This window comes from Streptomyces sp. NBC_01471 (assembly GCF_041438865.1).
Lineage (GTDB): Bacteria > Actinomycetota > Actinomycetes > Streptomycetales > Streptomycetaceae > Streptomyces.
This window is the reverse complement of the sequence record NZ_CP109450.1, coordinates 4962501-5020171: the sequence shown is the minus strand read 5'-3', so window position 1 is coordinate 5020171 and position 57671 is coordinate 4962501. Positions and strand designations below refer to the sequence as shown.

The window sequence follows — 57671 nt, the reverse complement described above, 5'->3', positions numbered from 1 at the left end:
TTGGACCGTGCCAGGCGCGGCCCGGAAGGCTGACGCCCATGGAGCCGGAACACGAACACACCCGCACCGCAGCCCGCACCACCAGCCCCAGCCCCACTCCCCCTCCCACCACTTCCATCAGCACCGGCGCCGCAGAGCCCCCTCCCGGCCCGGGTACCGCGGGCGGCGGCCCCCTCGCCCCCTACCGCAGGCTGCTGGCCACCCCGGGCGCCCGCGCCTTCACCGCGGGCAACCTCCTCGCCCGGCTCCCCATGGGGATGTTCAGTGTCAGCGCCGTGATCATGATCGCCGGGTCACGCGGCTCGTACGCGCTCGCCGGGGCCGTCACCGCCACCGGTCTCGCCGCCACCGCGGTCGTCGGCCCGTGGACGGCACGCCTGGTCGACCGTCACGGCCAGTCCAGGGTCGCCGTCCCCGCCACCCTGCTCGCGGCGCTCGGTTCGCTGGCCCTGCTCCTCTGCGTGCGGTACGACGCACCGGACTGGACGCTCTTCGCCGCCTACGCCGCGACCGCCACCACCCCCAACACGGGCGGAATGTCCCGGGCCCGCTGGTCCCATCTGCACCGCGGCGATCCGGACACCCTGCACATCGCCAACTCCTTCGAACAGGCCGTGGACGAGCTCTGCTTCATGCTCGGCCCGGCGGTGGCCGCGTTCCTCTGCTCGTCGCTCTTCCCGGAGGCGGGCACCCTGGTGGGAGCGGTACTCCTGGTCACCGGCGTGCTGATCTTCGCCGCCCAGCGCGCCACGGAACCGCCCCCGGCACCCCGGACGACCGCGACGCGCTCCCCGCTGCGCGCCTCCGGGTTCCCGTCCCTGATCGCCGTCTTCCTCGCGACCGGCGCGGTCTTCGGCGCCATGGAGGTGACCACGATCGCCTTCTCCGATGCGCAGGGGCACCGTTCGGCGGCGGGCGCGGTCCTCGCACTCCAGGCTGCCGGATCGTGCGTCGCGGGCCTGCTGTACGGATCGGCGCGGCCGGCCCGGAACGTACGGCGGCGCCTGCTCGGCTGCCTCGCCGCCATGACCGTACTGATGACGGGCCCGCTCATCGCGGCGGCGGCGACCGGCTCCCTGCTCGCCCTGTCGGCCGCCCTGCTCGTGGCGGGCGCGGCCACCGCGCCGACCATGGTCACCGGCATGACCCTGGTCCAACGCAGCACATCACAGGGCCAGTTGAACGAGGGAATGACACTGGCCGTCACAGCAATCCTGGGCGGCACAGCAGCGGGCTCGGCGACGGCGGGCTGGTTCGTTGAACGTCTGAGCCCCACCACCGGCTACGCGGTTCCCGCCTCGGCGGCAGCCCTCGCGCTCCTGCTGTGCGCGGCCACGTCGGCGTCGTCGAAAACCTCCGGGCCGAAGAACGTCCCGGAAACCGTCCCGGAAACCGTCCCGAAGAACGTCCCGGATTCGGAGAAGACCTAGAGGGAGCGGGCGGCGGAGCCGTCGATGCGGATGCTCTCACCGTTGATGTAGGTGGCGTTGTCGCTGACCAGGAAGGCGGCGAGTTTCCCGACCTCGGCCGTGGTCGCGTAGCGCCCGGCGGGGATACGAGCGAGGAAGTCGGGGTCCTCGGGCCAGCTGTCGACGAAGCCCGGCAGGATGCTGTTCATCCGCAGCCCGGCGGCGGCATAGCGATCCGCGTAGAGCTTGGTGAACGAGCTGAGGGCGGCGCGCAGGCTGGAGTTGAGGGGGATGGCACCCATGGGCTCGAACGCGGTGTACGAGGAGAGATTCTCGATCGCCCCGCGCCCGGCCGCGGTCATGTGCGGGGTGACCAGTCGGGCCATCCGCACGACGCTGAGCAGCACCATGTCCAGGCCCGCGTGCCAGTCCTGGTCGGTGATGTCGAGCAGGTCGCCGTTGGTGGCGTGGCCCGCGCCGTTGACCAGGGCGTCGATGCGGCCGTGCTGCTCCAGGGTGACGTCGACCAGGCGGGCGAGGTCGTCGGGCTCGGTCATCGAGCCCTGGACAGCGCCGGCACCGAGTTCGGCGGCCAGGTCGTGGATGCCGGGGCCCTGGCTGAACAGGGTCAGGCGGTAACCGGCGTCGGCCAGCTCGCGGGCGATGCCTGCCGCGGCCTGCGGCGGTGACGATGGCGACCGGGGGGTGCGTGGGGGTGCTCACAGGGGGTTCACTCTTCCATCAGTCTGTCTGTATGAAAGAAACCGTACAATCGAACTTAGAATCCGGCAATTCGGTCAGTACGAGGAATGTCGTACGCTCGAAGCATGGCCACCTACCACCCCCACCGCGACCAACTGCAACTGCCGGACGTGCTGTCCGCGCTGGGGAACCCGGTGCGGCTGGGCATCCTCTGCGAACTGGCCGCCTCTCCCGGCGAGCGCACCTGCGGCAGCCTGCCCCTGGAGGTCACGAAGGCGACAGCGACCCACCACTGGCGGGTCCTGCGCGAATCCGGCATCACCCGCGAACAGCGCGAGGGCCGCTACAAGGCGGTCACCCTGCGCCGCGAAGACCTCGACACCCGCTTTCCCGGGCTGCTCGACGCCGTACTGAACGCCACTCCGGCGGCAGCCGGGAGCGCATAACGGCGCCTTGCTCGACACGGCACCCGCCTGACCAGTTCTTTACATTTTCCACGCCTGCCCGCGAGCCCCTCCACGTACCTTTGTTGGTTGGCATGTGCACAAGGTCGGTGGGTTGACGGGGGTGGGGTGCTGTGTCGGATTTGGCGAAGGATGCTGTGTCGATGGCGAAGGCGGCGTCGGGGCTGCGTGGGGCGCGGCATCACACGGAGAAGCCGTTGCAGGATTTCACGGCGGCGTCGCATGATCTGTCGGCGTTGGGGGCGTTGGGGTCTTTGCTGAAGGCGACGGGTGATATCCGGGAGGGGATGCATACCCTGTCGGGTCTGACGGCGTCGTTGAATGAGGAGTGGGGTCAGGAGGCCAAGCTCCTGGGTGAGGTGTCGGATGCGTTCGATCTCCTCGATGTGCTGCTGAGTGCCGCTGCGCGTGCGAAGAAGGGCTGAGCGCGGTGGTGGATCTGAATCCGCTGCACTGGATCAGTAAGGCCAACCATGCCTTCGGGGACACGATGGCCAGTGGTCTGGAGTTCCTGGGGATCACTGATCCGGCGGTCGATCCTGATGGGGTCCGGGAGATAGCGAAGCACTGGCGGGCTCTGGCCAAGGGGCTGGAGGACGCTGCTCACGGTGCTGAAGTGGCGATGTCGGGTGTGACGTGGGAGGGCGAGACCGCGAAGGCGTTCTCCAAGCGGGCGCGGACGATGCGCAAGCACGCCACGGACATGGCGCATTCCCTGCGTGGTGGTGCGACGGCGCTCGACGAGTTCGCCGATGAGGCGCATGAGTTGATCACCCAGATCGGGGTGATGGTCGCGGAGATCGCCGAGTTCGAGATCGCCGGCCTGGCCCTGTCGGTGCTGACGGCGGGGATGTCCGAGGTCGCCTCGACCCTGGTGGCGGGTGAGCGTGCGCTGAAGGTCATCGCGTTGGTCACGCGGATCGAGGAGGAAGGCAGCGCACTGGGCGCCACCGTGCGCACGGTGATGGAGGCCGTCCGTAACGTCGAGCGGGCCCTGAAGGCACTGAAGGACATCAAGACCGTCGCGAAGGTCGGGAAACTCGCCGGTGAGGGCATGAAGTTCACCGCCTTCACCACCGCCCTCGAAGACCCCGGCGCATTCAAAGACCCCGGGAAACTCGCGAAACTCCTCACCGAGGGCGCCGTCGCCGGGGTCGGTCTCGGCTTCCTCGGCAAAGCCCTCGGGAAGGGCCTCAAAGCCCTGAAGCCGGGTGAGATGGCCGACCTCGCGAAGGCTCTGAACCTCAACGGGTCAGGGTTGTCCCGCCTGAAGTTGCGGCCCTCGGAGTGGGAGAAGCTTCCCGCCTCGATCCGCGGGATGTTCAAGGAATGCAAACTCGACCCGATCGATGTCGCCACCGGCGACATGCTCCTGCCGCAGACCGACGTCACCCTCCCGGGCACGCTCCCTCTCGTCCTGGAACGGACGCATATCTCGTCCTACCGGTGGGGCGGCTGGTTCGGGCCCTCCTGGGCCTCCACCCTCGACCAGCGTATTCAGGTCGACGACGAGGGAGTCATCTACACCGCCCCCGACGGCGCCCGCCTCACCTACCCCCGCCCCGACCCCGAGACCAACACACCCGTCCACCCGGAAACCGGGTCACGCCTCGCCCTGACCTGGGACACCGAGACCGACGGCGGACTGCGCATCACCGACCCCGACACCGGGCTCGCCCACATCTTCCACACCCCCCAGCCCACCGACGACAACCAAGCCATCGACCTGCCCCTCCAGGCCATCGTCGACCGCAACAACCAGCGCATCACCCTCCACTACACCGACAACGGCACCCCAGTCGAGGTCAGCCACACCGGGGGCTACCGCATCGCCCTCGACCACCACCCCACCCAACCCCGCATCACCGCCCTACGCCTGATCGACCCCCACGCCACGGACTCGCCCGGCACCACACTGCTCTCCTACGGCTACAACGACGAAGGCCACCTCACCGACGTCACCAACTCCTCCGGCCTCCCCCTGCGCTTCACCTACGACACCGACAGCCGCATCACCTCCTGGATCGACCGCAACGACACCACCTATACGTATACGTACGACGCGCAGGGCCGGGTCATCCGCACCCACGGCACCGGCGGCTACCTCTCCGGAACCCTCAGCTACAACGACACCACTCGCACCACCAGCGTCACCAACTCCCTCGGCCACACCAGCCACTACCAGCACAACGACGCCTACCGCCTCATCCGCGAGACCAACCCACTCGGCCACACCACCCACCAACAATGGGACACCGACCACCACCTCACCGCTGTCACCGACCCACTCGGCCACACCACCCGCTATACCTATGACGATCAGGGACGCCTCAAGGGAACCGTGCGCCCGGACGGTCAAGCAACAACGGCTGAGTACAACAGCCTTGGGCTCCCCACCACGATCACAGGGCCGGGCGGCGTCCAATGGAGCCAGGAATATGACGAACGCGGCAACCGAAGCGCTCTGACGGATCCTGCAGGGACCACAACCCGCTATACCCACAACAGAGCGGGTCACCTGACTTCAGTGACGGACGCTCTCAGCCAGACCACCCGAATCCGGTGCAATCCCGCTGGTCTGACCATGGAGATCAGTGACCCACTGGGCGCGAAAACCCGGTATGAACGCCATCCCTTCGGTAACCCGGCATCGATTACGGACCCTCTCGGAAACCGCACCCTCCTCGAATGGACGGTTGAAGGGAACCTGACGCGTCGCACTCTGCCGGATGGCGCTGTTGAGTCCTGGGCGTACGACGGGGAAGGAAACTGCACCAGTCATACCGATGCGATGGGCGGGGTCACTCGGTTCGAATACACAGAGTTCGATCTCATCATGTCTCGCACCGAACCCGATGGCCTCCGCTATGAGTTTTTGCACGACACCGAACTACGCTTGGCCGAGGTCCGCAATCCCCGAGGGTTGGTATGGCAGTACAACTACGATCCGGCTGGGCGTCTACTTTCTGAGTCCGACTTCGACGGCCGTACGCTCCTCTACGGGCATGACCCAACCGGACGCCTGGTCGCGCGCACCAACTCAGCGGGGCAGACCATCCGCTACGAACGAAGCGCACTCGGTCAGATCGCACGCAAGTATGTGGGCGAGACCATCAGCGACTATGTTTACGACATAGCGGGGCAACTCGTACAAGCCGTAAATTCCGATACGACCGTAATCCTGCAGCGCGACAGGGCCGGAAGGCCACTGTCTGAAACAGTCGGCGGGCGGGCTACTCATTACGCGTATGACGACCTGGGCCGTCGCGTAAGCCGTACCACCCCTATCGGAGCCGTCAGTACGTCCCAATATGACGCAGTAGGCCGGCGCATGGAATTGCTTACTGCCGGGCGAACCATTGCTTTCGAACACGACTCCGCAGGACAGGAGTTGTCCCGCCATGTCGGCAAGGCCATCACCTTGGCGAACTCCTTCGACGCGGTGGGACGTTTGACCTCCCAGGCACTGAGTGGCGCGGATGGCAGAAGTATTCAGCGGCGCGCCTATTCCTACCGGTCTGATGACAGCTTGGTTCGCCTCGATGACCAGTTGAACGGCACTCGCCACTTCGATCTCGACCCAGCAGGGCGCGTCACCGCCGTCCGTGCCGATGACTGGAGCGAGCGGTACACGTACGACGCGGCCGGTAATCAGGCGCACGCCGACTGGCCTGCCAGCCACCCCGGTCATGAGGCTGTCGGCCCTCGTTCCTACAACGGCACCAGTATCACCAGTGCCGGCCGTGTCCGCTTCGAGCACGATCCTCAAGGACGTGTCACCCTTCGCCAGAAGACGAGGATGTCGCGCAAGCGTGATACCTGGCGTTACACGTGGGATGCCGAGGATCATCTCACGGGCGTCACGACACCCGATGGAACCCGCTGGCGCTACCTGTATGACGCACTCGGCCGCCGCATCGCCAAGCAGCGACTGGCTGCAGGAAGCGACAACGTCGTCGAGCAAGTGGATTTCACCTGGGACGGCACTGTGCTCTGTGAGCAGACCACCGTTTCAACTGACCGCTCTGAGGCGGTGACTCTGACCTGGGACCACAGTGGACTTCAGCCCGTGGCGCAGACAGAACGCATCAGCGCAGTGGACGCCCGTCAGCAAGTGATCGATTCGCGCTTCTTCGCCATCGTCACGGATCTTGTCGGGGCCCCGAGAGAGTTGGTTGACGAATCGGGGGCGGTTGCCTGGCGCGCGAGGTCCACTCTGTGGGGCAATACCGCCTGGGGTGTCAACAGCACGGCCTACTCGCCCCTCCGGTTTCCGGGGCAGTACTACGATCCGGAGAACGGGCTCCATTACAACTATTTCCGCTACTACGACCCCGAATCGGCGCAGTACCTCAGCCCCGACCCCCTCGGCCTCGCCCCGGACCCCAACCCCACCGCCTACGTCCGCAACCCTCACGTTGGGTCCGATCCTCTAGGACTTGGACCCTGCAAAATACCAGATGAAACCATTGTCCGCACCCCGGAAATCACGGCGCCAAAGCCCCTGAAGCCTCATCAAGCGATGGAAGAGTGGGAACGGTTCCTGGGCGATGGGCCCTACACCGACATCCACCCGCGAAAAGGCGTCCCGGACCCAGACCGCCTCGTTTCGGCAGATGGGCTGCGAAGCATACGATTGGGGTCCCATGAAATGGGAAGTAAGCCAACAAGATTCCACTTCCACAAGGAAACCTGGACATTTATATCACCCACCAACACATGGATCGTGGATAATACAATGGTAAGAGTTCCACTGGGGTTGAAATAATGAGAATTGAAGTAGTCGGCATCCTGGACCTCGAATGCCGATCGGTGGAATTCAGAGGACCGGACGGGGCGGCATGGGGAATTTGGGGGGAAAGAGATGTGCCGGGATCCGGTTTTCATGACGTGGAGATTGATGTGCCTGAGGAGGTCGAAAAGTGGACTCTTGAGGAGGGTGCCACGACGAAAATCCACGGAATTAACACACAATGCAATGGCGTTACCGTTGTTGGGCGGGTCGAGTCAGTTGGCGAGGATGCAGTGATCGCCATCAAAGTTGGCCTCGACATCATTCTGATCGAGATGGCCTCAAATGATTCCATCCCTGAGGCGGGGAGCGTGATTTCTTTCAATACGCCCCAAATCTATTTGCATCCATACCATCTCTGAGATTTTGTCATCCTGCGGCGTCAGGGTGACGCCCATTGTGCGAGGTCTGTAATGAGATAAGGTTCCTGACCGTCACGAAGGGTGCTTAATGTGAATCAACACCTTTGTCCGACATGCGTTATCGATACGGACACCTGCACGGCTCTTCGTGACGTACCGGACGGCCTTTTGGCCGTTTTCTGCCTCGCGTGTGCCGAACGTGGCAGTGGCGTACTCGCCCGACTGGCCGATCCGGAAGATGCAGAGTGGTTCGCCGAGATGCTGGAAGTTGCCTGGCAGGCGCCACTGGGCAACGTATCCGAAGATACCCTCATTGACATCTTGGACCAATTCGAGATGAAATCGGAATCGCTGAACACGGAGGATCCCGACAGCAAGGGGTTCTTCATTGACCAATGCGCAATGCTCATCGTCAACGCGATTGCAGTCCACTTGAATCCCAGTGCAGCGCGGGCCGAAATGTCGGGGCAGACACTTGAGACGATTCTCGGAACTTTTGACTTCATGTTGAGTCGTGTTCAGAGCGTCATCGTCAGGCCCGGCCTTCAGGAGTCTCCGGTTGGACGTCTTCAGCGCCTCGAACAAGAGGCCCAGAACTCGATCGTCGACTCGTTGAAGGAGCTGGCGACCCAGCAGCGCGGGATCGCAGACAGCGACTTCCTGGTGAATATGCGAAACACGTCTTCCCCGGTCCGCGACGAGATGGCTGCCGCCACCGATGAAGTCTCCGACATCGCAGGCTGGGGCGACGTCTGAGTGCTGGATGAACTCGACGGGCTCTTGCGGAGTGCAAGGGGCACGGTGCTTCGCCGCATGGGTCGTGTCTGAGGGTCTCGGTTCACCGGGCGCACAAAAGCCGCCGGCCCGTCGAGGTTCTCGACGGGCCGGCGGCTACATGGGGTGGTGGAGATGGCGGGAATCGAACCCGCGTCCAACGGTGCAGAACCAGGGCTTCTCCGAGCGCAGTTCGCTGCGATTTTCTCGGCCCCGGAGATCTCGCGAACAAGTCTCCGACAGGCCCAGTCACTGTTTGATTTCCCACCGATCCCCGTGACCGGGACCGGTGGTTTAGTTCCCTAGCTTATGCCAGGATCCGGGTCGGGAACTTCCCCGGGCTGACACCCATTTAGGGTCCTTCAGTCACTGCTTATTAGGCAGCGAGAGCGAAGGACTGGGAATCGCGCTTAGAATTGGCGATTATTTTTTGCGACATATGGTTTACGAGATCATTGCCGCTTCCTCGGCTCGCTTCACCTGCTTCAACAGCCGCTGTCGAAACCGATCATCCCCATGTTGTTTTTTCAAGGTGGTACCGCGCCCCGTGGGGTGCAGTGCCATCGTACGTGACCAACGTGCGACGGTGCCACTGTATTCCCCGCAGGTCGCCATGGCCCCGCAGGCGGCCCACAGACCCGCCCGTCCCCTCATCAGGGACGGCCTCAGGGACGGCGTCAGGGAACGGCGTCAGGCGCGCTGCTTCCTGCGGACCGCCGAGACCGCCCGGTCCGTCTCGCGGCGGTCCTGCTTCTCACGCAGGGTCTGCCGCTTGTCGTACTCCTTCTTGCCCTTCGCCAGCGCGATCTCGACCTTGGCCCTGCCGTCCTTGAAGTACAGCGCCAGGGGCACGATCGTGTGCCCCGACTCCTGTGCCTTCGACTCCAGCTTGTCGATCTCCATGCGGTGCATCAGCAGCTTCCGCTTCCGCCGCGCGCTGTGGTTGGTCCAGGTGCCCTGGGTGTACTCGGGTACGTGGACGTTGTGCAGCCACGCCTCGTGGTTGTCGATCTGGACGAAGCCGTCGACCAGGGACGCCCGGCCCATCCGCAGCGACTTCACCTCGGTCCCGGTCAGGACGAGACCGCACTCGTACGTGTCGAGGATGAGGTAGTCGTGCCGTGCCTTTTTGTGCTGGGCGATCATTTTCCGCCCGGTTTCCTTAGCCATAGTGCGTCCATTTTCGCACTAAGCCCCTCCCCCGAGGCCACTCAATACTGTCTCGGCTCTCGACTCGGCCCGATCGCCCGCCGTCACGTCCGGTGAGATGCCCCGTCCGTCGACGCTGCGGCCCGCGGGAGTCCGGTAGTGGCCCACGGTCAGCTCCGCCACGGATCCGCCCGGCAGCGCGCTCGGCATCTGCACCGAGCCCTTGCCGAAGGTGCGGGAACCGACCGTGACCGCCCGGCCACGGTCCTGGAGAGCGCCCGTGAGCAGCTCCGCCGCGCTCATCGTGCCGCCGTCGATCAGGACGACCAGCGGCCGGCCGGTGTCGCCGCCCCGCCGCGCGTACAGGGCGTGCTGGACGCCGTGCACGTCGTACGTGGCGACCAGACCGCCGTCCAGTAACGCGGAGGCCGCCGTGGTGGCCTCCGCGACCAGGCCGCCGCTGTTGCCCCGGAGGTCCAGCAGGATGCCGCCGCCCGCGGGAGCGGCCCGGACGGCCTCGCGCACCCGGGCGCCCGAGCCCTTGGTGAAGGCGGTGACCGTGATCCTGGTCGCCCGGCCGGGCAGCCGCGCCACGGTGACCGGGTCGGTGGTGAGCCTGGCCCTGCGCAGGGTCCTCGTGACGGTGTCACCGCCGCGCCGTACGCCCACGACCACCGGCGTACCCGGCACGGACGCGGTGTCGCCGCCGCGCAGCTGCGAGAGGACGTCGGTCACCGGCCGGGTGCCGACCTGGCGGCCGTCGATCGTACGGAGCAGGTCGCCGGCCCGGAGGCCGGCCCGCGCCGCCGGGCCGCCCGGCTGGACCCTGGCCACCTCGATCCGGCCGTCACGACCGCGCCTGGCCCACAGCCCCACGCCGGTGTACTCGCCGTCGAGTGCGTCCTCGAACTGCTCGTAGCCGGTCCGGTCGTAGACAGCGCCCCAGCGGTCGCCGCTGCGGCTGACGACGCCCTCGGCCGCCTTCGTACCGGACTTGCCGTCGGCGACCGCGTCCGAGGCCGCCCTGGCGAGCTCGGCGCCGTCAACGGTGGCCGGGGCACTGCGAGTACGGGCCGGGCGCGGCGTCCGCTCGTCACCCGGCAGCGAGTTGGTGGCCGCAGCCGTGGCGAGCACACTCGCGAAGACCAACGTCAGAACCGCCCCGCGGCGAAGGCTGCGGGGCGGCGCGTCGAATTCCGGGCCTGACATGGCGACCACTGTAGACCGACGCCCGTGCGCCGTACGGGGCGTTCACCCCACGGCGCACGGGGCGTGTCTCACACCTTCAGGTACTTGCGCAACGCGAAGAGCGCGGCGAGCGCGGGCATCAGCAGCCCGATCGCCAGTACCAGCGGCAGTTTCGACAGGACCGCGTCCCAGCCGATGAAGTCGATCAGGTTCAGCTTCTCGTGCAGGGAGAGGCCGTGGTCGATCAGGAAGTAGCGGCCGACGAGCAGCATCCCGCAGGCCACAAGTCCGCCCAGCAGACCGGCGAACGCGGCCTCCATGATGAACGGCATCTGGATGTAGAAGCTGGACGCGCCCACCAGACGCATGATCCCGGTCTCGCGTCTGCGGCTGAACGCCGATACGCGCACGGTGTTCACGATCAGCATCAGCGCGATCACCAGCATCAGGGCCATCACACAGAGGGCGGCCACGTTCATCCCGTTGAGGAGCGCGAAGAGGTTCTCCAGGATGCCGCGCTGGTCCTGGACGGTCATCACGCCGTCCCGGCCGGCGAACGCCGTGGCGATCACCTTGTACTTGGTGGGGTCCTTGAGCTTGACGCGGAACGACGACTGGAGCTGGTCCGGGGTGATGGAGCCCGTCATCGGGGCGCCCTTGAACTCCTGCTGATAGTGCTTGTACGCCTCGTCGGTGCTCTCGTAACTGACCTTCTGGACCAGGTCGGTCATCTTGTTCAGATCGGTCTCGATCGACTTCTTCTGCTCCTCGGTCACCGGACCCTTGGCGCACTTCGGGGTGGATTCCACATCACCCTTGGAGCAGAGGAAGATCGAGACGTTGACCTTGTCGTACCAGTAGCCCTTCATCGTGTTCACCTGGTCCCGCATGAGCAGCGAGCCACCGAACAGGGCGAGGGACAGGGCGACGGAGACGATGACCGCGAAGGTCATCGTGAGATTGCGGCGGAGACCCACGCCGATCTCCGACAGGACGAACTGGGCGCGCATGGCGTCCTTTCAGTGCTGGTAGCCGTAGACGCCGCGCGACTGGTCGCGTACGAGACGGCCCTTCTCAAGTTCGATGACGCGCTTGCGCATCTGGTCGACGATCTGCTGGTCGTGGGTTGCCATCACCACAGTGGTTCCGGTCCGGTTGATCCGGTCCAGCAGCTTCATGATGCCGACGGAAGTCTGCGGGTCGAGGTTTCCGGTCGGCTCGTCCGCGATCAGCAGCATGGGGCGGTTGACGAAGGCCCGCGCGATGGCGACGCGCTGCTGCTCACCCCCGGAGAGCTCACCGGGCATCCGGTCCTCCTTGCCGCCGAGGCCGACCAGGTCGAGGACCTGGGGCACGGCCTTGCGGATCTCACCGCGCGGCTTGCCGATGACCTCCTGCGCGAACGCGACGTTCTCCGCGACGGTCTTGTTGGGCAGCAGGCGGAAGTCCTGGAAGACCGTGCCGAGCTGGCGGCGCATCTGCGGCACCTTCCAGTTCGACAGGCGCGCGAGGTCCTTGCCGAGGACGTGCACCATGCCGTGGCTGGTGCGCTCCTCGCGCAGGACGAGCCTCAGAAAAGTCGACTTGCCTGAACCGGAGGAACCCACCAGGAAGACGAACTCCCCCTTCTCGATCTCAAGGGAGACATCCCGCAGGGCGGGGCGGTTCTGCTTGGGGTAGGTCTTGGAGACGTTGTCGAATCGGATCACGAGTGCACCACGTCGGCCGGGAATAGGTGAGCGTGACATTACGCGAAGCCGGAGTGCGCCCGCATGCAGCATCCGTCGATGCGTGGTATGTCCCCGTTGGCCCCGGGTACGGACCGGGCGGAATCCGGCGGCGCGCGCCGAAACGCGCCGGAGCTGGCACAGTGGTAAGGGGAACAGTTGCGGTTCGCCGGGCGTTGTCGGGAGTGATGGCGCGTGGAACGGCTCCGCCGCACGGGAGGAGTGCGCATGACCTACGACCGATTGGTGTGCGCCAATTGCGCGTCCCCTGTGAGTGAGGGCCGCTGCCGGGTCTGCCGGGCCAGCAGAGAGCGCCTCCAGCAGGAGGAGGGCCCCTTCGGCGGGCTGAGCCCGCTGGTGCTGATCAGCGCGCTGATAGTGCTGGTGGCAGCGCTGGCTCTGCTCGCACACCAGACCATCTGACAACGCCGCATTCGCTCATGGGGAAGGGCCCCGGGTTCCGATCGGAACCCGGGGCCCTTCCTCGTACGCGCTGAACCTCAGGCGAGGTTCCCGCCGCGGCCGGCGAGGCGCGGCAGCATACGGAAGCCGATGCCACCGGCGATCATCGTCGCGGCACCGATGATCAGGAACGTGGTCTCACCCGCACCGGTCTCGGCGAGCTCCTGCTTGGGCTTGCCCTGCTCGACCGGCTGGGAGCCGAGGTTGTCGGGCTGGGTGCCGGTGCTGGAGGAACCACCGGTCGTGGACGATCCGCCCGTGGTGGAGGAGTGGTCACCGCCGGTGGAACCGGAGGTGCCGCCGTTGCCGCCCGAACCGCTCGTCGAACCGCTGGTGGTCGAACCGCTCGTGGACGAGCCACTCGTGGTCGAACCGCCGGTCTGGCCCTGGTCGGTCGATCCGCCGGTCTGGCCCTGGTCGGTGGAGCCACCGTCCTGACCCTGGTCCGTCGAACCGCCGTCCTGACCCTGATCGGTCGATCCGCCGGTCTGGCCCTGGTCGGTCGAACCGCCGTCCTGGCCCTGGTCGGTGGAGCCACCGTCCTGACCCTGGTCCGTCGAACCGCCGTCCTGACCCTGGTCCGTCGATCCGCCGGTCTGGCCCTGGTCGGTCGAACCGCCGTCCTGGCCCTGGTCGGTGGAGCCACCGTCCTGACCCTGGTCCGTCGAACCGCCGTCCTGACCCTGATCGGTCGAACCGCCGGTCTGGCCCTGGTCGCTGGAACCGCCGTCGACACCACCGATCGGGTTGGTGCCACCGTCGGTGTTGCCACCGTCCGTGCCACCGTCATCGCCCGTCGTCTGGACCGAGATGTCGGTGCCGAGAAGCGGGACATGAATATCTGCGGCCTGTGCCGCGCCCGCTGCGGTCAGCGAGGCGCCTGCGGCGATCACTGCGCCCGCAGCTATGCGCGCTACGCGAATCCGCGTCTTCTTGGTCATCTGGCTGCTACCCCCAGTAGCTCATTGTCAATGGTGCAGCGCACGGGGCAGGCAGGCCGTAGGGATCATGTGGTGTCCGTCCCCCCGATCGCACGCGCCCCAGAATTACGCATGCCGCGTGTCACTTTTCCCAGTTTTAAGGAACGCGTCAAGGCCGTTGCGGGCGCGATGCCTGAAATGCAATGACTTGCCCGGCGTACGGGAATACGACTGTGACGCAGTAGGGGAACTACCGCCTCCAGGACGGTAGTTCCCCTACTGACTATGTCGATAAAGCGCTGGTTCGACGGCGCCGGAAAAGCGGTCTACTTCTCCTGCTGCTTGCGCCAGCGAATTCCGGCTTCCAGGAAGCCGTCGATCTCACCGTCGAGCACGGCCTGCGGGTTGCCGACCTCGTACTCCGTACGCAGGTCCTTGACCATCTGGTACGGGTGCAGGACGTACGAACGCATCTGGTTTCCCCAGGAGTTGCCGCCGTCGCCCTTGAGCGAGTCCATCAGCGCCTGCTCCTCCTGGCGGCGGCGCTCAAGGAGCTTCGCCTGAAGGACGTTCATGGCGCTGGCCTTGTTCTGGATCTGCGAGCGCTCGTTCTGGCAGGAGACGACGATGCCGGTGGGGATGTGCGTCAGCCGGACCGCCGAGTCGGTGGTGTTGACGCCCTGGCCGCCGGGGCCCGAGGCGCGGTAGACGTCCACGCGCAGCTCGGTCTCGTCGATCTCGATGTGGTCGGTCTTCTCCACCACCGGGAGCACCTCGACACCCGCGAAGGAGGTCTGGCGGCGCCCCTGGTTGTCGAAGGGGGAGATACGGACCAGCCGGTGGGTGCCCATCTCGACGGAGAGCGTGCCGTACGCGTACGGCGCCTTCACGACGAAGGTGGTCGACTTGATGCCGGCCTCCTCCGCGTACGACGTCTCGTAGACCTCGGTGCCGTAGCCGTGCCGCTCGGACCAGCGGAGGTACATGCGCTGGAGCTGCTCGGCGAAGTCCGCGGCGTCGACTCCGCCGGCCTCCGCACGGATGTTGACGAGCGCCTCACGGGCGTCGTACTCGCCGGAGAGGAGGGTGCGGACCTCCATCTCGTCGAGCGCCTTGCGCACGGCGAGCAGCTCCGACTCGGCCTCGGCGAGGGTGTCGGCGTCGTCCTCGGCCTCGGCGAGCTCGAAGAGCACCGCCAAGTCGTCGATCCGCCCGCGCAGCGTCGCCGTCTTGCGGACCTCGGCCTGCGCGTGCGAAAGCTTGCTGGTGATCTTCTGGGCCTCTTCCGGGTCGTCCCACAGGGACGGCGCCGCGGCCTGCTCCTCAAGCACGGCGATATCGGCCCTCAGCTTGTCGAGGTCCAGGACGGCCTCGATCGACCCCATGGTCGAGGAGAGGGACTTCAGCTCTTCGGATACATCGACGACTGCCACGCCACCAGCGTAACGGCTTGGAGCGGGGGCAGCCCCCGGCCCTTCCGATCGGCCGGGAGGAGGGGACGGGCCCGGCCGACCCCTACGGTCCGGACGGCGCCGAATGGTGGCTGTCCTGCGGGGCAGGTCCGCCGTCGTCGCCCGACGACGTGGCCAGCCAGCCGCCGATGCCCACCGCGACGGCGACGACCAGTGCGGCGGCGCCCAGTTTGATACGGCGCCTGCGCACCGCCTCAGCCGTGGAACGGTGGCGGGCGGAGCCCGGCCTGCTCGGGGAGCGGGGGGCTCGGGCGGTGCCGAGGGGGCCGCCCGCCAGCTCGTCCGGGGCCGGGACGCGCATGCTCGTGTGGGTGTCGCGGTTGGAGTCCGCGGAGGAGCCGGGGACGAGCGGGACCGCGCCGCGGCGGCGGGTCTCGGTGGGCGCGGCCGGTTCGTACGACGTCTCCTCGTACGGCTGCTCGCCCGGCTCCGCGTCGCCCGGTTCGTCCACGTCGAGCGGGGGGATGCCCGCGAGGTGCGGGAGCTGTTCGCGGAGCCGCTCGCCGAGCTCCGACGCGCGCAGCCGGGACGCGGGGGCCTTGGCCAGGCACTGGACCAGCAGCTGCCAGAGATCGTCGGGGATGCCGGGGAGCGGCACGACGGTCTCCGTGACGTGGCGGCGCAGGACCGCGCCGGGGTGGCCGCCGCCGAAGGGCGTGAAGCCCGCGAGGAGCTCGTAGAGGACCGTCGCCAGCGCGTAGATGTCGACGGAGGCGCGCGGCGGCAGGCCCTCGATGATCTCCGGCGCGAGGTAGTCGGGGGTACCGATGATCTTCGACGCCTGCGGGCGGCCCGGTCCGGCCGGGCCCGCGGGCAGGGCCCTGCGCGGTGCGTCGATCAGCTTGGCGACGCCGAAGTCCGTGAGCAGCGCCGGGTGGGAACCGCCGGGGCCGAGCGGTCCCTGCATGTCCAGGAGGATGTTCTCGGGCTTCACGTCGCGGTGCACGACACCGGCGGAGTGCGCGGCGGCGAGACCGTCGGCGATGTCCGCGACGATGGCCACGGCGGCCTCGGGGCTGAGGCGGCGCTCGCGGTCGAGCCGGGTACGCAGGTCGGTGCCCCGGACCAGGTCCATCACGAGGGCGAGGTCGTTGCCGTCCACGACGAGGTCGCGTACGGAGACGACATGCGGGTGGTCGAGGCCGAGCAGCGCGGTGCGCTCCTGCACGAAGCGGCCGACGAGCTCCTGGTCGGCGGCGAGGTCCTCACGCAGCAGCTTGACGGCGACGGGCCCCGACGGCCCCTCGCCCAGCCACACCGTGCCCGCGCTCCCGCGCCCCAGGATCTGGTGCGCGGTGTACCGGCTGCCGATCTTCCGTGCCAAGACTGCTCCCTCAGCGGCTGGCGCTGTGCCGTGCCCGGAGGTGCGTCCCTGGACAGGCGCAGGGTTCCGGGCGGTCCCCGGCTCCCAAAATACGCGGGCATCGGGGTGTTCAGTGCCCCGGATGGCACGAACCCTCACTTCTGCGGGGGTAATTCATTCCGCGGAAGTCGACATGTATACAGACCGGCCGCCGGGCCGGGTGCGGCACGCTGTCCGCCCCGGCCGTCCCGCGCGCGCTGTCAGTTTCCGCCGGATCCGCCCAGGCCCTGGACGAAGTCCCGGACCGAGTCGAAGCCGTCGGAGATCTCCGAGATGAAGCTCTTGGAGGTGCCGATCCACTGCTGAAGCGGGGTCAGTTCCCAGATCAGCCAGCCCCCGACGAAGAGGATCACGACCATGACGAGGCAGCCCTTGAGGCAGCCGAGGCCGGGGATCTTCACCGGGTTGGCGCTGCGCTGCCTCGGCGGCCGGGGCTCGCGCGGGGCGGGTGCCTGAGGCTGCTGCGGGGGCGCGTACTGCTGCTGCGGGCGCTGCTGCTGCGGCCGGCGCTGCGGCGCGTACTGCTGAGGCTGTTGCTGTTGCTGTTGCTGTTGCTGTTGCTGTTGCTGTTGCTGTTGCTGTGGGTACTGCTGCTGGGGCGGGTACTGCTGCTGACGGCGCTGGGGCGGCTGCTGCGGGGGCCGCTGCGGGCGGTGGCGCAGCGGGTCCTGCTCGGGCGCCAGGTACTGGACCTGGGTCTGCTCGTTCCGGTCGCGGGCCGCGCTGAGCTGGCTCTGCCAGGGGTGCGGCTGCTCGGGCTGGTCCGGCGACCGGCCGGGCACGGGCGGCAGCACGGCGGTCGGGTCGGCGGCCCCGGCGCCGGGGCCAGGGGCACCGGTGCTCGGCAGGACGCTGGTGCGCCCGTTGGGGTCGTACGCCCCGGCGTTGTTCGGCAGGACCTGGGTGGGGTCGGCCGCGCCGGGCGTCCCGGGCACCTCGGCGGGCGCGGGGTCCGGCGCCAGCAGCGCGCCCACTCCGAGGGCGGCGGCGACCTGTGCGGGGGTGGCGTGGACGCCGACCCCCTCGGCGACGGTACGCAGCCCGCGGGCCAGGTTCTCGGCGCTGGGGCGGCGGTCCGGGTCCTTGCTGAGGCAGCGCTCTATGACCGTCCAGAGCGCCTCGGGGACGGTGGTGGGCCTGCGCGGGTCCTCGTTGAGGTGCCGCTGGAGGACTTCCAGGGCCGTGCCGCCCGCGAACGGGGGCCGCCCGGTGACCAGTTCGTACAGCAGGATGCCCGCGCCGTAGATGTCGACCGCGGAGGTCTGCGGGCGGCCCTCGGCGGACTCCGGTGCGACATAGGCGGGCGTACCGACGAACTCATGGGTACGGGTCAGGCCAGGCGAGTCCGCGAGGCGGGCGATGCCGAAGTCGGTGAGCATCGGGTGCATCTGGCCGTCGGCGTCCTGCTTGACCAGCACGTTCGCGGGCTTCAAGTCGCGGTGGACGACGCCGTCGGCATGGCTGGCGGCGAGTGCGTCGGCGATCTGGGCGGTGAGCAGCGCGGCGGCGACCGGGCTGAACGGGCCGTTCTCCCGGAGGTAGCGGTGCAGGTCCGGGCCATCGATCAGGTCCATGACGAGCGCGAGGAGGTCACCCTCGACGACGAGGTCCCGGGTCCGCACGATGTTGGGGTGGGTCAGCCGCAGCAGGACGGAGCGCTCCCGCAGGAACCGCATCACCACGTCCGGGTCGCTCGCCAGCTCCTCCTTGAGGACCTTGATCGCCACCGTCTCGCCGGGCTGGCCCGCGACGGCCGCCTCGGCGCCTGCGGTCTCCCGCTGGCTGGCACGCCAGACGGTGCCCGTGGCGCCGCGTCCCAGCGGCTCCTCGAGCAGGTACTTGCTGCCTACGGGCCGCACGTCATGCGCTCCCTGTGATCGTCGTCCCTTGCCTGGTCCACCGGCCCCCCGCCCGGATGTCCGCCCCACTCTAGTGCCGCCCGCGGGGGCACTGGCCGACGATCTTCCGGAGCCGCTTCCCCTGGGTGCGGCCGGTGTGACGGCCGGTGCCCCGGATCAGGTTCCGGAGCGGGTCCCGGCCGTTTTCCCACCGTGTGCCCACCCGGTCCCGGCGGTGTTCCAGCGGTGTTCCAGCGGTGTTCGAAGGGAAGACGCGAAGACTGTCCCGTTGGTTGCCGCGGTCCGCCTCCTGACACCTCCTGGCAGGTCAGGCGCGATCCCAACCAGGCACTTTTACGTCCAGAGCCGACCATTCAAGATCACTTGGCGGTGACCGCCGGGCGTGTTGTCAGTGGCAGATGCGAGGATGCCTCCAGCACGGAGTTGTGGGGTCGGGAGTCCCGTGGATCCGTGCCGACCTGCCGGGTGGGGGAGATCACAGGGCGGCTCCTGCCAGGCACCCTCCGCAGAAGGGACCGCTGACGGCTATGCAGATCCGGCTGACCGTCCTCGCGCCGCGCAGCGGCCGATCCGCGTCCGAGGCGCGCTCCTGCGACGTGCTCGTCACCGCCCCCGCCGGGGCGGCGCTGGCCACGGTCGCGTCCGGCCTCGCCGCGGCGGCCGCCGGTCCGGAGGGCACGGGGTCCGGAAGCGTCGTGCTGTACGCGGGCGGGCACCGCCTCGACCTGCAGCGCTCGGCGCTGGGTGAACCCCCGCTGGTGGACGGAGCGGTGCTCTCCCTCCAGGTGCCGGCCGAGGAGGACGACCGGGGCGACGGATCCGCCACCCAGCTCCACGTGGTCGCCGGGCCGGACGCGGGCGGTGTCCACCTGCTGCACGGCGGCCGGATCCGCATCGGCCGCTCCGCCGAAGCGGACGTCCCGCTGGACGACCCGGACGTCTCACGGATGCACTGCACGGTGACGGTGGAGCAGGACGGCCGGGTGACGGTCGCCGATCTCGGCTCGACGAACGGCACGACGCTGGACGGTTCGGGCGTCGGCGACGACCCGGTCCGTATGACCCCGGGGTCCCTGCTCCGGGTCGGCGAGTCGGCCCTGCGGATCACCACGGCGACCGGGGCGCCGAGCGGCGTGATGACGGCCGTCCCGGACGGCGAGGGCCATCTGCGGGTGGCCCGCGACGGCGCGGACCAGGACGCCGGCACCGGTCCCGGCTTCACCGGCGACACGTCAACGGGTTCCGGGACGGCGGGCGGTCACGGGGCGGCGGAGCGCCGCCACGGGTCGGTGCCCGCCCAGCCCACGGGACCCACCGGCGCCCGGCCGTCCGGTGCCGGTACGAGTCCCGGCGCCGGGTCCGGTCCCGGAGCGCACCCGGGCCCCGCTGTCCCGGCCGAGGCACGGATACCCGAGCAGGGCGGCCCCCCTGGCGGCGCACAGGGCGGCGGACCGGGGTCGCGGCGCGTCAGCGCGGTCGGGGCCCAGCGCCCGCACGACCCCTACAGCAATCTCTACGACGAGGCCGCCGCAGCCTACGCGCAGGATCCCGGGTTCGCCCCCCGCGGCCGCCAGGGCACGCCCGCGCGTGGCACCAGGCTGCGGTCCGATCGGGGCTCGGACGCCCACGCACGGACACCGGACGGCTTCGACAGCGACCGCACCCGCGGCACCGCCCCCTCCGACAGCGACGGCGGCGCGGACGGCACCCGTACCCGGGACGGCGGCACCCGGGACGGCGGGACCGGTCACAGCACCGGCGCCGCCCCCGACGCGGACGACAGCGCCCGCAGGCGAGGCGGGATAGGAGCCTGGGCGAGGCGGCTCGCCGGTGGCCGGCCCGACGCCGTGCGCGACAGCCCGGCGGCACAGTCCGCGGGCCCGTCCGGCGCACCACCGGACCCGGCCGCCGGGGTGCCCGGCGCGGACACCTGGCCCGACCCGGCCGCCCTGCTGCTCACGGCGCTCGGGCCCGGCCCCCGGCTCTGGGAGCGCACCCCCGACCACCGTGAGGCGCTCGTCATCCGGCTCGGCACTGCCGACCGGGCCGGCCCCGGCGGGGTCGGCGTGGTCCCCTCGGTGCCGGTGACGGTCTCGCTGCGCGAGGCCGGTTCGCTCGGGCTCGCGGGACCCCGTGAGCGGCTGGCCGGTCTGGCCCGTTCGGCGGTCGCCCAGCTCGCCGCGCTGCATCCGCCGACGGACCTGGAGATCGTGCTGGTCAGTACGGACCGCGCGCGCCCGCTGGAGGCTCGCAGATCCGACTGGGGCTGGCTCGGCTGGCTGCCGCATGTGCGGCCCGCCCACGGCCAGGACTGCCGGCTCCTGCTGGCGTACGACAGGGACCAGGCGACCGCCCGCACCGCCGAGCTGGTGCGGCGCCTTGACGACGGTCCGCTCGGCACCGGCTGGGCCTCCGCCGACCCGGGCGCGGTCTCGGCGGCGGCCGGGCGGTACGACGGCCCCTGCACGCTGCTGATCGTGGACGGCGACCCCGGCTCGGCCGCCCTGCGCGAGACCACCGCACGGCTGGCATCGGCGGGCGCCGCCTGCGGGGTCCACGTCCTGTGTCTCGCCGAGACCGCGGCGGCCTCCCCCGCCTCCCCGCTCGAAGCGACCTATGAAGCGGCCTGCGCCGCCTCGCTCGCCTTCCGTGAATGCGGCGCCGCCGCCCTGCTGAGCGGCGATGTGGCCACCGCGCTGCGGCTGCTGCGCACCGCGCGCGGTATCCATCCGGCGGCCGTCGGGCAGTCCGCGAGCCGCGGCACGTTCGCCGTGGTCGACGCGGTGTCGGCGGCCTGGGCCGAGCGGTTCGGCCGGGCCCTCGCACCACTGCGGGCCGACGCGTCAGCGGCCGGCACCCCGGCCAGGCAGGCAGCGGCGCTGCCCGTGTCGTCCCGGCTCCTCGACGAGCTGGGGCTGGCCCGTGCCACCCCCGCATCGCTGATGGCCCGCTGGGCGGCGGCGGCCGAGACGACGGCCGTGCTCGGCGCCGGTCCGCGCGGGCCCGTCACCGTGGACCTGGCGACGGAGGGCCCGCATCTGCTGGTCGAGGGCCCGGCGGGCAGCGGCCGTACGGAGCTGCTGCGCGCCACCGCGGCCTCGCTGGCGGCGGCCGCCCGGCCGGACCGGCTCGGGCTGATCCTGGTCGACGGAGCGGGCGGCGAGCGCGGCGAAGGCCTGCGGGCCTGCACGGAGCTGCCGCACACCTCGACCTATCTGGTGGCGTCCGACCCGGTCCGGATGCGGGAGTTCGCGCAGGCGCTCGGCGGCGAGCTGAAGCGCCGGGCCGAACTGCTGGGCGGGGGGAGCTTCGCCGACTGGCACCGGACCCGTGAGGTGGCGGCGCGCCTGGTCGGCCAGCGGCAGCCCGGCCAGGCCGACCAGAGCGGCGACATAGAGTCGCCGACCAGCGGCACCCTGCGGCTGCGCCCGGCCGGAGCGCGTACGGACCCGATGCCGGGGCCCACCCCGCTCCCCCGGCTGGTGGTGATCGTCGACGACTTCGACGCGCTGGTCGCCCCGGCGCTCGGCAGCCCCGGGCGCCCCACCGCGGGCTCGGTCGTCCGGGCGCTGGAGGCGGTGGCCAGGGACGGCGAGCGGCTCGGCGTCCATCTGATCGCGTCCTCGGCCCGGCCGGACCGTACGGCCGACACCGAGCTGGCCAGGGTCAGCCGGCTGCGGGTGGTGCTGGACGCCCCGCCGTCCTCACCCGCGCCGGACACCCCGTCGCCCGGCCGGGGCCGGCTGGGCCGCCCCGACTCCGGGGTGACGCCGTTCCAGGGCGGCAGGGTGACCGGCCGCATCCCGCGTACGGCGACACTGCGGCCCACCGTCGTCCCCCTGGAGTGGGAGCGGATGGGCGACCCGCCCGACCGCCGCCCCGTACGTGAACTCGGCAACGGACCAACGGACTTGGCCCTGCTGGCCAGCGCCCTGGAACGGGCCGCCAGGTCCGTCGACGCGATGTCCATACCCTCCCTGCACGCCTGATGTGACGTCACAGGCCCATCACAATCGAATAGTTGGACCAAGACCCGGTATTGCGGCGCCGGAGTGACCCGGCGTAGGACTGTGCTCACGGGACAACGGCGTCGCCGATGTCATGGGCGCGCCGACCGCACGCGCATGGGAGAGGTCGGGGCAAATGCGCACAACAGGCACAGCTCTACGTTCACGCAGGACCGTTCTGGCGGTGGTGGCCGCGGGCTCGCTCGTCCTGGCCGCGGGATGCGGCAGTGACAGCAAGAAGGACAGCGGGAGCGACAAGCCCACGGGGAAGAGCGGCGCGTCCGCGTCCGGGGTCGAGCTGCCCAGGCTGAGCGGTACGAAGCTCGAAGTGGCCGCGGTCTGGACCGGCCCCGAACAGGCGAACTTCGTCAAGGTGCTGAAGGAGTTCGAGAAGCGGACCGGAGCGTCGGTCACCTTCGTGCCCGCGCAGGACCCGATCGTCAACTTCCTCGGTACGAAGATCGCAGGCGGCGCCCCGCCGGACGTGGCGATGATGCCGCAGGTCGGCGCGATCACCCAGGCCGTGGCCAAGAAGTGGGCCAAGCCGGTGGGGCCGGACGCGAAGGCGCAGCTGGACAAGAACTACTCACAGGTCTGGAAGGACCTCGGCGCGGTGGGCGGCAAGCAGTACGGCGTGTACTTCAAGGCCGCCAACAAGTCCCTGGTCTGGTACAACACCAAGGCGCTGCAGAACGCGGGGGCGAGCGTGCCCAAGACCTGGCCGGACTTCCTCAAGACCGCGGAAACCATCTCCGCGTCGGGTGTCACGCCGGTATCGGTCGGCGGCGCGGACGGCTGGACGCTGACCGACTGGTTCGAGAACGTCTATCTCTCCCAGGCGGGCCCGGACAAGTACGATGAGCTGGCGCAGCACAAGATCAAGTGGACGGATCCGTCGGTCAGGGCCGCGCTGACCACGCTCGCGCAGCTCTTCGGCAAGCCGTCGCTCATCTCGGGCGGTGCGGACGGTGCGCTCCAGACCGAGTTCCCGGCGTCGGTCACCCAGACCTTCACCGGCGGCGACCAGCCCAAGGGCGCGATGGTCTTCGAGGGCGACTTCGCGCAGACCAACATCGCGCAGACCAAGGCGAAGGTGGGCACCGACGCGAAGGTCTTCCCGTTCCCCGCGGTGGGCGCCAAGGCGCCGGTGGTCACCGGCGGCGACGCCGCGGTGATCCTCAAGGACTCGAAGGGCGCGCAGGCGCTGCTGACCTGGCTGGCCTCCACGGACGCGGCGAAGATCGCGGCCGGGTCGGGCGGGTTCGTCTCGCCCAACAAGGGCCTGGAGCTGTCGGCGTACCCCAATGACGTGCAGCGCACCATCGCCAAGGCGCTGGTCGCGGCGGGCGACGACATCCGCTTCGACATGTCCGACCAGGCACCGCAGTCCTTCGGCGGCACGCCGGGCAAGGGCGAGTGGAAGGACCTCCAGGACTTCCTGAAGAACCCGAAGGACATCGCGGGGACCCAGCAGAAGCTGGAATCCGACGCGGCCAAGGCGTACAAGAACTGATGCCGCGATGACCTCCGCTGTCGCGGGGGACGTCCTCAACGGGGCGTCCCCCGCCGGAAAGCCGCACAAGAGCGTGACAGGCACACGTAAAGTCCTGGCGGCGGCTTTCCTGCTGCCCGCCCTGGTGCTGCTCGGCGCGCTCGTGGTCTACCCGATCGGGTACTCGGTCTACCGGTCCTTCTTCGACCAGGCGGGCTCCAGCTTCATCGGCATCGACAACTACAAGACCCTCTTCACCGACGACGCGATCCGTACCGCGATCAAGAACACCGCGATCTGGGTCGTGGTCGCCCCGACCGTCGCCACCGTGCTCGGCCTGATCTTCGCCGTACTCACCGAACGGGTGCGCTGGGGAACGGCGTTCAAGCTGGTCGTCTTCATGCCGATGGCCATCTCGATGCTCGCGGCCGGCATCATCTTCCGGCTGGTGTACGAGCAGGACCCGGGGCGCGGCGTGGCCAACGCCGTCTGGGTGGGCGTGCACGACACCTTCGCCGAGTCGGCGGGGTACCCGGGGGCGCACCCGCTGCCGGTGGCCCCGCTGAAGTCCGGTGGCGGTGGCGCGTTCCTCACCAAGGAGCCGGTGCACGCGGGCACCCCCGTCCGGCTGCCGCTCGTCGGCGTACTGCCCGCGAAGATGCCGTCGTCGGCGAAACCGGCGGCGGCACCGAAAGCCGCGGCAGGCGCGGTGACCGGCACCGCCTGGCTGGACTTCACCCTGGGCGGCGGTGGCAGGCCGAACGTCATCGACCCCAAGGAACTGGGCCTCAAGGGCGTCACGGTCGAGGCGGTCAGGGGCGGCAAGGTGGTGGCGAGCGCCAGGGCGGCACCCGACGGTACGTTCACCCTGCCGGCGAAGGCGGACGGGGCGCTGCTGCGGCTGCCCGACTCGAACTTCCGCGAGCCGTACAACGGCGTCAACTGGCTCGGGCCGACCCTGGTCACCCCGTCGATCATCGGCAGTTACGTCTGGATGTGGGCCGGATTCGCCATGGTCCTGATCGCGGCGGGCCTGGCCGGGCTCCCGCGTGAACTGCTCGAACAGGCCCGGGTGGACGGGGCCAGTGAGTGGCAGGTCTTCCGCCGGATCACCGTCCCGCTGCTCGCCCCGGTCCTCGCGGTGGTGCTGGTCACGCTGATGATCAACGTCCTGAAGATCTTCGACCTGGTCTTCATCGTGGCACCCGGCTCCTCGCAGGACGACGCGAACGTCCTGGCGCTCCAGCTCTACCGCTCGTCGTTCGGTACGGACGCGGATCTGGGGACCGGCAGCGCCATCGCCGTACTGCTGCTGCTCCTGGTCGTCCCGATCATGCTCGTCAACATCCGCAGGATGCGGAAGGAGGGGCGCCGATGACCGCCGAAGCGCAGGTGCCCGCACCCCGGTCACCCGAAGAGCGGCTGCCCGCGGCCGCGGCGGTGAAGGCCAGGGAACCGCTGGCCTCCCGGATCGCGGCCCGCGCGGGCGGCACGGTGATGCGGGTCTTCCTCGTCCTGGTCGGCCTGTTCTGGCTGATGCCGACGATCGGCCTGCTGCTCTCCTCGCTGCGCGGCCCGTCCGACATCGCGGCGTCCGGCTGGTGGAAGATCTTCACCGCGCCCTCGCAGCTGACCTTCGACAACTACTCCAAGATCCTCGACAACAAGGTCATCACCGACTCACTGCTCAGCACGGTCATGATCACCGTCCCGGCGACCGTCCTGGTGGTGGTCATCGGCTCGCTGGCCGCGTACGCCTTCGCCTGGATGGACTTCCCCGGCCGCGACTGGTGGTTCCTGATCGTGGTCGGCCTGCTGGTCGTGCCCGTCCAGGTGGCGCTGATCCCGGTCTCGAAACTCTTCGGCGAGATCGGGCTCTTCGAGACCACGGCGGGGGTGGTCCTCTTCCATGTGGCGTTCGGGCTGCCGTTCGCGATCTTCCTGCTGCGCAACTTCTTCGCGGAGATCCCGAGGGAGCTCCTGGAGGCGGCGCGGCTGGACGGGGCCGGGGAGATCCGGCTGTTCACCCGGGTCGTGATGCCGCTCGGCGGTCCGGCCATCGCCTCGCTGGGGATCTTCCAGTTCCTCTGGGTGTGGAACGACATGCTGGTGGCCCTGATCTTCGCGGACTCCAAGCACCCGCCGATCACGGTCGCGCTCCAGCAGCAGGTCAGGCAGTTCGGCAACAACATCGACGTGCTGGCGCCCGGCGCGTTCATCTCGATGGTGATCCCGCTGGCGGTGTTCTTCGCGTTCCAGCGGCAGTTCGTCAACGGCGTCATGGCGGGCGCGGTGAAGTAGGCGGCCGGGAGCCCGTCCGCACACCGCCCACCTGGGACTGCTGCCCAAAAGGGTGGTTCGGGCGGGCCGGGACTGGCTCCCGCGCAACCGCGCCAGCACACCTTCGTTAAGCCCGACATGGCCTTTTGATCACGATGTGCCATCCCCCCCCCACGTGAGAGAGTCCCCATGCACAGGCACGAATTCCTGGAACGGCTGCACGCGGTGCTGAAACCGCGCACCTATCTGGAGATCGGGACCAACGACGGGCGGAGCCTCGCCCTCTCCCGCGTCCCCAGCATCGCGGTCGACCCGGCTCCGAAGATCAAGACGCGGCTGCACTGCGACCTCCAGCTGGTGACGGCGACCAGCGACGCCTTCTTCGCCGGCCGGCAGCCGATGGGGCATCTGATGAGCTGTCGCAATCCGCTGCGCAACATGCGCAAGGGCCGCCCGCTGCTCGGCGCTTACACCGGCTCGAACCGGGTCGACCTGGCGTTCATCGACGGGATGCACCTCTTCGAGTACGCGCTGCGCGACTTCATCAACACCGAGCGGTTCAGCGGCTGGTCCAGCGTGGTGGTCCTCGACGACATGCTGCCGCGCAACAACGCGGAGGCCGTCCGCGACCGGGTCGCGCCGTCCGGCCCGTGGACCGGGGACGTCTACAAGTTCATCCCGGTGGTGGCCGGCCACCGGCCCGATCTGATCACCGTGCAGGTCGACACCCAGCCGACCGGTGTCTTCCTGGTGTTCGGCATGGATCCGTCGAACACCGTCCTCAAGGACGGGTACGAAGAGATCGTCCAGGAGTGGGTGACGCCGGACCCGCAGAAGGTCCCGGAGGCGCTGCTCGAACGGGTGGAGGCCGTCGAGCCCGAGGCCCTGCTCGGCTCCCGGATCTGGCCGACGCTGGCCCGCAGGCGGGGCCGGACCGCCGGCCTGCGTACGGTACGCGCGGAACTGGCGGCCCTGCGCGGCTTCTGAGCCGCACCGGCTGCTGAACCGCAGGCTTCCGAACCGCAGGCTTCGGAACCGCACCGGGCGGCCGCACACACGAAGGGCGCGGAGGTCTTCCTCCGCGCCCCTTCCTATGCCCATGCGCCCGGTCTCACTCCGGGCCGCTGACGCACCTCGCCCCGCGTGCCTCTACCGGCGCGGCTCTACCCGCGCGCCTCTTCCCGCGCGCCTCTGCCGGTGCGCTCTACCGCGTCGCAGCCATCCGCCGCGCCTTGCGCACCGCACGCCCCAGCGCACTGCGCCGGAGCGTCCGCATCAGCCGGGCGCGGCGGTGCGCCAGGCTCTCGCGCGGGCGGCGGACCGTCAGCGCACCGGAGGCCCCGGAGGCGACGAGCACCAGCGGCAGCGGCGTGACCTGCGCACCCTCTCCGCCAACGCTCACCGCCATCTCCCAGGTGCCGGCGTGGAGTTGACCGGCAGGCCGCTGGGCGCAGAGAACCGTTCCCGCGCGCCCCGTCGACGTGGTGAGCGTCGCCGCCACCCGTACGGTGTCGCCGGAGCCCGTCCGGTCGGTGAGGTGGAGCTCGGCGGGCACTCCCTCCACGGCCTCGGTGTGCAGCGGCAGCAGCATCTCCAGCAGCAGCGGTTCGTCCATCACCCGGACCTCGCGCACACCGAGCTTCCGGTACTCCCGGCCGAGGACGCCGGTCGTCGCACCGACGTCGAGCGAGAGGTTGCGGTGCGACGCGGTCCAGTACGGCACGACGAGCTGCGCGGGCTCCCCCACCAGGGCCGCCTGCCGGCCGGCGGTGACTGCCTCGGTCCGTACCGACCCGAGGCGGACGTCCTTGTTCCACCCGCTCTGGTGGACGCGCACCAGCACGTCCCAGATCCCGGCGCCGAGTGGTGCGCCGCCGGCCGCCGTGCCGGGGGTGACAGTCGCTGTCCCCCGCAGCACCAGCCGGAACTGGTCGGACCGCGGGCCGTCCACGCGCTCCCTGGTGAACTCGACGGGCTGGTAGAACTCGGCGGCGCTCGACCGCTCCCGCACCACCAGTTCGGCCTTGGCCCGGCCGGTGACCGCCAGGGGCTTCACCCCCAGCTGCGCGAGCACCTCGGGGCTGTCCAGGCCGTCGGGGAGGCCGATCAGCTCGTCGCCGTCGTCCCTGACGTAGTGGACCGGTTCGTCCCCCGCCCGCAGCCCGGCGGTGAACGCCAGCTTCAGCGTTCCGTCCTCCCAGGCGAGACCGGTGAGTTCGGCGTGTGCCGCGATGCCGCGCTCCCAGCGGGCGAAGTGCTCGACCTCCTGGTAGCGGTCGGCCTTGATGAGCGCGCCGACGAGCTGCTGCGTGGGCAGCAGGGACGCGGAGACCCCCGGGCCGAACCGCTCCACGGCGATCTTGTGCATCTCCTGGAACATGGCCTGCCGGTACCCGTCGTCGGGCGTGGCGAGCAGCCGGGCGCCGCGCATCCGCTCGATCATCTCGTTGCGGAACCAGCGGCGGTACAGCTTGTCGCGCAGCGGCCCCGGTTCGGTGTACTTCTCCACCACGTCGAGGGCCTCGGCGAGGTTGTGGAAGTAGCCCACCGGCTCGATGCGCCGGAAGCCCGCGTTGGAGGCGTCGTCGCGCTTGACGTGGTAGTAGCAGACGTAGTCGCTGAGTACGGAGACGTTCTTGGCCCGCAGGTACGCCTCGGCGAAGAAGACGTGGTCCTCCAGACGGCGGCGCCCTTCGAGGAAGCGCAGCCCCGTCTCGTCCAGGAAGGACCTGCGCACCATCTTGTGCGGGGTGAGGCTGTCGATCAGGGGGGCGTTCCTGACGTTGGCGCGCGGCCGGTTGACGCGGAAGAGCTCACGCGGCACGGGCCGCCCCTTGCCGGCCATCTTGCCCACGACGACGTCGGCGCCGTTCGCGACGCCGTAGTCGTACATCCGCTCCAGCGCTTCGTCGCCCAGCCAGTCGTCGTTGTCGACGAACATCACGAACTCGCCCTGCGCGGCGGCGATTCCGACGTTGCGCGGCTTGCCCGACCAGCCGGAGTTCTCCTGGTGGATGACGTGCATCTGCGGGTGTTCCGCGGCGACCTGGTCCAAGCGCTCCCCGGTGCCGTCCGTGGAGCCGTCGTCCACGAAGATCGCTTCGTACGCGTCGTCAGGAAGGGACTGTCTCAGCAGCGATGCGATGCAGTCCTCGATGTAGGGCCCCGGGTTGTAGACCGGAATGATCACGCTGACTCTGATGGTCATGCTGTGCACTCGTTTCCCACTGCTCTGCGCCGGCGATCTCTCGTTGCGGGTGCACAGTACTATCGCCCGGAGCGTTCGGCGCATCCGGCCGACCTGCCGTGTCCGGGCCGGTTCCGCCGGGTTTCACCCCTGCTCAGCGGCTGCCGTCACGCCTTGAGCGCAGCCACCGCCGCTGCCGCGAGTCCGTCCAGATAGCCCTTGGGCAGGCCGTCCCTGACCACCGCGAGCCGCCAGTAGAGCGGCCCCACGATCAGTTCGAGCGCCCGCGCGGGGTCGGCGTCGGCGGGCAGCTCGCCGCGGGCCACCGCGTCGCGGACCACCGCGGCGGCGACGCCCTTCTGGTTGTCGAGCAGCGCCGCCTTGATCGCGTCGGCGATCTCCGGCTGGCGTGCGGCCTCGACCAGCAGGTCGGGGATGACCTGGGAGGCGACGGGGTGGCGCAGCGCCGTCGACGCCACGGCGAGCAGGGCGCGCACGTCGCCGTACAGCGAACCGGTCGCGGGCGCGGGCAGGCCCTGCGCCGCGAACGCCGTGACCAGGTCGAGGACCAGGTACAGCTTCGACTTCCACCGGCGGTAGACCGCGGTCTTGCCGACGCCGGCCCGGCGGGCGATGGCCTCGATGGACATCCGCGCGTATCCGACGGACGCCAGTTCCTCGAAGACGGCGGCGCGGATCGCCTCCGTCACGTCCTCGCGGAGCACGGCGGCTCCGGCGGGGGCCCGGCGGGTCGTACGGGGATCAGGGGATGCCATGGGGAGAAGTTTACCTATTCGTCGGGACGAGACGGTTGCGTTTCGACGTCGTTCCGTCCTAACCTCGACGTCACGACGATACGGATCCGTTGCGACGTATGTCGGGGGCGCTCACGCTTGCCCCTCCCGTGTGAATCCCGTCGAACTCCGTCGAAAGCGAATGCTGTGATCCCCACGACAGCCCGGAACGCACCCGCCACGGAGGCGGCAGTTCCGAGGGTCTCCCCGCAGCCCCCGCAGGATCTGGCCGCGCTGGCCGCCGCACACGGCCTGACCATCAGCGGCGCCCGCCCCCCGCTGTTCACGTACATCCGCCAGATCTGGGGCCGCAAGCACTTCATCACCGCCTTCGCCACCGCCCGGCTGACCGCCCAGTACAGCCAGGCGAAGCTGGGGCAGGTCTGGCAGATCATGACGCCGCTGCTGAACGCGGCCGTCTACTACTTCATCTTCGGCGTCCTGCTCGGCACCAGCCACAAGGTCCCCGACTTCATCCCGTTCCTGGTGACCGGCGTCTTCATCTGGACGTTCACCAGCAACTCGATCCAGAGCGGCACCCGCGCGATCAGCGGCAGCCTGGGCCTGGTGCGGGCCCTGCACTTCCCGCGGGCCTCGCTCCCCATCGCCTACGCCATCCAGCAGCTCCAGCAGCTGCTCTTCTCGATGGGCGCCCTGGTCGTCATCCTGGTCTGCTTCGGCAAGTACCCGAGCGCCAGCTGGCTGCTCGCGATCCCCGCACTGGTGCTCCAGGCGCTCTTCAACGCCGGGCTCTCGATGGTCATGGCCCGGATCGCCGCCAAGACCCCGGACGTCTCGCAGCTGATGCCGTTCATCCTGCGTACCTGGATGTACGTCTCGGGCGTGATGTGGAGCATCAAGAAGGTGCTGGCGCACGACCACCTGCCGCACCTCGTCCTGGTGGCGCTCCAGGCCAACCCGGCCGCGGTCTACATCGACCTGATGCGCTACGCGCTCATCGACAGCTACCACTCCAACCAGCTTCCCCCGCACGTCTGGGCGCTGGCCGTCGGCTGGGCGGTCGTCGCAGGGGTGGGCGGCTTCATCTACTTCTGGAAGGCAGAGGAGCAGTACGGACGTGGCTGAGAACCCGATGAGCACCCTGACCCCGACCATGACGCCGCTCACCGTGCCCCCGGGCGCGGCGACCACAGCGGCCCCGACCGTCATCGCCGACGACCTCCACATCGTCTACAAGATCCAGGGGACCGGATCCGGCAAGGGCAGCGCGACGTCCGCCCTCACCCGGATCGTCTCCCGCAAGCCCCGGCCGGGCACCCGCGAGGTGCACGCCGTCCGGGGGGTCACCTTCGTCGCGCACAAGGGTGAGGCCATCGGCCTGATCGGCTCCAACGGGTCCGGCAAGTCGACCCTGCTGAAGGCCGTCGCCGGGCTGCTGCCGGCCGCGTCGGGCCGCGTCTACACCCAGGGCCAGCCGTCCCTGCTCGGCGTCAACGCCGCCCTGATGAGCGATCTGACCGGCGAGCGCAATGTGATCCTCGGCGGTCTGGCCATGGGGATGACCCGCGAGGAGGTCCGCGAGCGCTACCAGGAGATCGTCGACTTCTCCGGCATCAACGAGAAGGGCGACTTCATCTCGCTGCCGATGCGGACGTACTCCTCGGGCATGGGCGCGCGGCTGCGCTTCTCCATCGCCGCGGCCAAGAGCCACGACGTGCTGATGATCGACGAGGCGCTCTCCACCGGCGACGCGAGGTTCCAGCGCCGCAGCCAGGACCGGATCGCCGAACTGCGCGAGTCGGCGGGCACCGTCTTCCTGGTCAGCCACAGCAACAAGTCGATCCTGGAGACCTGCGAGCGGGCCATCTGGCTGGAGTCGGGGACGATGCGGATGGACGGCCCGGCGGACGAAGTCGTCGCCGCCTACGAGGAGTTCACCTCGAAGAAGTGACCGCGGAGGCGCTCGTCCACGACAGTGGGCGTCGCGCCGCTTCCGCCGTGCCCGGCAGCCGCGGTCCACCGCCGCCGGGAGACGCCGCGGCCCCGGCTCGCCTGTACTGACCAGGCGGGCCGGGGCCGCGGCGGTGGCACGCACGGGGCGTGCCCCCGCGTCACGTGCCGACGCCTCAGACGTGCGTCCGCAGCAGCGAGCGCATCGTCCGCATCGCGACCGACAGGTTCGCCAGGTCGAAGGCGTCCGAGGACTGGATCTCGTCGAGCGTGGTGCGCGCCCGGCCCAGGATCGACGCGTTCTTCTCCTCCCAGGCCGTGAAGCGCTCCTCCGGCGTCGCCGCGCCGTCCCCCGCCGAGAGCACGTCGAGGGTGAGCCCGGCGTGTGCCGCGTACAGGTCCGCACGGATGGAGGCGCGGGCCATGGACTGCCAGCGGTCGGCCCGCGGCAGCTCGATGATCCGGTCCATCAGCTGGGAGATCGCCAGCCGGTCGCCGAGGTCGTAGTACACCTGGGCCACGGCCATCGGGTCCTTGTCCGTACGGTCGGCGATCGCCACGATGTCCAGCGCGGGGAAGGCCGCCGAGAATCCGGCGACCTGGCCGGCCAGCTCCTCCGGCACGCCCGCACCGGTCAGCTCGTCGAGGATGCCCTGGTACCACTCCAGGTCGTCGCCCCTGAGCATGTTCGGCAGCTCGCTCCAGACCTTCGCCACACCCTCGGTGAAGAAGGCGATGGTCTCGCTCAGGTCCAGCGGCTGCGGACGGTTGCCGAGCAGCCAGCGCGCAGCGCGCTCCACGAGCCGGCGCGAGTGCAGCCTGATACGGGTCTGGACATCGGCAGCGACCTTGTTGTCCAGCTCCTCGACGGCGTCCCACACCTCGGCCAGGCCGAAGATCTCGCGGGCCGCCGCCTGCGCCCGTACGATCTCCTCGATCGAGGCGCCCGTCTCCTCCCGGAGCCGGTGCAGGAAGGTCGAACCACCGGTGTTCACCGTGTCGTTGACCAGGACCGTCGTGATGATCTCGCGGCGCAGCGCATGTCCCTCGATCGCCTCGGGGTAGCGCTCACGCAGCGGCTTGGGGAAGTACGCGTGCACCAGCTTCTGCAGGTACGGGTCGTCCGGCAGATCGGTGGCGATCAGCTCCTGAGCGGCGGTGATCTTGGTGTACGCGAGGAGCACGGCCAGCTCGGGCTGGCTCAGCCCCTTGCCCGCGCTGAGCAGTTCTCGGACCTGCCGGTCGGTCGGCAGGAACTCCAGGGCCCGGTCCAGATGTCCGTCGCGGACCAGCCTGCGCATGAAGCGCTGGTGGGCGTGGAGCAGTGACGGAGCCTGGGACTCGGCGTTGGCGAGCGCGGTGTTCTGCGCGTAGTTGTTGCGCAGGACCAGGGCGCCGACCTCGTCGGTCATCGACGCGAGGATCTTGTTGCGCTGCTTGACGGTCAGATCGCCCTCGGTGACCATCCCGTTGAGCAGGATCTTGATGTTCACCTCGTGGTCGGAGGTGTCCACGCCCGCGCTGTTGTCGATCGCGTCGGTGTTGATCTTGCCGCCGGAGCCGTCGCCGCCCGACCTGGCGTACTCGATGCGGCCGAGCTGGGTCAGGCCCAGGTTGCCGCCCTCGCCGACGACCTTGGCGCGCAGGTCCTCGCCGTTGACCCGGATGGCGTCGTTGGCCTTGTCACCGACGTCCGCGTTGGACTCGGCGGAGGACTTCACGTACGTCCCGATGCCGCCGTTCCACACCAGGTCGACCGGGGCCTTGAGGATCGCCCTCATCAGATCGGCCGGGGTCATCTTGGCCACGCCCGACTCGATGCCCAGCGCCTCGCGGACGTGCGCGTTGATCGGGATCGACTTGGCGCTGCGCGGGTGGATGCCGCCGCCGGGTGAGAGCAGGGAGGTGTTGTACTCGGCCCACGAGGAGCGCGGCATCTCGAACAGCCTGCGCCGCTCGGCGTAGGACGTCGCCGCGTCCGGGGTCGGGTCGATGAAGATGTGCCGGTGGTCGAAGGCGGCGACCAGGCGGATGTGCTCGGAGAGCAGCATGCCGTTGCCGAAGACGTCCCCGGACATGTCGCCGACGCCGACCGTGGTGAAGTCCTCGGTCTGGGTGTCGTGGCCGAGCTCCCGGAAGTGCCGCTTGACGGACTCCCAGGCGCCGCGGGCCGTGATGCCCATGCCCTTGTGGTCGTAGCCGGCGGAACCGCCGGACGCGAAGGCGTCCCCGAGCCAGAAGTCGTACGACTCGGCGACCTCGTTGGCGATGTCGGAGAAGGTCGCGGTGCCCTTGTCGGCGGCGACGACGAGGTAGGTGTCGTCCTCGTCGTGCCGTACGACACCGGTGGGCGGCACGACCTCGCCGGCCACCAGGTTGTCGGTGATGTCGAGCAGCGCGGAGATGAAGGTCTTGTACGCCGCGATGCCCTCGGCCATCCAGGCGTCCCGGTCCACGGACGGGTCGGGCAGCTGCTTGGCGACGAAGCCGCCCTTGGCGCCGACCGGCACGATCACCGTGTTCTTGACCATCTGCGCCTTGACCAGGCCGAGCACCTCCGTACGGAAGTCCTCCCGCCGGTCGGACCAGCGCAGCCCACCGCGGGCGACCTTCCCGAACCGCAGGTGCACGCCCTCGACGCGCGGCGAGTACACCCAGATCTCGTACGCCGGGCGCGGCGCGGGCAGGTCGGGGATGGCCTGCGGGTCGAACTTCATGGAGACGTACGGGTGGTACGCGCTCTGCTCGGTGCCCCGGCCCTTGCGGTCGCCGCTCTCGTCGGCGCTCTGGAAGAAGTTGGTCCTGAGCGTCGCCTTGATGACGGTGAGGAAGGAGCGCAGGATGCGGTCCTCGTCCAGGCTCGCCACCTGGTCGAGCGCGCCGTCGAGCTCTTCGAGCAGCCCGTCGGTCAGCTCGGTGCCGGCCCGCTGGCGGCCCGGTGACATCCGGGCCTCGAAGAGCGAGACGAGCAGCCGGGTGGTGTGGACGTTGTTGCGGAGGGTGTCCTCCATGTAGTCCTGGCTGAAGGTCGATCCGGCCTGGCGCAGGTACTTGGCGTACGCGCGCAGCACCATCGCCTGCCGCCAGGTCAGTCCGGCGCCGAGCACCAGCGCGTTGAAGCCGTCGTTCTCCGCCTGGCCCGTCCAGGAAGCGGCGAAGGCGTCCTGGACGCGCTCCCTGGCGTCGTCGGCGAGGTGGTCGCCGCCCACGCCCTCGATCTGCGGCATCCGCAGCCCGAAGTCGTAGATCCAGGCGTGCGTACGGTCGGCGCAGCGCAGCTCGTACGGCCGCTCGTCGGTGACCTCGACGCCCAGTTTCTGCAGCACCGGGAGCACGGCGGAGAGGGAGACCTGCGAGCCGATCCGGTAGATCTTGAAGCGGCGCTCGCCGGGACCCGCCCCGACCGGCTCGTACAGCGAGAGCGCGAAGTCCTTCTCGCCCGGCTGGAGGTGTTCGAGGCGCCCGAGGTCGGCGACGGCGGCACGCGGCGAGTGGTCCGCCTTGTAGCCCTCGGGGAACGACTGGCCGTAGCGGCGCAGCAGTTCGGCCGCGCGCTCCTCACCGCACTCGGCGGTCAGCGCCTCGGCGAACCCGTCGGCCCAGGAACGGGCGGCCTCGACGAGCCTGGCCTCGATCCGGTCCGCGTCGGCGTCGGTGAGCTCGGTCAGCTCGGTGCCCGCGGGGACCCGTACGACGAAGTGCAGCCGGGAGAGGATGGACTCGGTGTTGCGCGCGGTGAAGTCGACGCTGGTGCCGCCGAGCTCCTCCTTGAGGATGTCGATGAGCCGCAGCCGCACCGCGGTCGTGTAGCGGTCGCGCGGCAGGTAGATGAGCGCCGAGTAGTAGCGCCCGTACTCGTCCTGGCGCAGGTACAGCCGGAGCCTGCGCCGCTCCTGGAGGTAGAGCACGCTGGTGACGATGGAGCGCAGCTGGTCGACGGGCGTCTGGAACAGCTCGTCGCGCGGGTACGTCTCCAGGATCTGCATCAGGTCGCGGCCGTCGTGGCTGTTGGGCGTGAAGCCCGCGCCGTCGAGGACCTCTGCGACCTTGCGGCGGATGACGGGCACCCGGCGTACGGACTCGGTGTACGCGGCGGAGGAGAACAGCCCGAGGAAGCGCCGCTCGCCGACGACGTTGCCCTTGGCGTCGAACTTCTTCACGCCGACGTAGTCGAGGTAGCTCGGGCGGTGCACCGTCGAGCGGCTGTTGGCCTTGGTGAGGACGAGGATCTTGTGCTCACGGGCCTTGGCGCGGGCGTCGGCGGGCAGCCTGCCGAACGACGGCGAGACCGGGTGCTCCTCGTCGACGCTGTGGTGCGGGTCGGAGCGGAGGATGCCGAGGCCGGTACCGGGCACCGCGGTCAGCGAGTCGTCGTCCGTCAGCTGGTACTCGCGGTAGCCGAGGAAGGTGAAGTGGTCGGCGGCGAGCCAGCGCAGCAGCTCGCGGGACTCCTCCACCTCGCGTCCCGGCAGATCGCCCGCGGTCGGCTCGGCGGGCAGCTCGTCGGCGATGCGCAGCGCGGCGTCGCGCATCTTCTCCCAGTCCTCGACGGTCTCCCGTACGTCGGAGAGCACCCGCAGGAGGTCCGCGCTGATCTCCTTCAGATCGGCGCGCTCGCTCTCGCGGTCGATCTCCACGTGGATCCAGGACTCGACCAGGGCGTCGTGGACGCCCTCGCCGGTCTCGTCCTTGCCGAGCACCTCGATGAGCTTGCCGGTCACGTCACGGCGCACCAGGAGCTGCGGGTGGATCACGACGTGGATGCCGCGGCCCTGGCGGGTCAGCTCGTTGGTGACCGAGTCGACGAGGAACGGCATGTCGTCGGTGACGACCTCGACGACGGTGTGGCTGCAGGTCCAGCCGTTCTCCTCGACGCTCGGGGTGTGCACCCGGACGTTCGCGGTGCCCTGCGGGCGCTTCTCGGCCAGCCGGTAGTGCGAGAGGGCCGCTCCGTAGACATCCTCGGGCTCGCGGTTCTCGACGTCCTCCGGAGCGGTGTGCAGGTAGTAGCGCTGGAGATACGCAAGGACAGTGTCCCGGTCCGGACTCCCCCCGCTCGTGGACCCGCCCGGAAGTTGTCCCCCGGCCGGGCTGTTCTCAGCCACCCGGGCCGCGCGTGCGAGCAGTTCGTCCTTGGGTTCGTCCAGCTTGGTCTGCATGTCCTCTGGCTCCTGTCGCGCGCCGTTGCGTGACGTAGGTGAAAGAAGCGGTACGACGCCACGACCACGACGCGGGGTATCCGGTCGAAGTCGACGTTATGCCGCAATGAGAGATACCCGTGACGTTATTGGCCATTTTCGAAGGCCGGTCCGGGTGAGGGGTGCCAGCGATGACCCGGACACCGTAGTGCTCCGGGCGCAGGGCAGAGGCATCAATGCCCCCGCGGGATATCGCGCTGATCACGGGACCAGGCTATCTCCCCCGGACCGGTGGCCGTCACGGGCCGCGTCTGTACAAGTCGGCTTACCGCACTTCGACACTTCGGCCAGGTGCGGGACGGGGTGGGGCCATGGGTCGGAATGGCCGGACGGGTGAGTCGGACGGGTCAGCGGGCCGGGCCGGAGGCGGGCCTCCGGGACCGGTCAGAGCACCCACTCGCGTGCGGTCCTGACCGCCTCGGCCAGCGAGTCCACCACCGGCACCCCGGCGGTCTCCAGACTGGCCCGGCTGTGCGATCCGCCCGTGTACAGCACGGCCCGCGCCCCGGCGTGTGCGGCCGCCACCGCGTCGTCGACGGCGTCACCGATCACCACGACGCGCTCCGGAACGACGCCGTCGAGTCCGGCCAGGTGGCGCACCATGTGCTCCGCCTTCCCCCCGTCCGACGGGCCGGTCCTGCCGTCCACGCGCAGGAAGTGCCGCTCGATCCCGTGCGTCCGCACGATCGGTATCAGATGGTCGTGCGGCGCCAGCGAACAGATCGACTGGGTGAGCCCGGACGCCTGCCACTCCCTGAGCAGCGCCTCCGCTCCCGGAGCGAGCCCCGCCCCTTCGGCCAGCGCCCAGTAGTGCCGGTGGAAGGCCTCGTCCATGACGGCCCACTCGGCGTCCGTCGGCAGCCGGCCCATCAGCCGCTCGTAGAACCGCGGAACGGGCACGCAGTACAGGTCCCGGTACCGCTCCAGCGTGATCGGCGCCAGACCGATCTCTCCGAACGAGGCGTTCGTCGCCTCGATCACCGCGTCGATGTCGTGGAACAGCGTCCCGTTCCAGTCCCAGACGATGTGTGTCCCGTGCGTCCCGTGCGTCCCCGACGGTGCGGCCGCCCCCGTGTCCCTGCCCGTGCTCATGTCCAGCCCCCGTTCGAACCTCTCCCGGACCGTGCGGGGCACCGCCCCGTCCCTCTCGATCCCCACGCCGACAACCGTACGCGGGGGGTCTGACAACGGACCGCCCAGCCGTCGGCCGGCCTGGCGGTCAGGCGATCAGGTGCGGGATCTCCTGGACACCGAACCAGAGCAGTTCGTGGTCCTCCGCGCCGTCCACCGTGAACTGCGCGTCGTCGTCGCCGTGGTCGGCCGCGCCGAGCGCGCCGGCCGCTGCCGCGACGTCCGGCTCGGCGTCGTCCGCGTCGGCGTGGACAGCGGCGGCCTTCGACAGCGGCACCGCGGAAGCGATCCGCACCTCACCGAGCGAACCCGCGTCGAGTCCGCGGTCCGGGTCGGCCACCGCGTCCTGGTCCGGCACGTCCACAGCGACGACCACCCGGCGGCGGGCGATGTCCGGGGCCCCGGCCAGCAGCCGCAGCGAGGCGGAGGCAGCCCGGTTGAGAGCCGCGTACTCCAGCTCCTCGATGTCGTCGGAGACGTACCACTCCCGCAGGCCGGGCGTGACGGCGTAGGCGGTCAGCGGCCCGGGGCCCAGTTCGCCCGCCGCGTGCGCCGCTGCGAGACCGGGAAGGGTCAGTGGGACGTACACACGCATGGCCGGCCGCTTTCGTCGTCGGGTGGGCGTCCGGACTCCTCCGGAGGAACCGGAAGGCGGCCCGGAAAAGCCCGGTGATGCCTGATGAAGAGGGTCCCAGGATACGTACCGAGTCCCCCTTCGTGGTGCCGGGAGCAGCCTGGGACGGCGTCCACCCGGAGCCGCCCGGGAGCGCACCGCATCCGCCCGGGGCACCGGCCCGTCACCCGGATAGGTGATCCCGGACAGCACCGCCCGCACACCACCGGCTCCCTTGCCACGCTTCCACGGCCCCCCGTACAAGAGGCTCAGCAGAAGCTACCGCCCGGTATCGAACCGGGCCCGGCAGAGCGGGGGCTCTCACTTCATGCAGCGGACCAGGCCGGCAGGCCGGCACGACCAGCACAGGCCAGGCACCACCCCGATCCAGCGCCGGCGGCTCAAGCCGCACTACTGGTTCGCCGAGCGGCTCCTCGCCGTACTCAGCGGGCAGCGGCCCGTCCACTGGATGCTCGGGCACACCATCGGTGAGGCCTACGACCAGCTGGTGCTGCTGGCACCGGACACACCGCTGCGGGCGCCCGGCGTGCGGCCCGTCGTACGCCACTGCGGCGAGTTCGTCCCGGCGCCCGGCGTGATCGAGGCGTTCGCCAGGATCGGCTCCGGCGAGCACGTCCGGGCAATGGCGTTCCGGCTCGAACAGGGCGCCGATCTGCGCTGGCGGTGCGCGGCGGTGGAGCTGGGCGGCGAACGCGTCGGCGTGTGAACGGGTACGCGCGCTGAGCCGCCGTACGGAACGGTGCCGCAGCCGAGCGGCCCACGCCCACGGGCCGGGGCACGCGTAACGGGGCACGCGTAACGGATCGCACAGAACGGATCGCACAGCACGGGCCGGGCCGGGCACCGCGGAATCAGCGGTGTCCGGCCCGGCCCGTACGGCATGCAGCTCGCGCCGCTGCCCCTGCTTCTCGCGGTTACTTCTTGCGGCGCCGGCCGCCGCCCTTCTGTGCCTTGCGGCGCTCGGCGCGCGTCATCCCGTCCGCCTCGGAGCGGGACGGGCCGTCCTCGTTCTCGAAGTCACCCTCGACGACACCGCCCTCGCCGTCCACGGTCGGGGCCGAGAAGTGCAGCCTGTCGGGCCGCTGCGGGGCCTCCAGGCCCTTGGCACGGATCTCCGGACGCGCGGCGCCCGCGGGCACGGCCTCCTTCGCCTGCGAGGTCTTCTCCGCGGCGTCCTGGACCGGGACCTCCTCGACCTGCTGCTCGACCTGGACCTCCAGGTTGAACAGGTAGCCGACGGACTCCTCCTTGATGCCCTCCATCATGGCGTTGAACATGTCGAAGCCCTCGCGCTGGTACTCGACCAGCGGGTCCTTCTGCGCCATGGCACGCAGGCCGATGCCCTCCTGGAGATAGTCCATCTCGTAGAGGTGCTCACGCCACTTGCGGTCCAGCACCGACAGGACCACGCGGCGCTCCAGCTCACGCATGATCTCGGAGCCGAGCTGCTCCTCGCGGTCCGCGTACTGCTCGTGGATGTCGTCCTTGATCGACTCACCGATGAACTCGGCGGTGATGCCGGCCCGGTCGCCCGCCGCGTCCTCCAGCTCGTCGACGGTGACCTTCACCGGGTAGAGCTGCTTGAACGCGTTCCACAGGCGGTCCAGGTCCCACTCCTCGGCGAACCCTTCGACCGTCTCCGCCTGGATGTACGCGTCGATGGTGTCGTCCATGAAGTGCTGCACCTGCTCGTGCAGGTCCTCACCCTCCAGGACCCGGCGGCGCTCGCCGTAGATGACCTCACGCTGGCGGTTCAGCACCTCGTCGTACTTCAGGACGTTCTTACGCGTCTCGAAGTTCTGCTGCTCGACCTGCGACTGCGCCGAGGCGATGGCCCGCGTCACCATCTTGTTCTCGATGGGCACGTCGTCCGGCACGTTGGCCATCGCCATGACGCGCTCGACCATCTGGGCCTTGAACAGCCGCATCAGGTCATCGCCGAGCGAGAGGTAGAACCGGGACTCGCCCGGGTCGCCCTGCCGTCCGGAACGGCCGCGCAGCTGGTTGTCGATACGGCGCGACTCGTGGCGCTCGGTGCCCAGCACGTACAGCCCGCCGAGGTCCTTGACCTCGTCGTGCTCGGCCTTGACCGCGTGCTCGGCCTTCTCCAGGGCGGCGGGCAGGGCGGCGGCCCACTCCTCGACGTTCTCGTCGGGGTCCAGGCCGCGCTGGCGCAGCTCCGCCTCGGCGAGATCGTCCGGGTTGCCGCCGAGCTTGATGTCGGTACCACGTCCGGCCATGTTGGTCGCGACGGTGACGGCGCCCTTGCGGCCGGCCTGCGCGATGATCGGCGCCTCCCGGTCGTGCTGCTTCGCGTTGAGCACCTCGTGCTGCACTCCGCGCTTGGAGAGCTGCTGCGAGAGGTACTCGGACTTCTCGACCGAGGTGGTGCCGACCAGGATCGGCTGGCCCTTCTCGTGCTTCTCCGCGATGTCCTCGACCACCGCGTCGAACTTGGCGACCTCGGTGCGGTAGATCAGGTCGGACTGGTCCATGCGGACCATCGGCCGGTTCGTCGGGATCGGCACGACACCGAGCTTGTAGATCTGGTGGAACTCGGCGGCCTCGGTCATCGCCGTACCGGTCATGCCGGAGAGCTTGCCGTACAGGCGGAAGAAGTTCTGCAGGGTGATCGTGGCGAGGGTCTGGTTCTCGTCCTTGATGTCCACCCCTTCCTTCGCCTCGATGGCCTGGTGCATGCCCTCGTTGTAGCGCCGGCCGGCAAGGATACGGCCGGTGTGCTCGTCGACGATCATGACTTCGCCGTCGATGACGACGTAGTCCTTGTCGTTCTTGAAGAGCTCCTTGGCCTTGATCGCGTTGTTGAGGTAGCCGACGAGCGGGGTGTTCACCGACTCGTAGAGGTTCTCGATGCCGAGCCAGTCCTCGACCTTGGCGACACCGGGCTCGTGGATGGCGACCGTGCGCTTCTTCTCGTCGACCTCGTAGTCGCCGGTCTCCTCGATGCCCTTGAGCTGGTTGCCCGCCTCGCCCTTCGTCAGCCGTGTGACGAGCTTCGCGAAGTCGCCGTACCACTTGGTGGCCTGGTCGGCCGGGCCGGAGATGATCAGCGGCGTACGGGCCTCGTCGACCAGGATCGAGTCGACCTCGTCGACGATGGCGTAGTTGTGGCCGCGCTGGACGAGCTCGTCCTGGGACCACGCCATGTTGTCGCGGAGGTAGTCGAAGCCGAACTCGTTGTTCGTGCCGTACGTGATGTCGCAGGCGTACTGCTCACGGCGCTGCGCCGGGGTCATGTTGGCGATGATGCAGCCGACTTCGAGCCCCAGGAACTTGTGGACCCGGCCCATCATCTCGGAGTCGCGCTCGGCCAGGTAGTCGTTCACCGTGATCAGGTGGACGCCCTTGCCGGACAGCGCGTTCAGATAGGCGGGAAGCGTGCCGACCAGGGTCTTGCCCTCGCCGGTCTTCATCTCGGCCACATAACCGAGGTGCAGGGCGGCGCCGCCCAGCATCTGTACGTCGTAGTGCCGCTGGCCGAGGACGCGCTTGGCGGCCTCACGGACCGTCGCGAAGGCCTCGGGCAGCAGGTCGTCGAGGCTTTCGCCGTCGGCGAACCGCTCCTTGTACTCGTCGGTGAGGGCCCGCAGCTCGGCGTCGGAGAGGTTGACGAAATCCTCTTCGATGGAGTTGACCTGGTCCGCAATGCGGTGCAGCTTGCGCAGGATCTTTCCTTCGCCTGCACGCATGAGCTTGTTGAAGACGGACACGGGGGTTGGTCTCCTTGCCGGTCGGGCCTGGCGCGGTCGAGTTCATGGGCTGAACCTCCCGGGGTGCTACCCCCGGACCCGGGCCGGAGAAACAGACCGACCTGGGAGCCCGGCTTACTTTCACGCGGCAAACCGGGGTAGAGCAACGGCCATCGTAAGCGAGGACCCCGCCGCGCCGGGAGGCCTGCCGCTCAGGACAACGGTCGGGGCGTCCGGAAGGTGCCGGGAGAGCCCCGAAAAAGCCATGGCACCCGCTCGGCACGGGCAGGAGAATCAGCCGATGGATCCCGTCACCCTGACATCAGAGCGGCTGCTGCTGCGCCCTTTCACCACCGCTGACACCGAGACCGTGTTCCGGGCCTGCCAGGACCCCGACATCCAGCGCTGGACGATCGTCCCCTCCCCCTACCGGCGCGAGGACGCGGAGAGTTTCACCGGACGGACGGTCCCGGACGGCTGGCGGACGGGGACCAGCCTGGCCTTCGCGGTGCTGGCCCGCGCGGACACCCGGCTGATCGGTGCGGTCTCCGTGTTCCAGCGCGGGCAGGCCGGCACCTGGGAGATCGGCTACTGGATGGCGAAGGAGCACCGGGGCCACGGGTACACGGCCGAGGCCGTGAGCGTGCTCACGCACTGGTCGCTGACCAAGCTGGGCGTGGAGCGGCTGGAGTGGCGGGCCGAGGTCGGCAACACGGGGTCGCGGGCGGTGGCGGAGAAGGCCGGATTCCGCGTCGAGGGCGTACTGCGCGCCGACCTCCTGAACAAAGGCACCCGCAGGGACGCCTGGCTGGGCGCGATACTCCCCTCCGACCTGGGGCTGCCCACGGAACACAGGTACGCTCCGGCCGGTCCGTGACCCGCGCCCCCGCGGCAGGCTCCGCCCGCCCCTCCGGTCCGGATCCACGGGCGTGCCCCGATTGTCAGTGCCGCGGCCTATCGTTCGGGGCATGACTCCTGTGCCGCCCCCAGCCGTCGAACTCTCCGCCGACGAGGCCCGCCGGACGGCGCTGCGCGCCCAGGGGTTTCTGGGCGCGCCCGACCGGCGGGGCGGGGTGCGCGGGGTGCTGCGCCATCTCGGCGCGGTGCAGCTGGACACCATCTCCGTCCTGGCGCGCTCGCACGAGCTCGTTCCGTACGCCAGGCTGGGCGCCGTCGGGCGCACGACCGTCGAGGACGCCTACTGGTCCGGTGGCCGCTCCTTCGAGTACTGGTCCCACGCGGCCTGCATCCTGCCCATCGAGGAGTGGCCGCACTTCGCCTTCCGCCGCCGCGCCTACCGCAACCGCCCACAGTGGAACCACGACCTGCCCGAGTCGGCGTACGAGACCGTGATCAAGCAGTTGCGCGCCGAGGGCCCGCTGACGGCCACCGAACTGGGCGGCGCGAAGAACGGCGGCGAGTGGTGGGACTGGTCGGCGTCGAAGGTCGCGGTCGAGCGGGCGCTGATGTACGGAGAGGTGGTGTGCACGGAGCGGCGCGGCTGGAAGCGGGTGTACGACCTGGCCGAACGCGCGGTCCCCGGCCCACTGCTCCATGACGAGCTGGACGACCTGGAGTGTGTCCGCCGGCTGGTCGCGCTGGCGGGGAAGTCCTTGGGCGTGGGCACCCGTACGGACATCGCGGACTACCACCGTCTCAAGGGCGAGCAGTTCGACGCGGTCGTCGCGGACTCCGGCCTGGTCCCCGTCAGGGTCGAGGGCTGGTCCAAGCCGGCCTGGGCGGACCCGGAGGCCCTGTCGTCCCCGCTCCGCGGCCGCCACCGTACGACGCTGCTCTCGCCGTTCGACTCACTCGTCTGGGAACGCGCCCGTACGGAGCGGATCTTCGGCTTCACCCACCGGCTGGAGGCGTACGTCCCCAAGCCCAAGCGGATCCACGGCTACTTCTCCATGCCCCTGCTCGCCGGCGGGAAGCTGGTGGGCCGGGTCGACCCCGCACGGGAGGGCAGCACCCTGGTGGCCAGGCAGATCACCCTGGACAGCCGGAAGGCGGTGCGGCCGATGGCCGAGGCGCTGGCCGAGGCGGCGGGATGGGTGGGCTGCACGGACGTACGGGTGGAGCGCATCAACGAGGCTGAGCTGCGGGCCCCACTGGCAGCGGCCCTGACCGGGGCGCTGGGCGCAATCCCGTAGGGGTTCCCCGGGGCTGCGCTCGCCCCGCGCCGTCAGGCGGTCCGCCCGTCGGTCGCGGTCTCAGCGGATTTCGAGGATCTTCTCCCGCATCGCGTAGACCACGGCCTCCATCCTGGAGTGCAGCTGCAGTTTCTCCAGGATGTTGCGGACATGGTTCTTCACGGTGTTCTCGGAGATGAACAACTCCTTGGCGATGTCCCGGTTGTTCATCCCGGTGGCCACCAGTTTCAGAACCTCCAGCTCACGCTCGGTGAGCCGCGGGGCCGGTACGAGTCTGCGCTCATCGGTGCGCTGGATCATCGACTTGAACTCGGTGAGCAGCTTCGACGCCATGGAGGGGCTGATCTGGGACTGCCCGTCGGCCACCGCCCGGATCGCCGTCGCCACTTCGTCCGTCGAGATCTCCTTCAGGAGGTAGCCGGTGGCCCCGGCCTTGATCGCCTCGTAGAGGTCGGCCTCCTCATCGCTGATCGTCAACATGATGATCTTCGCGCTGGGCGCCACCTCCTTGATGGAGGTGCAGGCCTCGATGCCGCCGCGCTTGGGCATCCGTACGTCCATCAGCACGATGTCGGGCAGCAGATCGGCGGCCTTGTCCACCGCTTCCGCGCCGTCACCCGCCTCGCCGACGACCTGGATGTCCTCCTCCGCGGCGAGGACGATCTCCAGACCGCGCCGGAAGAGCGCGTGGTCGTCCACCACCAGGACTCTGATCGGCTCCTTGCACGAAGCCCCACCATGGTCCGCCGCACCATGGTCCATGGGGTCCTCGTCCCGGTCGTGCGCGGGACCGAAGCGGTCCGCCATCGTTCCTCCCCCTGAAGCATGGGCCCGAAGTTCATGTACGACGTTCGTGTACGACGCCAACCCGGGCTCAGAGAAGCCCGATTGACGCGTGCCGCCATGATTTCATGCCGGGACGACGGAACGGTGCTCCCCAACCCCGCTCCCCGGCCCCGCTTCCCACCGCACGGCGGCGCCCCCGGTGCGCATGCGCACGTCCAGGGGCACCGCAACGGGTCATGCAGTCATCCGCCGAGCGCACCGCCGGCGCCGGCCGCCTCCATGTCGGCGAGCGGGTCGGTCGTCAGGTGGATGACACCGTAGTCGTAGGCGTGCCGCCGGTAGACGACACTGGGCTCCTTGGTCTCCGAGTCGACGAACAGATAGAAGTCGTGACCCACCAACTCCATCTCGTAGAGCGCCTGGTCGAGCGACATCGCCGCCGCGACATGCGTCTTCTCGCGTACCACCAGCGGTCCCTCGCCCTGGACTTCGAGCGAACCCATCCTGGTGGTCGGGATGGTCTGGGTCGCGACGTCGGCAATGAACTCACCGTTGCCGTTGATCTCAGCCGTGTCCGGCACGGCGTCGACGACTTCGGCCGCTGAAATGCGGCCCGTGCCCCGCCTGTTGTGACGCTTCTCGTTCTGCTTCCGCAGCCGCGCCTCCAACTTGCCCGTTGCCAGATCCAGCGCTGCGTACGGGTCGCCTGCCGCTGCCTCCGCCCGGATCACCGGGCCTCGGGAGTGCAGCGTGATTTCCACACGGTCCGAACGGTCGGCCTGCCTCGGATTGGGCTCCTTGGACACCTCGACGTCCAGGCTGATCACCTTGGCGTCCAGCTTCTGGATCTTCTCAATCTTCAGCTTCTCGGCGACGTGCTTGCGGAACCGCTCGGGTACTTCGGTTTTGCGGCCCTTGACGACGATGTCCACGCAGAACTCCGTTCCCGGATCGCTCCGCTCAGCGGCGGAGCAACTCCCTCTTGCACCAGACCCCGGTGAGCACCGGAGTCTCGGACTCGGTGACTTTCACCTCCTCCTCCCCCGTCGGGAAGATCCCCACCCACACCAACCTCCGGCCTCGCAAGCCTCCGGGCTTCCACGGAACCAGCGGAAACCGGAAAGTGCCATGCACGTCCGTATATTCAAGTGAGCCACAGCTTTCGCCATTCCTCACAACCGAACATAGCTCGCTGAGACGGGTATCGGCACCCGCTACTCACGCGTACCCCCGTTCAGGTGGTTTTTCTCCCTCGCTACCTGCAACGATGCAAGTTAGCTATCAGTTCCGGTTTATTTCGAAAGACAACGGCGGCGCGGCGACGACCGCAGCCACCGGTCCGATGGTTCCGGGGAATTCCCGGCCTGCCACTGCCCGTACAGCACGTGCCGCCTCCACGAGTGATGCTCCGGTCGTCATGAGATCGTCCACAAACACCACCCTGCCCCCGTCCAGCAGCCCTACGCCCCCCGGCGCCACTTCCAGTGCGCCCGAGAGATTCGCCAGCCGCTGCGGGGCGTCCAGGCCCGCCTGATCGGCCACCGCGCGCCGCTGCCTGAGCACCCCCAGCATCCGCGCCGGTACCCCGCTCCCGCGCAGCTCGGCCGAGGCGGCACAGGCGATCCGGCGGCCGGCGTCATGCCCCCGGGCCCGCACCGCACCCCGCGACGAGGGCACCGGGACGAGCAGCAGCGGCCCCTCACCCGGGCTCCGCCGTGCCGCGGCCCGTACCGCCGCGGCGAGCGCACGGCCGAGCACCCCCGCCAGCCCCAGAGCGCCCCGCTCCTTGTGCGCGAGCAGCACGGCCCGCACCGCGTCCTCGTACGCCGCGGCACCCCACACCGCCGGCAGCCCGGGCGGCTCGGGGTCTGGTCTGGCCCGGCGCACCGGGCCGCCACAGAGAGCCCCGGCGCATTCCGCACAGAGCGCCGTACGAGATCTGCCGCAGCCTCCGCATGCGCTCGGCAGCACCACTTCCGAGATTTCCCGCCACCACCCCCGCATGGCTTCCACTCTGCCAAGAAGCGGAGCTTCCAGCCACCCCTGTGGATAACCGGGGGCGAACACGGACGACTGTCCTGTACAGCTTTCCGGCAACCACCCAGCGGCAAGGCCGGAGCCGTCCGGAAGCCGCATCGGGAAGCCGTCCGGAAGCCGCATCGGGAAGCCGCTTCGGGAAGCCGCATCCGGAAGCAGTCTCCGAATAGCCGCCGGACACCTCCGGACCAGCCGCCTATCCCGGATAGACCGGCGACTTCCCTTCCTCCACCACCGTTTTCCAATTCGCCCGCGGAGGCAGTCGCACAATTCCGTCCTCGTCCGAGAGCGCCATCAGCGGCAGCCTGTCGTCGTCCGAAGCGGCAACGGCGGTGATCCGGTTGGCGCCCGGCAGCGGGTTCACACCGGAAACCGAACCGTCCGCCTGCATATAGCGCACCTGCTGCACCCCGCCGGCCTCCTTGCCGACCACCACGAGGCGGCTGCGACCAGCCCAGGACACCGCCGTCACATCCGCCATCTGCGGTGCGGCCGGGCGCAGTTCGTCCACGACGGAGACCGTCGGGCTGTCGGCGCTCCCCTGCCGGTTCACCCGGCCCACCTTCAGCGTCGTATGCCCGTCCTTCGTCAGCAGCAGCGCGATCCGTACCCCGTCGGACGACATCCGCAGCCCCGCGACACGCGCACCGTCCAGTCCGAGGACCGGGACCGACTGCGGCGCGCCCGAACCGCCCGCGAACCGCAGCAGCTGTGGATTCGCGGGGTTCCGGTCGGCCACCCAGAGATCTCCGCGGCCGTCCCAACTCGGCGCCGACAGCCGGTTCTTCTCCAGCTTCGCATGGCTGGTGTACAGCTGCTCGGCCGCTTCGCCGCCGGAGACGATCGACGACGTGGACAGGGTGCTGCTGTCCTTCGACACACCCGCCGCGCGGCGTTCGTCGCGCGCGACCGCGACCGTGCTCAGCGGCTTGACGCCCGCGCCGAGCGGACCCGCGACCGGCTCCGGGTCCGCCTTCCCCGGGGTGTCACCGCCGATGGCCCGCATCCGTACGAGCCGGCCCTTGGCGTCGACGAAGTACTCACCGGCCGGGCTTCCCGACGTGTGGTCGGGCGCGTACTCCTGCGACTGGTCCGCGCTGAGCACACACAGCTGCGAGCCGTCCGAACGCTCCAGCTCCACCTGCGCGACCCGCATCGACGTCACATCCCGCAGTGTGAAGAGCAGTTGAGCCGCCATCTGCCGGCACTGCCCCTGCCCGACACCCGAGGCCTTCGAGTTGAGCGGCACCTTCAGGCCGTTCCGGTCGTCGAGGGTCAGCGCCCGGACGCCCTTCTTGAGCGCCGTTCCGGCCGGGAAGCGCGAACCCACCACAGGACTCAGCCAGTTGGTCGGCCCGTCCAGCAGAGAGGCGACCGTCTGCGTCAGCGGATCCATCCGCGTCTCGGGGTCGATGCCCTGCCGGAGGTAGACGGGGTCGGCGACGAGCCAGTTCCGGCCGGACGGGTCGCCGGACGCTCCCGATCCCCCGCCGAGCGCCCCGGACGTGGGCGCGGAGGCAAAGTAGTACTTGTTGACCGAGTGATAGTTGCGCTGGAAGTCGGAGAGGCTGAGCAGCAGACCGGCGGGCAGATCGTCGATGCGCCACTCATTGCTGTTCTCGTGCACGAGGTGGATGGAGTTGCGGTACGTGCCCTTGTCGGGCTGGTACGCGTGCTGCTTGTCGACCACGGCGACTTCGGTGCCGCTCAGTTCGAACGTGGAGGAGACCTGCGGCGCGTCCCGGTCGTTGGCCGGATTCGCCCGGCGCGTCGGCCCGTCGGCCAGCACCGTGGTCCGCGCGCCCGGGTCCCACGTGCGCGACGCCTGCTTCGTCAGATACTTCCTGGCCGTGGCGAATTGCAGATCGTCGCTGGTCATCGCCTCCAGGAAACCGTCCACGATCTCGGCGGGCGCGGCCCCCTCGCGCGGCGGCACCGCGTACACCTTGACCTGTGAGTCGCTGCGCTGCGAAGGATCGACGGCCTCGATGTCCCCGGTGTTCGGCATCGACGCGCAGCCGGCCAGCAGCAGCCCGCCGCAGCCGAGCCACGCGTACGCCCGCAGTCCCCGTACGCCACGGCTGCCCCCACGATCATCGCCCACGGGCGGTGTCCTCCCGGTCCGAAGCTTGCGTTGCAGAGTCACCGGCCCTCGGCACCACGCGGGCACCGCTGCCCGGGAGTGCCGTCGGGTCGGCCGGTATCGCGCGGGGCGGTGACGGGAGCGGTGAACGGTCCGCACCGGACTGGGCCGGGACCGCGATCAGCCGCCCCGCCTCGGCCTGCGTGGCGCGGGCGCGCCGCGAGTCGTCGGGCTCCAGCGGTATCGGGGAGCCACGCAGCGGTTCGTCCGCCGTACGCGGCAGGGTCAGCCGGAACTGCGAACCGCCACCCGGCTCGCCCCAGGCCTGGAGCCAGCCCCCGTGCAGCCGCGCGTCCTCGACGGCGATCGACAGACCGAGCCCGGTACCGCCGGTCGTACGGGCCCGCGCCGGGTCCGCCCGCCAGAAACGGCTGAAGACCCGGGTCGCCTCGCCCGGCTTCAGCCCCACGCCGTAGTCGCGCACGACGATCGCGACGGCACCCCCCGCGACACCGAACCGGACCACCACGTCGTTGCCCTCGCCGTGCTCCACGGCGTTGACGACGAGATTGCGCAGCACGCGCTCGATGCGCCGCGCGTCGACCTCGGCGACCACGGGCTGCTCGTCACCGACGACCCGGATCCGGCTGCCCTTGCGCTCCGCGAGCGGTTCGGCGCCGGATATCACCCGGCGCACGGTCTCCCGCAGATCGATCGGCTCCGCCTCCAGGGCGGCGGCGCCCGCGTCGAACCGGCTGATCTCCAGCAGATCCGCGAGCAGCGACTCGAAACGGTCGAGCTGGTCGCCGAGCAACTCGGCGGAGCGCGCGGTCACCGGGTCGAAGTCGCTGCGCGCGTCATGGATCACGTCGGCGGCCATCCGCACGGTCGTCAACGGGGTGCGCAGCTCGTGCGACACGTCGGACACGAAGCGTCGCTGCATCCGGGAGAGGTCCTCCAGCTGCTGGATCTTCGACTGGAGGCTCTGCGCCATCTTGTTGAAGGCTTCACCGAGCCGGGCGATGTCGTCCTCACCCGTGACCTTCATCCGCTCCTGGAGACGGCCGGCCGAGAGCCGCTCGGCGATCCCGGCGGCCATCCGTACGGGTGTGACGACCTGCCGCACCAGGAACCAGGCGATCGCCCCGAGCAGCACCACCACGAACAGCCCGGCGGTGGCCAGGGTGCGCTTGACCAGGCTGAGGGTCTTCTCCTCCTGCGAGAGCGGGAAGAGGTAGTACAGCTGGTACGGCTTGTGGTCGATGTCCTCAAGGCGCTGCCCCACGACCAGACCGGGCTCCGGCGCCCGCCCGTCGGCGTACCTGATGTCCGTGTACGTCTTGAACGGCGCCGTCCCCTGGTCGACGTTCCTGCGCAGCTCGTCGGAGACGCTGTCGGGGCTCACCTGGCCGGACGTACGCTCCCCGCCGTTGCCCGCGCCCGTCTCCTCGGAGGCCGGGGCCAGGGTGACCACGTTGTACGCGCCCTGACCGCCGCTGGCGAGCTGCGCGACGAGGTCGGTGCGCCACTGGCGGGAATTGCTGGCCGCCCCGGTGTCGGCGGAGTCGCTGTCGGACACCGTCGCCGCGTTGGCCTTGTCCTTGGCGACCGTGAAGCCGCCTGCGGCCTGGCTGACCGCGGCCTTCTCCTTGGCGTCCAGCAGACCGTTGCGCACCTGGCCGATGACGACGAGCCCGAGGACCAGGACCACGGCCAGCGACATCAGAAGCGTGCCCGCGACCACCCTGAGCTGGATGTTCCGCCGCCAGAGGCGCACGGCGGGAAGCAGCGGACGACGCAGCCAGCGCCCGAAGAGCCGCAGCACGGGAGCGCCGGGCGCGCCCTCCTGGAGCAGCCGGCCACCCCGCAGGAAGCGGTCGCCGAACCCGCGCAGCGCGGAACCCTCCGGGGAGCCCCCGCCGGACGCATGGGGCGACGCGGTGAACCGGGACGCGTTCACCGCGGGTCCGGCAGACCGCTCCGGCTGTGCTCCCGGCTCGCCGGGCGCCGGAGCGGCGCTGCTGCGGGCCATGTCAGCTCGGTCCGGCCTTGTATCCGACACCGCGGACGGTCACCACGATCTCCGGGCGCTCGGGGTCCTTCTCGACCTTCGAGCGCAACCGCTGGACATGCACGTTGACCAGCCGGGTGTCCGCGGCATGGCGGTACCCCCACACCTGCTCGAGCAGCACCTCACGGGTGAACACCTGCCAGGGCTTGCGGGCCAGCGCGACCAGCAGATCGAACTCCAGCGGGGTCAGTGCGATCGACTGCCCCTCCCGCTTCACGGAGTGACCGGCCACATCGATGACCAGATCACCGATCGCCAGCTGTTCCGGCGCGGGCTCCTCCGACCTCCTCAGCCTCGCCCTGATACGGGCGACGAGTTCCTTGGGCTTGAACGGCTTGACGATGTAGTCGTCGGCCCCGGATTCGAGCCCCACCACCACATCGACGGTGTCGCTCTTCGCCGTGAGCATCACGATCGGCACACCCGACTCGGCCCTGATCAGCCTGCAGACCTCGATGCCGTCCCGTCCGGGCAGCATGAGATCGAGCAGCACCAGGTCCGGCTTGGCCTCACGAAATGCAGCCAGTGCCTTGTCGCCGTCCGCTACAAATGACGGCTCAAAACCTTCACCACGCAGCACAATGCCGAGCATCTCGGCCAGTGCGGTGTCGTCATCGACGACAAGGACGCGTCCCTTCATACCGACATCATCCCATTAGCTAATCGTTACCTGGCGTGACCTGTCACACAATGCGGTGAGTGCGTCCCTGGTGACAGGGGATGCGGTCCCCGATTCCGTGACGACGGCCGTCACGAGCTCGGGGGGTGTGACATCGAACGCGGGGTTGTACGCCTGCGTCCCCAGCGGCGCCACCGGCACCCCGCCGAACTCCATGACCTCACCGCCCGCACGCTGCTCCACCTCGATGGACGCACCGTCCGGTGTGGACAGGTCGACCGTGGTCGTCGGAGCGACGACGATGAACGGCACATGGTGGTACTTGGCCAGCACGGCCAGCGGATAACTGCCCACCTTGTTGGCCACGGAGCCGTCACCGGCGATCCGGTCGGCACCGATCAGAACGGCGTCCACCTCGCCCGCCGAGAAGAGGGAGCCGGCCGCGCTGTCGGTGAGCAGTGTGTACGCCATCCCGCTGCGGGCCGCCTCGTACGCCGTCAGACGCGCCCCCTGCAGCAGCGGCCGTGTCTCGTCCACCCACAGACGCCGCAGACTCCCCGCACGGTGCGCCGCCAGCGCCACGGCGAAAGCGGTGCCCTCACCGGCCGAGACCAGCGCCCCGGTGTTGCAGTGTGTCAGAATCCGGTGCCCGCCGCCCGGCAGCAGCTCGTCGAGGAGCGCCAGACCCCGGGCCGCCATCTGCCGGCTGGCCTCTATGTCCTCCTGGTGCAGCGCCCTGGCCTCGGTGAGTGCCACCGCCGCTGCGGCACCGGTGTCCGCACCGCCCCGGACCGCCGCCCGGTACGCCTCGGCCACCCTGTGCACCCCGTACCCGAGGTTCACCGCGGTGGGCCGCGCACCCGCGAGCAGCACCGTGGCCTCCTCCACGTCGTATCCCCGTACGGCAGCGAGTGCGACCCCGTAACCCCCTGCGACCCCGAGCAGCGGAGCCCCCCGGACCGCGAGCGTCTGGATCGCCCGGACCAGCGCGGGAACATCCGTGCACACCAGCTCGACCTCTTCCCCGGGCAATCGAGTCTGGTCGAGCAGGACGATGACCGCACCCTCCGGCCCCTCCGGCGGCTCGTCCCAGCGAAGCGAAGGAAGCATGGGCGGCCCCGCGCCCAGCGGGGTTTGCGCGTCCTGATCAGCCATCCGCACAGTCTGCCCCGTGGGGCACCGACAATTGAAGGTGCAATGGAGATACAGCAGCGGCTCCGCTGCCCCACCTCGCATGACACGATGGCTGGCAACCTGCTGCCTCGACGCGCGGACAGGCATGTGGCGGACAGGCATGTGAAGGAGCGACCATGAACGACTCTCCGGGTTGGGCCTCGCCCGGATCTGCCCCCTCCGACGGCCAGGAGCCGGGCGTCCCGCGTCCCGCCGAGCCGACCGGCCAGGGGGAATCCGCTCCGAAGTGGTCCACCGACCAGCCGCCGGCCGCGCAGTGGACCCCGCCGAGCCCGCCGCCCGTCCCGCCGCAGCAGACGGCCCGGGGCCCCCGTGCGCAAGCCGGTGGCGGGAGCGGCCCGCAGAACCTCGGCTGGGGCGGACAACAGCAGGGTGGCTGGGGCCACCAGCAGCCCGTCGTGGCCAAGCCGGGCATCATCCCGCTCAGACCCCTCGGCGTGGGGGAGATCCTCGGCGGCGCGGTGTCGACGATGCGCGCCCACTGGCGCACGGCCCTCGGCCTCACGATCGGCGTGGCAGCTGTCATTCAGCTCTGCTCGATCCTCGTCCAGCACTACGTGATCCCCGAGCCCGTCCAGATCGACAGCGGGGCAAGCCCCTCCGAGCAACTGCACCAGAGCCTGGACTCACTGAAGTCGAGCCTGGCCGGCCTGGGGCCGGTGTACGCGATCACACTGATCGGCACGATCTTCACCACCGCGATACTGACCATGGTCGTCAGCCGCTCCGTGCTGGGCCGCCCGGTGACACTCGCCGACGCGTGGCGCGAGGCCAGGCCCCAGCTTTCGCGGTTGGTCGGGCTGAGCCTGCTGCTGCCCGTCGTCTACGCCGCGGTGGTGACCATCGGGCTCCTCCCCGGCCTCCTGGCCGGTGGCCCCGCGGGCGCCGGCCTCGCCGCCCTCGGGGGGCTCGCGGCGACCGTCGTGGTCATCTGGCTGTGGATCTGCTTCAGCCTGGCCGGGCCGGCGCTGATGCTGGAGCGGCAGGGCATCGCGGCAGCACTGCGCCGCTCGGCGAAGCTGGTGAAGGGTGTCTGGTGGCGGATCTTCGGAATCACGCTGCTGGCCCTGCTGTTGACCGTCCTCGTGTCGGGACTGATCGACCTGCCGTTCAACGCGGTTGCCACGATCGCCGACGGCAAGGGCATCAGCGATCTCGTCTCCGACACGACTCCGGCGTTCGGCTGGCCGTACCTGATCATCAGCGGCATCGGCGCGATGCTGACGACGGCGCTCAGCTACCCGTTCACCGCAGGCGTGACGGTGCTCCTCTACGTCGACCAGCGCATCCGCCGCGAGGCGCTCGACATCGACCTCGCGCGCTCCGCGGGCGTACCCGGATACGAGACCTCCGGAAGCTGACGCGCCGCCGGCAACGGGGCGCACAGCCATAACAGCCACCGCACGGCGGCCCGTCCGCGTAGTACACGACCGGACACCGCTGCACCGCTGGGCACTCCCCCAGCGTGCCCGGCGCTTCGCGGGCGCCGGGCACGCTCACCAGCCCATCTCATCGCCCGCTGCGGCCCGGCTCCGTGCCTCCTGGCCTCCGTCGCCTGGGCTCTCCGGACGGCCCTCGCAGCAGTACTCGCCGACGCCTGTCCGGGACTCAAAGCAGCAAGTCGGCTCCAGTACTCCAGCTAGCTGTAGATCGCTCCTGTTCTGGTGATGCTCACGCCTTCCGCGGCTTTCACGGCCTGCTCCAGCTACCGTCCGGCCGGTTACGGTTCGGGGCCGGCATCGCCGCGTCGAACTGGACTTTGCTGGTCACTGCTCGGGGTTCAGGTATGAGCGTGGTCACCGTCGATTGCCACGGGACAGCCGAGGCCCGTCGGTCATCAGGGAGGAGCATCCCAGAGAGTGCCGGTGGGGGCTGCCGGTGATGACGCCGTGTTTGCCTTCCATGACGTCGATGAGGACGTGGCCGACGTCCAGGTAGGCCACCAGGTCCGACTCATCCGGCTCGCCGACGGATTGCACGGCGCCACGTATGGATCCGTTCGGCTGGACGGAGCGGTTGTCCAGTTCGTCGTAGGAGCCAATCAATCGCAGCGCTGCTTCTCCTCCGGCGGGTATTTCTCTCCTGCTGTCACTGGCGGATACGCCCCTGGGTGTGAACTGCATGTGGACGCAAAAATGCCTCAGTCCCGGACCATAACGGTCCGGGACTGAGGCTAAAAATTGTTCGGCGGCGTCCTACTCTCCCACAGGGTCCCCCCTGCAGTACCATCGGCGCTGAAAGGCTTAGCTTCCGGGTTCGGAATGTAACCGGGCGTTTCCCTAACGCAATGACCACCGAAACACTATGAAATTAACCAACACCGGATAACAACACGGTCGTTCGTTATTTCAGAACTAACACAGTGGACGCGAGCAACTGAGGACAAGCCCTCGGCCTATTAGTACCAGTCAGCTCCACCCGTTACCGGGCTTCCACATCTGGCCTATCAACCCAGTCGTCTACTGGGAGCCTTAACCCCTCAAAGGGGGAGGGAATACTCATCTCGAAGCAGGCTTCCCGCTTAGATGCTTTCAGCGGTTATCCTTTCCGAACGTAGCCAACCAGCCATGCCCTTGGCAGGACAACTGGCACACCAGAGGTTCGTCCGTCCCGGTCCTCTCGTACTAGGGACAGCCCTTCTCAATATTCCTACGCGCGCAGAGGATAGGGACCGAACTGTCTCACGACGTTCTAAACCCAGCTCGCGTACCGCTTTAATGGGCGAACAGCCCAACCCTTGGGACCGACTCCAGCCCCAGGATGCGACGAGCCGACATCGAGGTGCCAAACCATCCCGTCGATATGGACTCTTGGGGAAGATCAGCCTGTTATCCCCGGGGTACCTTTTATCCGTTGAGCGACAGCGCTTCCACAAGCCACTGCCGGATCACTAGTCCCGACTTTCGTCCCTGCTCGACCCGTCGGTCTCACAGTCAAGCTCCCTTGTGCACTTACACTCAACACCTGATTGCCAACCAGGCTGAGGGAACCTTTGGGCGCCTCCGTTACTCTTTAGGAGGCAACCGCCCCAGTTAAACTACCCATCAGACACTGTCCCTGATCCGGATCACGGACCGAGGTTAGACATCCAGCACGACCAGAGTGGTATTTCAACGACGACTCCACAACCACTGGCGTGGCCGCTTCACAGTCTCCCACCTATCCTACACAAGCCGAACCGAACACCAATATCAAACTGTAGTAAAGGTCCCGGGGTCTTTCCGTCCTTCTGCGCGAAACGAGCATCTTTACTCGTAGTGCAATTTCACCGGGCCTATGGTTGAGACAGTCGAGAAGTCGTTACGCCATTCGTGCAGGTCGGAACTTACCCGACAAGGAATTTCGCTACCTTAGGATGGTTATAGTTACCACCGCCGTTTACTGGCGCTTAAGTTCTCAGCTTCGCCACACCGAAATGTGACTAACCGGTCCCCTTAACGTTCCAGCACCGGGCAGGCGTCAGTCCGTATACATCGCCTTACGGCTTCGCACGGACCTGTGTTTTTAGTAAACAGTCGCTTCTCGCTGGTCTCTGCGGCCACCCCCAGCTCACCAAGTAAATTGGATCACCAGAAATGGCCCCCCTTCTCCCGAAGTTACGGGGGCATTTTGCCGAGTTCCTTAACCATAGTTCACCCGAACGCCTCGGTATTCTCTACCTGACCACCTGAGTCGGTTTAGGGTACGGGCCGCCATGAAACTCGCTAGAGGCTTTTCTCGACAGCATAGGATCATCCACTT

The 57671-nt window shown here is 69.2% G+C and carries 41 protein-coding genes, 2 rRNA genes and 1 other RNA gene (1 of these 44 only partly in view); 18 read left to right on the top strand and 26 right to left on the bottom strand.

Features of this window, described 5'->3' with window-relative positions; genetic code table 11:
• Positions 1-38: 38 nt before the first annotated feature.
• Positions 39-1430, top strand: coding sequence for an MFS transporter (locus OG285_RS22420; RefSeq protein ID WP_371792009.1), 1392 nt, complete (start codon positions 39-41; stop codon positions 1428-1430).
• On the opposite strand, the gene OG285_RS22415 is transcribed toward OG285_RS22420, so the two are convergent.
• A complete protein-coding gene (locus OG285_RS22415) occupies positions 1427-2074 on the bottom strand; it encodes an SDR family oxidoreductase (protein WP_371793586.1) in 648 nt (215 codons plus the stop codon). The genes OG285_RS22420 and OG285_RS22415 overlap by 4 nt on opposite strands.
• 162 nt (positions 2075-2236) lie before the next feature.
• On the opposite strand from OG285_RS22415, the gene OG285_RS22410 reads away from it, so the two are divergent.
• The 5 genes from OG285_RS22410 (at position 2237) to OG285_RS22390 (ending at position 8485) form a co-directional block, all read left to right on the top strand.
• On the top strand, positions 2237-2557 hold the full coding sequence (locus OG285_RS22410) for an ArsR/SmtB family transcription factor (protein ID WP_371792008.1): 321 nt from the start codon (positions 2237-2239) through the stop codon (positions 2555-2557).
• A gap of 161 nt (positions 2558-2718) precedes the next feature.
• A complete protein-coding gene (locus OG285_RS22405; protein WP_371791080.1) occupies positions 2719-3000 on the top strand; it encodes a hypothetical protein in 282 nt (93 codons plus the stop codon).
• A 5-nt stretch (positions 3001-3005) separates the two neighbouring features.
• On the top strand, positions 3006-7343 hold the full coding sequence (locus OG285_RS22400) for a DUF6531 domain-containing protein (protein ID WP_371792007.1): 4338 nt from the start codon (positions 3006-3008) through the stop codon (positions 7341-7343).
• Entirely contained in the window at positions 7343-7729 is a 387-nt protein-coding gene (locus OG285_RS22395; protein WP_371792006.1) for a hypothetical protein, read from the top strand. Before OG285_RS22400 ends, OG285_RS22395 begins: the two co-directional genes overlap by 1 nt.
• A gap of 90 nt (positions 7730-7819) precedes the next feature.
• Complete coding sequence (locus tag OG285_RS22390; RefSeq protein WP_371792005.1) at positions 7820-8485, top strand: hypothetical protein; 666 nt, start codon at positions 7820-7822, stop codon at positions 8483-8485.
• 145 nt (positions 8486-8630) lie between these two features.
• Here the strand turns inward: OG285_RS22390 and ssrA are convergent.
• From ssrA to ftsE, 5 genes are all read right to left on the bottom strand, one after another.
• Positions 8631-9019: a transfer-messenger RNA gene (gene ssrA / locus OG285_RS22385) on the bottom strand.
• A 174-nt stretch (positions 9020-9193) separates the two neighbouring features.
• Positions 9194-9673 (bottom strand): SsrA-binding protein SmpB, encoded by a 480-nt coding sequence (gene smpB, locus OG285_RS22380; protein ID WP_266856477.1) that lies wholly within the window; start codon positions 9671-9673, stop codon positions 9194-9196.
• 18 nt (positions 9674-9691) lie between these two features.
• A complete protein-coding gene (locus OG285_RS22375) occupies positions 9692-10861 on the bottom strand; it encodes a S41 family peptidase (RefSeq protein ID WP_371792004.1) in 1170 nt (389 codons plus the stop codon).
• A 68-nt stretch (positions 10862-10929) separates the two neighbouring features.
• The gene (ftsX, locus tag OG285_RS22370; protein ID WP_356836071.1) at positions 10930-11850 is read right to left on the bottom strand and encodes a permease-like cell division protein FtsX; all 921 of its coding nucleotides are present in this window, start codon (positions 11848-11850) and stop codon (positions 10930-10932) included.
• A 9-nt stretch (positions 11851-11859) separates the two neighbouring features.
• Positions 11860-12549: a cell division ATP-binding protein FtsE gene (gene ftsE / locus OG285_RS22365; RefSeq protein WP_164266073.1), complete on the bottom strand. Its 690-nt coding sequence runs from the start codon at positions 12547-12549 to the stop codon at positions 11860-11862.
• Between the two features lie 246 nt (positions 12550-12795).
• Between ftsE and OG285_RS22360 the strand changes: the two genes are divergently transcribed.
• Positions 12796-12990, top strand: a complete 195-nt coding sequence (locus OG285_RS22360) for a hypothetical protein (RefSeq protein ID WP_356836069.1) — start codon at positions 12796-12798, stop codon at positions 12988-12990.
• 77 nt (positions 12991-13067) lie between these two features.
• Here OG285_RS22360 and OG285_RS22355 read toward each other — a convergent pair whose 3' ends face one another.
• The 4 genes from OG285_RS22355 to OG285_RS22340 all read right to left on the bottom strand — a co-directional run bounded on the left by OG285_RS22355 (position 13068) and on the right by OG285_RS22340 (position 18643).
• On the bottom strand, positions 13068-13970 hold the full coding sequence (locus OG285_RS22355; RefSeq protein WP_356836067.1) for a hypothetical protein: 903 nt from the start codon (positions 13968-13970) through the stop codon (positions 13068-13070).
• Between the two features lie 305 nt (positions 13971-14275).
• Positions 14276-15382, bottom strand: a complete 1107-nt coding sequence (prfB, locus tag OG285_RS22350) for a peptide chain release factor 2 (RefSeq protein WP_356836065.1) — start codon at positions 15380-15382, stop codon at positions 14276-14278.
• Positions 15383-15464: 82 nt separating this feature from the next.
• A complete protein-coding gene (locus OG285_RS22345; protein ID WP_356836063.1) occupies positions 15465-16745 on the bottom strand; it encodes a serine/threonine-protein kinase in 1281 nt (426 codons plus the stop codon).
• 239 nt (positions 16746-16984) lie between these two features.
• Positions 16985-18643, bottom strand: a complete 1659-nt coding sequence (locus OG285_RS22340; RefSeq protein WP_371792003.1) for a protein kinase — start codon at positions 18641-18643, stop codon at positions 16985-16987.
• Positions 18644-19170: 527 nt separating this feature from the next.
• On the opposite strand from OG285_RS22340, the gene OG285_RS22335 reads away from it, so the two are divergent.
• The 5 genes from OG285_RS22335 to OG285_RS22315 all read left to right on the top strand — a co-directional run bounded on the left by OG285_RS22335 (position 19171) and on the right by OG285_RS22315 (position 27409).
• Entirely contained in the window at positions 19171-22632 is a 3462-nt protein-coding gene (locus OG285_RS22335; protein WP_371792002.1) for an FHA domain-containing protein, read from the top strand.
• 154 nt (positions 22633-22786) lie between these two features.
• Positions 22787-24163 (top strand): ABC transporter substrate-binding protein, encoded by a 1377-nt coding sequence (locus OG285_RS22330; protein ID WP_371792001.1) that lies wholly within the window; start codon positions 22787-22789, stop codon positions 24161-24163.
• A gap of 7 nt (positions 24164-24170) precedes the next feature.
• Entirely contained in the window at positions 24171-25520 is a 1350-nt protein-coding gene (locus OG285_RS22325; protein ID WP_371792000.1) for a carbohydrate ABC transporter permease, read from the top strand.
• Positions 25517-26443 carry a carbohydrate ABC transporter permease gene (locus OG285_RS22320; protein ID WP_356836053.1) on the top strand — a complete coding sequence of 309 codons (927 nt, stop codon included), beginning with the start codon at positions 25517-25519 and terminating at the stop codon, positions 26441-26443. Before OG285_RS22325 ends, OG285_RS22320 begins: the two co-directional genes overlap by 4 nt.
• 168 nt (positions 26444-26611) lie before the next feature.
• Complete coding sequence (locus OG285_RS22315; protein WP_356836051.1) at positions 26612-27409, top strand: class I SAM-dependent methyltransferase; 798 nt, start codon at positions 26612-26614, stop codon at positions 27407-27409.
• 217 nt (positions 27410-27626) lie between these two features.
• Here OG285_RS22315 and OG285_RS22310 read toward each other — a convergent pair whose 3' ends face one another.
• Complete coding sequence (locus OG285_RS22310; protein ID WP_371791999.1) at positions 27627-29630, bottom strand: glycosyltransferase family 2 protein; 2004 nt, start codon at positions 29628-29630, stop codon at positions 27627-27629.
• Positions 29631-29776: 146 nt separating this feature from the next.
• Positions 29777-30385 carry a TetR/AcrR family transcriptional regulator gene (locus OG285_RS22305; RefSeq protein WP_356836047.1) on the bottom strand — a complete coding sequence of 203 codons (609 nt, stop codon included), beginning with the start codon at positions 30383-30385 and terminating at the stop codon, positions 29777-29779.
• Between the two features lie 243 nt (positions 30386-30628).
• On the opposite strand from OG285_RS22305, the gene OG285_RS22300 reads away from it, so the two are divergent.
• Both OG285_RS22300 and OG285_RS22295 read left to right on the top strand, forming a co-directional pair.
• Positions 30629-31489 (top strand): ABC transporter permease, encoded by an 861-nt coding sequence (locus OG285_RS22300; RefSeq protein WP_356836084.1) that lies wholly within the window; start codon positions 30629-30631, stop codon positions 31487-31489.
• Positions 31490-31517: 28 nt separating this feature from the next.
• The gene (locus tag OG285_RS22295; RefSeq protein ID WP_356836082.1) at positions 31518-32315 is read left to right on the top strand and encodes an ABC transporter ATP-binding protein; all 798 of its coding nucleotides are present in this window, start codon (positions 31518-31520) and stop codon (positions 32313-32315) included.
• 175 nt (positions 32316-32490) lie between these two features.
• Here the strand turns inward: OG285_RS22295 and OG285_RS22290 are convergent, their stop codons facing one another.
• From OG285_RS22290 to OG285_RS22280, 3 genes are all read right to left on the bottom strand, one after another.
• The gene (locus OG285_RS22290; protein WP_356836045.1) at positions 32491-37473 is read right to left on the bottom strand and encodes an NAD-glutamate dehydrogenase; all 4983 of its coding nucleotides are present in this window, start codon (positions 37471-37473) and stop codon (positions 32491-32493) included.
• A 423-nt stretch (positions 37474-37896) separates the two neighbouring features.
• Positions 37897-38604: an HAD family hydrolase gene (locus OG285_RS22285; RefSeq protein ID WP_371793585.1), complete on the bottom strand. Its 708-nt coding sequence runs from the start codon at positions 38602-38604 to the stop codon at positions 37897-37899.
• 127 nt (positions 38605-38731) lie between these two features.
• The gene (locus tag OG285_RS22280) at positions 38732-39238 is read right to left on the bottom strand and encodes a hypothetical protein (RefSeq protein ID WP_356836041.1); all 507 of its coding nucleotides are present in this window, start codon (positions 39236-39238) and stop codon (positions 38732-38734) included.
• Between the two features lie 346 nt (positions 39239-39584).
• Here OG285_RS22280 and OG285_RS22275 point away from each other — a divergent pair, with 346 nt between their 5' ends.
• On the top strand, positions 39585-39983 hold the full coding sequence (locus OG285_RS22275) for an Rv3235 family protein (RefSeq protein WP_356836039.1): 399 nt from the start codon (positions 39585-39587) through the stop codon (positions 39981-39983).
• 208 nt (positions 39984-40191) lie between these two features.
• Here OG285_RS22275 and secA read toward each other — a convergent pair whose 3' ends face one another.
• Complete coding sequence (gene secA / locus OG285_RS22270) at positions 40192-43008, bottom strand: preprotein translocase subunit SecA (protein ID WP_356836037.1); 2817 nt, start codon at positions 43006-43008, stop codon at positions 40192-40194.
• Positions 43009-43288: 280 nt separating this feature from the next.
• Between secA and OG285_RS22265 the strand changes: the two genes are divergently transcribed.
• Both OG285_RS22265 and OG285_RS22260 read left to right on the top strand, forming a co-directional pair.
• Positions 43289-43864, top strand: coding sequence for a GNAT family N-acetyltransferase (locus OG285_RS22265; protein ID WP_371791998.1), 576 nt, complete (start codon positions 43289-43291; stop codon positions 43862-43864).
• 91 nt (positions 43865-43955) lie between these two features.
• A complete protein-coding gene (locus OG285_RS22260) occupies positions 43956-45140 on the top strand; it encodes a winged helix-turn-helix domain-containing protein (protein ID WP_371791997.1) in 1185 nt (394 codons plus the stop codon).
• A 60-nt stretch (positions 45141-45200) separates the two neighbouring features.
• On the opposite strand, the gene OG285_RS22255 is transcribed toward OG285_RS22260, so the two are convergent.
• From OG285_RS22255 to mtnA, 7 genes are all read right to left on the bottom strand, one after another.
• On the bottom strand, positions 45201-45947 hold the full coding sequence (locus OG285_RS22255; protein WP_328377250.1) for a response regulator transcription factor: 747 nt from the start codon (positions 45945-45947) through the stop codon (positions 45201-45203).
• 221 nt (positions 45948-46168) lie between these two features.
• Entirely contained in the window at positions 46169-46858 is a 690-nt protein-coding gene (hpf, locus tag OG285_RS22250) for a ribosome hibernation-promoting factor, HPF/YfiA family (protein ID WP_356836028.1), read from the bottom strand.
• A 349-nt stretch (positions 46859-47207) separates the two neighbouring features.
• Complete coding sequence (locus tag OG285_RS22245) at positions 47208-47930, bottom strand: ComF family protein (RefSeq protein ID WP_356836026.1); 723 nt, start codon at positions 47928-47930, stop codon at positions 47208-47210.
• A 229-nt stretch (positions 47931-48159) separates the two neighbouring features.
• Positions 48160-49971, bottom strand: a complete 1812-nt coding sequence (locus OG285_RS22240; protein WP_356836080.1) for an LpqB family beta-propeller domain-containing protein — start codon at positions 49969-49971, stop codon at positions 48160-48162.
• 85 nt (positions 49972-50056) lie between these two features.
• Positions 50057-52078, bottom strand: a complete 2022-nt coding sequence (gene mtrB / locus OG285_RS22235) for an MtrAB system histidine kinase MtrB (protein ID WP_371791996.1) — start codon at positions 52076-52078, stop codon at positions 50057-50059.
• Position 52079: 1 nt separating this feature from the next.
• Entirely contained in the window at positions 52080-52757 is a 678-nt protein-coding gene (gene mtrA / locus OG285_RS22230) for a two-component system response regulator MtrA (RefSeq protein WP_005486885.1), read from the bottom strand.
• Between the two features lie 15 nt (positions 52758-52772).
• Positions 52773-53891 carry an S-methyl-5-thioribose-1-phosphate isomerase gene (gene mtnA / locus OG285_RS22225; RefSeq protein ID WP_371791995.1) on the bottom strand — a complete coding sequence of 373 codons (1119 nt, stop codon included), beginning with the start codon at positions 53889-53891 and terminating at the stop codon, positions 52773-52775.
• Positions 53892-54046: 155 nt separating this feature from the next.
• Here mtnA and OG285_RS22220 point away from each other — a divergent pair, with 155 nt between their 5' ends.
• Positions 54047-55291: a hypothetical protein gene (locus OG285_RS22220; RefSeq protein ID WP_371791994.1), complete on the top strand. Its 1245-nt coding sequence runs from the start codon at positions 54047-54049 to the stop codon at positions 55289-55291.
• 435 nt (positions 55292-55726) lie between these two features.
• Here the strand turns inward: OG285_RS22220 and OG285_RS22215 are convergent, their stop codons facing one another.
• The 3 genes from OG285_RS22215 to OG285_RS22205 all read right to left on the bottom strand — a co-directional run.
• On the bottom strand, positions 55727-55975 hold the full coding sequence (locus tag OG285_RS22215) for a hypothetical protein (RefSeq protein WP_371791993.1): 249 nt from the start codon (positions 55973-55975) through the stop codon (positions 55727-55729).
• Between the two features lie 137 nt (positions 55976-56112).
• Positions 56113-56229: ribosomal RNA gene (rrf, locus tag OG285_RS22210) — 5S ribosomal RNA — on the bottom strand.
• 79 nt (positions 56230-56308) lie between these two features.
• Positions 56309-57671 (bottom strand): 23S ribosomal RNA (locus tag OG285_RS22205); it runs 1762 nt beyond the window's last position.

What these genes read in the sequence shown, in the direction of transcription:
- OG285_RS22420 (WP_371792009.1), top strand. Translation starts at nt 39, where the DNA reads ATGGAGCCGGAACACGAACACACCCGCACCGCAGCCCGCACCACCAGC.
- OG285_RS22410 (WP_371792008.1), top strand. Translation starts at nt 2,237, where the DNA reads ATGGCCACCTACCACCCCCACCGCGACCAACTGCAACTGCCGGACGTG.
- OG285_RS22405 (WP_371791080.1), top strand. Translation starts at nt 2,719, where the DNA reads ATGGCGAAGGCGGCGTCGGGGCTGCGTGGGGCGCGGCATCACACGGAG.
- OG285_RS22395 (WP_371792006.1), top strand. Translation starts at nt 7,343, where the DNA reads ATGAGAATTGAAGTAGTCGGCATCCTGGACCTCGAATGCCGATCGGTG.
- smpB (WP_266856477.1), bottom strand. Translation starts at nt 9,673, where the DNA reads ATGGCTAAGGAAACCGGGCGGAAAATGATCGCCCAGCACAAAAAGGCA.
- OG285_RS22375 (WP_371792004.1), bottom strand. Translation starts at nt 10,861, where the DNA reads ATGTCAGGCCCGGAATTCGACGCGCCGCCCCGCAGCCTTCGCCGCGGG.
- ftsX (WP_356836071.1), bottom strand. Translation starts at nt 11,850, where the DNA reads ATGCGCGCCCAGTTCGTCCTGTCGGAGATCGGCGTGGGTCTCCGCCGC.
- OG285_RS22360 (WP_356836069.1), top strand. Translation starts at nt 12,796, where the DNA reads ATGACCTACGACCGATTGGTGTGCGCCAATTGCGCGTCCCCTGTGAGT.
- OG285_RS22355 (WP_356836067.1), bottom strand. Translation starts at nt 13,970, where the DNA reads ATGACCAAGAAGACGCGGATTCGCGTAGCGCGCATAGCTGCGGGCGCA.
- OG285_RS22335 (WP_371792002.1), top strand. Translation starts at nt 19,171, where the DNA reads ATGCAGATCCGGCTGACCGTCCTCGCGCCGCGCAGCGGCCGATCCGCG.
- OG285_RS22330 (WP_371792001.1), top strand. Translation starts at nt 22,787, where the DNA reads ATGCGCACAACAGGCACAGCTCTACGTTCACGCAGGACCGTTCTGGCG.
- OG285_RS22325 (WP_371792000.1), top strand. Translation starts at nt 24,171, where the DNA reads ATGACCTCCGCTGTCGCGGGGGACGTCCTCAACGGGGCGTCCCCCGCC.
- OG285_RS22320 (WP_356836053.1), top strand. Translation starts at nt 25,517, where the DNA reads ATGACCGCCGAAGCGCAGGTGCCCGCACCCCGGTCACCCGAAGAGCGG.
- OG285_RS22315 (WP_356836051.1), top strand. Translation starts at nt 26,612, where the DNA reads ATGCACAGGCACGAATTCCTGGAACGGCTGCACGCGGTGCTGAAACCG.
- OG285_RS22310 (WP_371791999.1), bottom strand. Translation starts at nt 29,630, where the DNA reads ATGACCATCAGAGTCAGCGTGATCATTCCGGTCTACAACCCGGGGCCC.
- OG285_RS22305 (WP_356836047.1), bottom strand. Translation starts at nt 30,385, where the DNA reads ATGGCATCCCCTGATCCCCGTACGACCCGCCGGGCCCCCGCCGGAGCC.
- OG285_RS22295 (WP_356836082.1), top strand. Translation starts at nt 31,518, where the DNA reads ATGACGCCGCTCACCGTGCCCCCGGGCGCGGCGACCACAGCGGCCCCG.
- OG285_RS22290 (WP_356836045.1), bottom strand. Translation starts at nt 37,473, where the DNA reads ATGCAGACCAAGCTGGACGAACCCAAGGACGAACTGCTCGCACGCGCG.
- OG285_RS22285 (WP_371793585.1), bottom strand. Translation starts at nt 38,604, where the DNA reads ATGAGCACGGGCAGGGACACGGGGGCGGCCGCACCGTCGGGGACGCAC.
- OG285_RS22280 (WP_356836041.1), bottom strand. Translation starts at nt 39,238, where the DNA reads ATGCGTGTGTACGTCCCACTGACCCTTCCCGGTCTCGCAGCGGCGCAC.
- OG285_RS22275 (WP_356836039.1), top strand. Translation starts at nt 39,585, where the DNA reads ATGCAGCGGACCAGGCCGGCAGGCCGGCACGACCAGCACAGGCCAGGC.
- OG285_RS22265 (WP_371791998.1), top strand. Translation starts at nt 43,289, where the DNA reads ATGGATCCCGTCACCCTGACATCAGAGCGGCTGCTGCTGCGCCCTTTC.
- OG285_RS22260 (WP_371791997.1), top strand. Translation starts at nt 43,956, where the DNA reads ATGACTCCTGTGCCGCCCCCAGCCGTCGAACTCTCCGCCGACGAGGCC.
- OG285_RS22255 (WP_328377250.1), bottom strand. Translation starts at nt 45,947, where the DNA reads ATGGCGGACCGCTTCGGTCCCGCGCACGACCGGGACGAGGACCCCATG.
- OG285_RS22245 (WP_356836026.1), bottom strand. Translation starts at nt 47,930, where the DNA reads ATGCGGGGGTGGTGGCGGGAAATCTCGGAAGTGGTGCTGCCGAGCGCA.
- OG285_RS22240 (WP_356836080.1), bottom strand. Translation starts at nt 49,971, where the DNA reads ATGCCGAACACCGGGGACATCGAGGCCGTCGATCCTTCGCAGCGCAGC.
- mtrB (WP_371791996.1), bottom strand. Translation starts at nt 52,078, where the DNA reads ATGGCCCGCAGCAGCGCCGCTCCGGCGCCCGGCGAGCCGGGAGCACAG.
- mtrA (WP_005486885.1), bottom strand. Translation starts at nt 52,757, where the DNA reads ATGAAGGGACGCGTCCTTGTCGTCGATGACGACACCGCACTGGCCGAG.
- mtnA (WP_371791995.1), bottom strand. Translation starts at nt 53,891, where the DNA reads ATGGCTGATCAGGACGCGCAAACCCCGCTGGGCGCGGGGCCGCCCATG.
- OG285_RS22220 (WP_371791994.1), top strand. Translation starts at nt 54,047, where the DNA reads ATGAACGACTCTCCGGGTTGGGCCTCGCCCGGATCTGCCCCCTCCGAC.